This window comes from Pectobacterium punjabense (assembly GCF_012427845.1).
Taxonomy (GTDB): Bacteria; Pseudomonadota; Gammaproteobacteria; order Enterobacterales; family Enterobacteriaceae; genus Pectobacterium; species Pectobacterium punjabense.
On record NZ_CP038498.1, the window covers coordinates 3803916 to 3861586 of the forward strand.

Here is a 57671-nt window from a genome sequence, read left to right on the forward strand (position 1 = left end):
TCCACAATATCGCCAGTGTCATACCAACCCTGCTGCAATTCGCCTTCCGCATTTTCTGCCGCAGGCGCTTCGAGTACGCCGGGGTTTTCCACCCGCAGATACCCTTTCATGATATTCGGCCCACGCAGTTGCAGACGACCACCGCGCGTGATGCCCGGCACCGTAATCAAACGCGATTCAATTTCCGGTAACAGCAGGCCGACAGAATGGATCTTGGTCGCCATCGGCACGTTGATTGCCACCACTGGCGCACATTCGGTCACGCCATACCCTTCCAGGATGCGGATACCAAATTTGTCCTGCCAGACCTGACGCGTCGTTTCCGACAGCTTCTCCGCGCCAGCCACGACATAGCGCAAACGAGCAAAATCATACGGATGGGCGAAGCGTGCATAGTTGCCTAAAAACGTAGACGTACCAAACAGCACGGTACAGTTCTGGTCGTAAACCAGCTCCGGCACGATGCGATAGTGCAGCGGACTGGGGTAAAGAAACACGCGTGCGCCCGTCATCAACGGTGTTAACAGACCCACCGTCAGGCCAAACGCATGGAACAGCGGCAGCGCGGACATAAAGCGGTCGCGCGGCGTGAAATCCGCTACGGTGCGAATCTGTTCGACGTTTGCCAACAGGCTGTCGTGGGAATGCACCACACCTTTCGGATTCCCCTCGGAGCCCGAAGTAAACAGCACGATGGCTGCATCATCAGGTTTCTGCGGCAGCATCGCGCGGGCAGGAAACAGCAGATGAAACAAGATCCACAGCTTATCGACCAGCGTCACGGTATCTTTCAAATCTTCCAGATAAACCCAGTTGGCCTCGCTGACCTGCTTCGGCAGATCCGTCAACTTGCCTTTTTCAAGAAACTGGCGAGACGTGACGATCGTTTTGATCCCTGCCGCTTTCATCGCACTTTGTAGCCCTTTCGCGCCCGCCGTGTAGTTCAGCATGGCGGGAATGCGGTTACGCAGCGATGCACCCAGAATGGATGCCGCAGTGATGGTCGCATTCGGCAACAGCATACCGACATGCTCATCGGCGCGGGTGAAGCGCTGTAAAATGCGCGAGACACCCAGCGATTTTTTCAATAAACCTTGATAGCTGTCTTCATTGAATGAGATATCCGCAATACTGGCGGAATGCCGCCCGTAGCGGGTTCTCGCCGCCAGAAAGGCCTGATACAGCGTATGTTGCGGACGCGTTTCCATTCGCGCCTTCATCATAATCTGGTGCAAGCGTTCACCGGCCAGCGCACGGCGTTCTCTGGCACTGCTGGCTTCCGGCATCGGCAACGTGGTCGGCGGCAAATAGGTGATCGTAATCTGCGGGAGGCAGCGGCGTTTAAATACGCCCGCCAGTCGACCAAACGGCGTGAACTCGGCACCATCGATACGCACGGGGATGATCGTTGCCCCTGATTTCGCGGCGACAAACGCCGCACCGCTGTAAATCTTCATCAACGAACCGGTGACGCTAATACGCCCTTCCGGGAAAACGACAACAGGCTGGCCGCGTTCAATCACTTTGATCAACCCCTTGATCGCCAGAGGTTTAGTCGGATCTAACGGCACAAAATCGATATAAGGCTTCAACCAGCGCATAAACCAGCGATCGGAAATGGAGGAATACACGGCAAAGACGGGTTTTATCGGTAAGAATAACGCCAGCAGAACACCATCAAGAAAAGAGACGTGATTGGGGGTGATGAGCAATTTGGATTGCTGGAATTGGCTGCTGTCGCCCTCGATCCGGATGCGGTACAGACGCTGGAACACCCAACGTAACAGGGTATAAATCATGCCTTCTCCCAATAGACAGATAAACGGGTAGCTTGCTGAGGCACAAACCACCGAGCGATACGTCAAAATACTACATACTCATCAGACTTCAAGCGACGGATATACGGCTTAACGCGAAGATTGCCGTCGGCACATCATTCACATAGCATTAATCACGTAGGGGATAGCGAAAGCGGGAATTCAGGCAAAAAAAAACCTACGCATCCGCGTAGGTTGGTGTAATCAAATGATTTCAATGTACAGAGTACATCGATATATCACCAATCAATACCTCTGGGACTTGTTACTCTAAGGATCGCCACTTATCTTCACCAGCGATGAATCGAAAGAGTTATTCTATAAGTGCAACCAACTGTAAAATTCTAGCGAATCATGTAAGGCAACCGCCTTCTCAGCGCCTTTTCGCCAGATAAATGCCGCTATTTACCCCTAAAGGTTCCTTTTCTCTCCGATTCCGCTTTTTCACCTTTTTCCCGCCCGATCACATTTCCTGATTTTTTATCGGTAAATGACCACTCAAATACAGGGGTGTTAGTCCACTTTTTCAACAGAATCAATCAGAAAGTGAGGAGTAGGATCGCGGAGTCTGCATGGGGCAGACGTTGAATTTAACCAGGTGTGTGTAACGAATAATGAAGAACTACAAAATAGGTACCCGACTGGCCGGTGGCTTTGGCCTTCTTATTGCGCTTTCGTTGGCGATGCTGACCAGCGGTATTTACCAACTTAACCAGGTATCCAGCAGTACACAACAGATGATGCAAGAACCGCTGCGCAAGGAAAGGCTGGCATCTGACTGGCATGCCACGCTTGTCGCGGGGGTTCAGCGCAGTATGGCGGTAGCACGCAGTAATGACGACTCGCTGGTTGAGCTATTTGCAGCCGAAAACACCCGCGCTAGTAAAGAAAGCGGTAAACGACAGGAAGATTTTGCCAGCCTGATCTCTACGCCAGAAGAAAAAGCCTTATTCGACAAAGTTGGCGAATATCGTCAGTCCTACATCAAAAAGCGCGATGCGATTATCACGGAGAAAGGCGCGGGTAACTTCGATCGCGCCAGAGCACTGTTCGATGATGAATTCGTTCCCGCTTCCAATGGCTATCTGGCAAGTGTGGAAGCACTGCGCGACCACCAGCGCGCCAGCATCGATAAAATGGGACAAGACATTAACACTGGCGCAAGCCGTGGCGATCTCATCCTTGCTATCACAGGCGCACTGAGCGCCATCATCGGCGTTCTGATCGCCTGGGTGCTCACCCGCAGTATCGTGCAGCCACTGTCGCGCGCCGTACAGGCTACGCAAGCCGTCGCGGCGGGCGATCTCACGCACAACGTGCAGCCTGAAGGGCGTGATGAAGCCGCGCAATTGCTGCACGCCCTGCAAGATATGACCGTGCGTCTGCGCTCTATTGTTGGCGAAGTTCGTCAAGGATCTGAATCCATCGCCGGTGCTTCTTCACAGCTTGCCGCGGGCAATATCGATCTTTCCAGCCGCACGGAAGAACAGGCCAGTGCACTACAGGAAACCGCCGCCTCCATTGAACAATTAAGCGCGACGGTAAAGCAAAATGCCGATAACGCGCGTCAGGCCAATCAGTTGGCACAATCGACCACGCAGCAAGCGCAGTCAGGTGGGCAACTGGTGACGGAAGTGGTGGAAACGATGGGCGCGATCGACTCTTCATCGAAGAAAATCGTCGATATCATCGGCGTCATCGATAGCATCGCGTTCCAGACCAACATCCTGGCGCTGAATGCCGCCGTAGAAGCCGCACGGGCAGGTGAGCAAGGCCGCGGTTTCGCCGTGGTCGCCAGTGAAGTACGCAGTCTGGCACAACGCAGTGCCTCTGCGGCTAAAGAGATTAAGGAGTTGATCGATCGCTCTGTTCAAACCGTGGAAGCGGGCAACCGATTGGTGGTACAAGCGGGCACATCGATACAGGACATCGTCAATGGCGTGCGCAAGGTCAGCGATCTGGTCGGAGAGATCAGCTCTGCCAGCAACGAACAAACGATGGGCATTGAGCAGGTAAACGTCGCGGTGAACCAGATGGAAGTGACCACCCAGCAGAATGCGTCACTGGTGAACGAAGCGTCGGCCGCTACGCAGTCTCTACAACAGCAGGCCGCACAGTTGGCGGAGACGGTCAGCCAGTTCCGTTTAGGCAACAGCCATCAGATCGCCCGTACGCCAGCGGCAGCGCCTTCGTTAGCCCTGCAACCTGCGCTAGCCGCACCGGGTAAGAGCGGTGTCTCTGCCAGTGAGGGAGACTGGACATCGTTCTGATGTCATATTCCCTTCAGCCCTCCTCTGCACAGTGCTGGAAGCACTACGACTTATAATGGGTTTTGCCGTTATCTGGCGTAAAAATTATGCATCGGTGGGCTTGGCCGCCGAGTGAGCGGCATGGACGCCGCGAAAGCCAGTGCCGTGTCGGGCGCGTGCTACGAGCTAGCATGAAAATAACGGTATTATCGCGCACGAAACTGCCTCTGAATTTGCATAGAAACATGACTAAGACGAAGGGACCGCCTACAGCGGCTGGTGATACAGCCGCACCGTTTTGTCCGGGTAGTCCAATCCCTCGCCGATGTAATGCCAGCCGTGGTTTTCGTAATAGCCGCTAAACGTGGCGTACAGGTAAAGGTCATCAAATCCCGCGCGACGGCAGAAATCTATTACGTGCCGTTGCAGCGCCACGCCCAGCCCTTTATCGCGATAACTTTCTTCCACATACAACGACGCCAGCCAGGGCGTCAGGTCCTGTCGGCTGATTAAATCACAGCGCCAGAGCCCCACCGTCCCGACTAAACGATCGCCATCCAACGCGATAAACGTCAGCGGCAGCGCCGCAGGATTCAGGCTATTGCGCACCACACTGGCAAAGAATTCACGGCTGTTCTGGCTACCGAAAGCCTGCCATATCCAATCGATCACCTGCTCCTGATGCTGGGGATGATCTGCCAGATAAACGATGTCCGCCATGACTAGACCAGTTTCCCTTGAAAAATCGGTACAGAATCAAACAAATAGCCGTCGAACTCCGGCGCGTCAGCGTCAGAGATTTCCATCAGCGTATTTTTGACATTTTCAAGGTGTTGCCACATCGCCTGATAAGAGCCGGACACATCGCGACGCCGCAGCGCGGCCAGAATAGCTTGATGATCCGCCAGCCATTTCAGGCGATAGCCCTGCGTGCCAACATGGGTGTAAAGCTGCTGCCAGAGCGCGTTATCGTCACGACACGCCCAGATATTGCTGACCGTTTCCAGCAGCATCTGGTTTTGCGTCGCCCCCGCAATTTGCAGGTGGAACAAGCGATCGAAATCGCCGCGGTAATCTTTTCCGGCAATTGCAGCCTGCTCTTGCTCTAGCGTTTTACGCAGGTTTTCGATATCCGCTCGCGTTGCCATGCGTGCCGCAAACGCCGCGATGTTGCTTTCCAGCAGTTGACGCGCCTGTAGCATTTCAAACGCGCCAATATGATTCTTGGCGCTGTCTGCCGCGTCATCTTCATCGGGAATACGCAGGACATAAACCCCAGACCCCTGACGAATATCAACCGTGCCTTCCAGCTCAAGCATCAGCAGCGCTTCGCGCACTATCGTGCGGCTAACGCCATAGGTTTCCGCAATATTTCGTTCAGGAGGCAGGCGCGATCCGACGGGGTAGTCCCCTGATTGAATCTTTTGGCGCAAATCACAGCCAATTTCCTGATATTGCTTCTTTTCTTGCAGAACCACATCCTTCGCCACGCTTTCACCCTACATACACTGGCCACCCTAAGTGCGGCCCTGATGTCCGCACTAATTTATCCTCACGCGTACTGACGTCGCGGCGGGACATTAGTCTACCAAACTCAGCGCCTGATCCAGTACTTTTGCACCATTTAATGTGCCGTAGGCGACAGGGTCGATCACCGCGATAGGGATCTGATAGCTATCCGTTAGCTTTTTATTTTCGTTAAGTTTGAAGCGCACCTGCGGCCCTAATAGAACCGCGATAATATCGCTGCCGAACTCCTGCAATTCATCCCGCAAATTTTGTTCCGGGATCGCGTAGATCTTAAATGCCATTCCCCGCGCTTCCGCTTCCTTCTCCATTTTGGTGACCACCAGTGAGGTCGACATGCCTGCCGAACAGGCCAGTACGATTCTTTTCATATTCCATTCCTCATTTTGGTTATCTGCGTCTATTTCTCTTATTTCTCTTCATCATCCAGCGTCAATTCAAGCCGACGCGTGTCGTGTAGCTGACGAAACCAACCGGCAGATTTTTTCGGTCTTCGTTGCCGATCCTGTTCCAGATCGATTTCGATCAATCCGTAGCGGTTTTTAAACGCGTTCATTGGCGAAACATTATCGGTAAACGCCCACAGCATGTAGCCTCGGCAGTTTGCCCCTTCTTCTTTCGCCTTCAACGTCCAGTAAAGGTGTTCAGCAATAAATGCGATGCGGTAATCGTCCTGAATCACGCCCGTATCGTCTTTAAAGCGCGCCTCATTCTCGATACCGATACCGTTTTCTGCCACAAACCACGGCGCATTGCCGTAGTCGCGCGCTATGCGTTTCGCCATGTCGTAAATGATTTTGGGATTGATCTCCCAGCCACGGGAGGTGTTCATGCGACGTCCCGGCAGCTCAAAATGCTCGTAGTAATAAGCCGGATGGAACGGCGTCTCCTTGTTCCATTCACGGCTAGGTGCTTTTACCCGATGCGGGTAATACAGGTTGATTCCTACCTCATCGACCGTGTTATCGCGAATGATCGCCAGCTCTTCTTCCGTGCAATCCCAGTTCACCTGGTGCTGAGCCAGTAGCGCGATCAGTTCCGCCGGGTATTCCCCTTTCAGCGCCGGATCGAGAAAGACGCGGTTATAAAACAGATCGTAAAGGTGTGCCGCTTTCACATCATGTGCCGCGCGGGATCGTGGATAGGTGACTTCAGGATTGAGGATCACACCAATCGATCCGCCGTCCCGGCCATACCCTTGCTGCCGAAACCGCTGCACCACTTTTGCCGTCGCCAGATTCTTGTGGTGATTCCACTGCATCCACGTGTGCGTGTTCTGCTCATAAGGGTAGCGTAGCGCGTCCAGATAAACGCGCGTCTGCACCACAATTGGCTCATTGAAGGTAAACCAACGCTTCACTTTTCCGGCATAACGGGCGAAAACGGCATCGGCGTACAGCACAAACCATTCCACCACCTGCTTTGATGACCAGCCCTGATACTTCTCCAGCAAGCAGGCGGGCAGTTCATAATGTTCAAGGCAGATCATCGGTTCGATCCCCTGCCGGTGCATTTCATCCAGCAGATTGTCGATGTAGGCGGCGTACTCCTCATCAACGATGCCTTTCTCATAATCCAGCATGAAGCGTGACCAGTTGATCGACGTACGATAGTGCGTCAGTCCCGCCAACTTCATCAGCGCGACATCTTCCCGATAGCGGTTAAAGAAGTCCGTCGCTTTCGCCGGGCCATACCCGTTATGCCAGACCTGACGATCTTGCTTGTACCAGAGATCCAGATAGGAATCCTGCCCGGCTTTCTTGCCGCTCCACCCTTCCGTTTGCCATGCCGATGCCGCCGCGCCCAGAATAAAATCCGGTGGAATAGTCAGTGAAACCTTACTCATGCGTTACCTCTCTTCTCGTCCGTTTCAGGCTTTTTCCGCTGCGGCCTGCTTTTCCGCTTCCAACTGCGCTAACTCGGCGCGGCGAGAGGCGACTTTGACAAACGGCAGATAAATCAGCATCGCAACGATGATGCACACAATCTGCGTCGCAACCGCCCCCATTGAGCCCGCCGTCGACAACCAGGCGTTGATGATTGGCGGCGTCGTCCACGGCACCATCACCACCGCTTTACCGGCAAACCCCATACTGGTGGCGAAATAACCAATCGTACCGGTCACTAACGGTGTGATAATGAAGGGAATAGCCAGAATCGGGTTGAGCATAATCGGCATACCAAAAATCACCGGTTCATTGATATTGAACACGCTGGGGCCAAAAGAGATTTTGGCAATCTCTTTCATCTCTTTGCGTTTAGACGCAATCATCACCGCCATCAGCAGGCCAATGGTCAGACCGGAACCACCGATGCTCATGTACACATCCCAGAACGGCATAGTGATAATGTTCGGGATCTCATGCCCCTGCTCGAACGCGGTCATGTTGACGGCAATCGCCCCCAGCAGAAGCGGTTCACGAATCGGCTTAATCATTTGGTTGCCGTGAATGCCGATCACCCAGAACAACTGAGCGACAAACATTAGCACCAGTAAACCGGGCAAGCTCTGCACCACGGATTCCAGCGGCTGCTGTACAACTTTATAAACGGCGTCATACAGATACATACCCGTCAGGCGGTGAAACACAAACCCAAAGGTGGCGATAGCGACCACCGTGATAATGGAAGGAAACAGCGCGGAGAAAGAGGCCGCGACGTTGGACGGCACACTGTCCGGCATTTTAATCTGTAGCCGATCGACATTTTGCAGCTTGGTATACATCTCGACAGACAGAATGGCGATAAACATCCCCAGAAATAGGCTTTTGGTATCGGAAAACTGCTTCGCCAGCACGTCTTTCACCACCATCATCTGCCCGTTGACGGCCATTTCAATCGTAGTTGGCGTAACGGCAATAAAACAGATCACCGCCAGCAGGCCGGGGAACAGCCCGCGTGAACCATTAATCTTGCCAAGCTCAATACCAATCAGAAAGACAGCACCGATAGTCAGAAAGCTGAGCGTGGCATAGTTAATGCCGCTCATGATCGGCTTAAGCTCCGCCAGGAACGAAAATAGGGGAAAACTGGCCAGACCATTTTTAGGGTCCATCACCATGTTGGAGATCAGAACGGAAAACGCGCCGACGATAATGACCGGCATCAGCGTAATAAAGGATGCCTTAATCGCCATAATGTAACGCAGGCTATTAAATTTATTGGCAAAGGAGCCCAATGAATCAATCAGTTGGTCCTTAAATGACATAACACCACCTCTTTGATCATCATATCGTTATATCGCGTGTAACACGCGGGATGGCCGTTACGCGCAGGGTAAATGCAGGTACCGCGCTTTCGCGTTTGGCATACCAAAAATCAACCATAATGAATTATTTTTCTGTGACATGATTCTCACAAGACGATATTGGAATTCCAATATGATAAAAATGTGATTTTTGGCATACCATAAATTATCAGCCAACATGGGCTGCTTTCCTGACCACAAGAAGGAAACCGACGATGAAAGACATAGAAAACGTTCCTGCATTCGATATGGAGCAAACCGTGATGGAACTGCTGATTAATGCGGGTGAAGCGCGCTCAAACGCCATGATGGCCATTCAAGCCTCACGCCAGCGAGAATGGCAACAGGCGGACAATCTGCTCGCGACGTCACAAGAAGCGGCTCGTGCCGCTCACCGCGTGCAAACACGGCTGATCGGTTTGGATGAAGGAGAAGGAAAGGTGCCAGTCAATCTGATCATGGTGCATGCGCAGGACCATCTGATGACCGCCATGCTATGCCGGGATTTGGCGGAAGAGATTGTCTTATTACGACGAGAAATGGCTACATCACAAAACTGACAAAATCTGGTTGAGAAACGAGCATCGGGCGTTAAATCCGACAATATGCCTGTGGTAATATGCTCGTAACAGGGATGGATAGGCGCTTTCAGCCCGTCATCATACTCAATTAAGGTGTAGCAATGAAAACCATGCTTGAGGTGGCAAGACGTGCGGGCGTGTCTAAAGCAACCGTATCCAGAGTGCTCAACGGCACGGGTCAGGTCAAACAGGCAACACGCGATGCCGTATTTCAGGCAATGGATGAACTCGGCTACCGTCCTAATTTTCTAGCACGCTCGCTGGCTCGCCGTACCTCAAACAGCATTGGTCTCGTTATCTCCAATTTTGACGGTCCCTATTTTGGCCGTCTGCTGCGCCGTGCTACGGATATCGCGGAAAGCAACGGTAAACACCTCATCGTAACCGACGGACACGATACGCCGGAAGATGAGCATAATGCGGTGCAACTTCTGTCTGACAGGCAATGCGACGCGATTATTCTCTATACCCGCTATATGTCCGAAACGGATCTCATGGCGCTGCTGAATACGCTGACCATTCCGATGATCGTGATGAATCGCGATCTGCCGCAGGCGCGGGAGCGCTGTATTTTCTTCCGCCAGCAGCAGGCCGCATTTGACGTGGTAAATTACCTGATCGAACAAGGTCACCGTCAGATCGCCTGCATCACCGCACCGATGCAAACGCCGACAGCACGGGCACGACTCGCAGGCTATCAGCAAGCCTTAATCGCCCACCAGATCGAAGTTGACCCGCGTAGGGTGGCACACGGAACCAGCCTGGTTGCCAGCGGCTATCAGGCTGCACAGCAGTTGCTGAATAACGGCATCGGCTTTAGTGCGCTGTTTGTCAGCAACGATCACATGGCGATTGGCGCAATGAAAGCGCTGTACGAAGCGGGGAAAAGATTGCCGCAGGATGTCTCCGTTTTCGGCTTTGACGATGAACCCTGCGCAACCTACCTGCACCCTTCACTTTCTACCGTTTACATGCCGATCGAAGAAATGGCGGCCACCGCGATTACGCAAGTACTGGATCTGATTGCAGGCAAAGACGTTAAACCACTGCAACCTTTTACTGGCGAACTGAAGCTACGTGAGTCGGTACAGAAAGGGCCATACTTTACCGTCTAATAGTATCGGCTCAGACACTTCAGCACGTCATTACCATAATGAACGTTCCCGTTTCACGCTTTAGTCATCGTCCAGTTGTACCGCGACGTAAAGCAAAAAACGATCGTCAAAATTTGCCAGATTGAGCCCTGTCAGTTCAGAAATACGCCGCAGTCGGTATTCCAGCGTATTTTTATGAATATAGAGTGCATTCGCGGTGACGGCAGCCTGTAAATTATGCCTGAACCAAGTATGCAGCGTTTTTCTAAATACCCCATTGTTATCCATCGCTTTTAGACGACGCAGTGGACGCACCAGTTCGTTGGCCTGCCATCCTCCACGTAAGCTATCGAGCAGGACAGGTAACTCCATATCCTGATAGCAGTAGCATGGTGTTTCTGGCATGCGCTGCTTACCCACTTTCATCGTCGTTTTTGCCGTATGGTATGAACGTTCAACGCCGCCATCACCGGGAAAAAAGTTGCCTAATGCCAGGCGCACACGTAGAGAACTCCCTTCTTGCAGCCGATGATATAATTTTTCCATCCGCCGTTTATGTTCTTCGGGTTCCCACCGTTCCGCATGGATAAACGCAGGCTTAAGTACCACCATCTCAGTCAGAGAGACTATCGCCATCAGGTCGTCTTTATCGGTTTCCATCAACAGTGACTGTAATTGCTGGAGTTCTGTCATCGCGGTGCTGACCCCCAGTTGCCCGCTGTCTAATTCAACAACCATCGCAATCCGAGGCTTTTGCAGATCGACCCCTAATCGCTGCGCCCATTCGCACTGTGTGGCTGAATAGGCAGAACTGCGCACCAGACTGAGTACCAACTCTTCCCGCAAACGGCTATTTTGTGCCAGTAGTTGGAGTAATCGGGCCTGTTCCAGCATCATTTCCGCCGTCATACAGACCAATTCGCCATATTGACGCAGCCCCGCTGGTGTACCGGTTAACCCGATCACACCGACAATATTCCCGTTTAAGCGCAGAGGCAGATTAACACCCGGCCTGACGCCCTGTAGCATATGCACGGACGCGTCATCAATATTAACAATACGTTCCTGCGTAAGTGCTAACAGTGCACCTTCATGTATTTCGCCAACACGCTCCTTATCACCACTACCGATAATTCGCCCTCGTGCATCCATGACATTCACATTGCAATCAATAATCTGCATTGTCCTCGTCACAATAGAGCACGCCAATTTATCATCAAAATCATAGTCAGCCATAAATTATCCCCGGCGTAGGTGGCATAAAATATAACGTGAAAATTAAGCTCTCATTTAATATCTATTTATCGTCATCATGTTTCACGCTAATAAAACCACGCCAATCATTATTATAAAAAAGAAAAAATCCACTCATTGTTTCCCGACGGGAATAAAAATCAACTTTAATTAGTTAAATTATCTGTTAGCAATCATTTATTATCGTCAACATAAAAAACCAAATAAAACCATCAATAAAAATGAATTAAAAGGTATTTTATACCTGAAACAATTCACATTTCAGGTACATAGCCAATGCATCTGCAATTTAATATATGACGATATATTAGGAGACTCGCATGATACGGCAGGTATTAGAGCTGCCAACCTGACTCATTTGATCGCCCTGCGTGAGTAAGACTAAATCTCCAGAAGCCAGATAGCCCTTTTCGCGCAGTAGCGTAATGGCATCGTGCGCAGCCGAAACCCCTTCAGCTTTGCTAGCAAAAAATAGCGGCGTTACACCACGATAGAGTGCCGCAAGATTCAGCGTCTTCTCATGACGGGACAGCGCAAAAATCGGTAAGCCTGACGTAATACGCGAGGTCATCCGTGCAGTGCGCCCTGATTCGGTCATGATGACAATCGCTTTGACACCTTTGAGGTGGTTTGCTGCATACATGGCCGACATGGCGATCGTTTCTTCAACATTATCGAACTCAACGTCAAGCCGGTGCTTAGACACGGTGACCTGAGGCTCTTTTTCTGCTCCCAAACACACTTTCGCCATAGCGATGACCGTTTCTTCCGGGTAGCTCCCCGCGGCGGTTTCCGCCGATAGCATGACGGCATCAGTGCCATCCAGCACGGCATTCGCGACATCCATCACCTCAGCACGCGTTGGCATCGGGCTGGCAATCATCGACTCCATCATTTGCGTCGCCGTAATCACAACGCGATTAAGACGACGAGCGCGTTGGATCAACGCTTTCTGCACACCAACCAGCGCAGCATCACCAATCTCTACCCCCAGATCGCCACGCGCTACCATCACCACATCAGATGCCAAAATGATGTCATCCATACATTCTGGTGTAGCGACCGCCTCAGCCCGTTCAACCTTGGCAACAATGGCCGCCTGACAACCCGCCTCACGCGCCAGTTGGCGAGCATAACGGAGATCGTCACCATTACGTGGGAATGACACGGCCAGAAAATCGACATTAATCTTGGCGGCGACCAAAATATCGGCTTTGTCTTTCTCGGTCAGTGCATCAGCAGATAACCCACCGCCCAGCTTGTTAACCCCTTTATTATTGGATAAGACACCGCCGACGGTAACGAGAGTGGTAATCTTTTCATCTGCCACACCCATCACTTTTAACTGAACGCGACCATCATCCAACAGCAAAATATCGCCGGGTACAACATCGTTCGGCAGGTTTTTATAATCGATACCGACCTGATGATTATCACCTAGCCCTCTTTCCAGACGGGCATCAAGAATAAACGTATCGCCAACATTCAAAAAAACCTTACCCTCTTTGAACGTTGACACTCTGATTTTAGGTCCCTGTAAATCCCCTAAAATCGCCACATGCTTATCAAGTTTACGTGCAATATTACGAATTTTTTCGGCACGAATAATATGATCGTCCAATGTGCCATGAGAAAAATTAAATCGAACAACATTCACGCCCGCGCTAATGATTTTCTCCAGATTATCATCACGATCGGTGGCTGGCCCCAGTGTTGCAACAATTTTAGTTCTTCTTAAAAATGCAGTCATTTCTCTTCCTGTTTTTATCCTAAAAAACGATGTTATGTATCCATTCCGTATAAGAAATGGAAAGCAATCCGCTGCAAAAAATAGGGACTAATGATGGATAGACGTCGCCTTAATTAAACGTCCAATATTTTCACAAGCGCGTTCCATATTTAACGCCCCTTCTTTTAATAAACCATCGATACTTTTCGCATGGGGAATAATACCGAAGATGGCGTCAATACCTTCCTGATAGAGATCTTCAACACCGCTTCCTACACAGCCAGATACCGCAATCACCGGGACGCTATTTTCCTTCGCCGTTCTTGCCACACCGTAGGGGGTTTTACCAAATTTGGTCTGACTATCAATACGTCCTTCCCCCGTAAAACAGAAATCGGCTTCAGACAATTTTTCCCTCAGCCCGCTGTACTCAATCACAATCTCAATGCCTTTTTGCAGCGTGCAATCGGTAAACGCCATCAGGCCTGCCCCCAACCCCCCCGCAGCTCCCGCGCCGGGCTGGCTAGCGATATCTTTACCCAACTGTGCCTTAATAAGCGTGGCATAGTGAGACAGATTGCCGTCGAGCATGCTCACCATTTCAGGCGTTGCTCCCTTTTGCGGTCCAAAAATATGTGAAGCACCATTTTCACCACACAATGGGTTAGTCACATCACACGCCACCAGAATATCTATGCCAGCCAGACGCTGATCAATGCCAGAAATATCAATATGATGTAGTCTTCCTAATGCACCACCGCCACGGTTTAGCCGTTCACCGGCTTCATCATAGAATTTCACCCCAAGCGCTTCTGCCATCCCTGCGCCACCATCATTGGTTGCGCTACCACCGATACCCAGGATGATCTTTTTGATCCCCTTATCCAGGCAGGCACGAATCAACTGGCCGGTGCCGTAAGTCGTCGTGATCAAAGGATTTTTGGTGTCCTGATTAACATGGTGAATACCGCTGGCAGAGGCCATTTCAATCACGGCAATGTCACCGTCGCCCATCACACCATAGGTTGCTTCAACCGGCTCGCCCAATGGACCAACCACCGTTTGCTGGAAAATTTGTCCCTGTGTCGCATCAATCAATGATTGCACGGTGCCTTCACCGCCATCTGCCATGGGTACGTGAATATACGTCGCTTCAGGGAATATCTTTTTCAGACCTTTTTCCATGGCAATACACACTTCTTTTGCCGTCATGCTTTCCTTGAAGGAGTCTGGTGCCAAAACAAACGTTTCATTTTTCATGTTCATTATCTCGCTACCTTATAAAACAAAACCGTACAAAACCGTTGAGACAATGGCCATTGTCCCCCCTACCAGCGCCTCATAAGGAATTAAGGCCATACGCTGCCGAATACTCATATTCATGCTTTGTGCTGTGACGTGGAAATAATTACCCTGCGGTAGAGAGTCAATAACGGTAGCGCCAGTATGAACCATGACGGCGGAGGCAATGGGAGGAGCGCCAATATGCGAAATAGCATCGCCAAATGTTCCTGTCGCTAAAATAACGCCAGTAGATGTTGATGCTGTGGCAGCAGCCATCAAAATACCCGATATCGGTGCCAGGAAGGTGCCGGAAATACCTAGAACATTAATTAATGCGACAACCTGTATCGATAAATTTGAAGCGGCAATTAATCCGGCAATCGCACCTGCACCAATTAAAATCAGCACGGTGGCCGTCATTTTCTCCAACCCGGATGCCGTGTAAGCCAACATTTTGTGTTGTTGTCCCATCGCTATCAAACCAATAAACCCCGCCAGCGGCAGTACATACATCGCATCAAGTTTAAAAGAAGAGAGCAGGCCAATATGCAAAATAGAACCAATGGGATTCAGCATCAGCAGAACAACGGCAACCAACGGTGCTACAATCGCTTTGCCAAGCGTCGGATAGGCCTTTTCACTGGCCGTGGCAGACAGGGCATTCGCTTCCTGTTCGCTGACCTTGACACCTTTGTTCTTCAGTAATGTGGCAACGACCACTGCCATTATCATGCCGCAAACCGCAGGAATAAAACCGGCAATCATCACATCACTCAAGCTCAGGTGAAACCCATTCGCTGCTGCAATGGTATTCGGATTCGGTGAAATAATATTGCCCGCTTTTCCGCCACCAGACAGTGCCAATAGCAATGCCAACTTTGACACGCCCATTTTATTCCCAACAGACAGCGCGATCGGGGCAACAATTAACACGGCAACAGGAATAAATACGCCAACGGAGGTAATAATCATCGTTGCTAACGTCAGCGCTAAAATAGCTTTTCCTTCCCCCATTTTTCTTACGATTGCCTGGGCAATCGTTTCTGCGGCTCCTGACTCCATCATCACTCCTGCTAAAACACCAGCCGCCAATACGCGGATAACGGTGCCCATCACACTTTGTGTGCCGGAGGTTAATAGTGAAATAGTTTGATCTAAATTGGCTCCGCCAATCACAGCGCCAATGATGGCACCAAAAAACAAAGAATAGACGGGATTAACTTTTCTGAGAATAAGAAGTATAGCAATAAACAAACCTATTAAAGCCCCATACCAACCAAGGGGTTCCATTGCATGCATAATTAAACCTCTTCTTGTTTTTTATAAAAAATAGACAGCAGGGTACGAATACAAATCTTTTTCCTGGCCGATTTGTATTAAATGATGTTTTAAATTCTATTAACGATTAATAAAGAACAACGTTAAAACCTCGCCCTATTAATATTTCACGATGGTTATTCTATGCTTTCCTAATAAATCGACCTATGTGTCCAGACACGAAAAAAATGGGCATTTGAATAAAAAAAACTGTGTCAGAGAACAAGATAGCGAGAGGTTTATCACATTGTGATTTGGCGACAGCAGAAACGAAGGTTGGTCAGGCAGGGGTAAAAAGGCACAGAAAACCAGCGCAAACAAAAAGGAGGCTGCGTGCTAATCCAAACAGCCTCCTGCTACGTCATCAGCCATGTTCAATCAACATTACCGCTGTCGTATCCGCCTCCAGTGCGTCAAACAGGTGCGGAACATCAGCGGAATAGCTGATGTAATCCCCTGCGCTCAATTCAACGGGTTGCGTCACTGGCCCGATTCTGGCGCGGCCACGGCTCAGGATCACATGTTCAATCGTCCCCGGCCTATGCGGTTGAGAGACTCTGGCTTCCCCCGGCTGTACGTTGAGCCGATAAATATCACGCTGCGCGCCTGCCGGACACGCAGCCAGCAGCGTCGCAGCATAGCTTGCCTGCTCCGAATAGGTTACCGCACCTTCGTTAGCACGAATCACCTGCACATGCTGACGAGACTGACCAATCAGTTGGCTTACCTGCACATCAAGCGCCATCGCCAATGCCCAGAGCGTTTCCAGGCTAGGGTTGCCGATCCCGGTTTCCAACTGCGAAAGCGTTGATTTTGCCAGCCCTGCACGCTTTGCCAGTTCGGTGACTGACAGATTTAGCCGCTCACGTTCACGCCGAATAGCAACGGCCAGCCGCGCGATTGGCGTAACCGCCTGCGCGCCATTTTCCTGATTATCGATCGTCATAGCGTTCACCATAATGACCATTCGTTCGACTTGACGAACAAAGGCGTTGTGTTCATTATTTTGTCCTGTTGTTCATTATAAAAAATTTTGTTCGCTATAACAGCACACACTTTGCACAAATAGGTAGGAAAAAAGATGACATCCCAGACTCGCGGCACGATAGAAATGGCTATCGCGATGCTCATTTCCGGTACGGTTGGCTGGTTCGTTTTGACAACAGGACAACCCGCCATGACCGTGGTGTTCTGGCGCTGCGCATTCGGCGCATTGACGATGCTGATCGTGTGCGGGCTATTAGGCTTGCTGCGGCGGGACGTCATTAATAAGAAGCAGGCTGGCATTGCCCTACTCGGCGGGCTAGCGCTGGTACTCAATTGGACGCTGCTGTTTGGCGCGTATGCACACGCGTCTATCGCCGTCGCCACGGTGGTTTATCATACGCAGCCCTTTATGCTCGTGGGGCTAGGCGCGATCTTTTTCAGGGAAACACTGACCCTCAACAAAGTCTGCTGGCTACTGTGCGCTTTTAGCGGCATCGTCCTGATCGTCAGCGCCCAAACAGGTGCTGACAGCGCTGACAAAGGCTATCTGTCTGGCGTACTGATGGCATTGGGTGCTGCGTTCTTCTACGCCGTAGCGGCCGCGATAACGAAAAAGCTCTCGGCGCTCCCGCCGCATGTGCTCGTACTGATACAGCTGTTCGTTGGCGTCGTTATCCTTGCCCCCTTCGCGGCAATGCCTGCCTCTCCGACCATGTCACAGTGGGGAATACTTGTGGCGATTGGTGTGATCCATACCGGGCTGATGTCGACGCTGTTGTACAGCGCAATCCAGAAAATCCCGACCGCGCTGGTTGGTGCGCTATCGTTTATCTATCCGGTCATTGCCGCTCTGGTAGACTGGGCAGCCTTTGGGCATCGGTTAGACGCGATGCAACTTGCGGGTGCCGTCGCCATTCTGCTGTCCGCCGCTGGGATGACGTTCGGCTGGCATATCAGGTTCAACCGGCAAAGGGATAACCCGCATCATGATGCACCACGTTCGGGGGAAAAACAGGGCGCCTTTCCCCCGACACAGCCGAACCATGTCGATTAAAACGCTTCCAGCGCCAGCAGCTCTGCCAGGTTCTGACGACGGCGAATCAGGCGCGGTTCGCCATTTTCAAACAGCACTTCCGGCAGCAGCGGACGGCTGTTGTAGTTAGAGGACATGGATGCACCGTACGCGCCGGTGTCATGGAATACCAGATAGTCGCCAACCTGCGCATCTGGCAATGGGAAGGTTTCTACGCCGCCCCCCGCCTGTTGGGTAAACACATCACCAGATTCACACAGCGGTCCTGCAATCACGCTATCGTGCAACGTGGACTGGCTGATATCGCGGCCATCGCCCGACAACAGAGAAACATGGTGATAGCTGCCGTACATCGCCGGACGCATCAGATCGTTAAACCCGGCATCGACCAGCACAAAATGGCGGCTGCCCATGGATTTTATCGCCCGTACTTCCGCCACCAGCACACCGGATTCCGCCACCAGAAAACGTCCGGGTTCGATTTCCAGCGTCACCGGATGACCGAGATGCGCGGCAATTTTCTCACGCGTCGCGTTCCACAGCCCGTAATAGTGCTCAGTATCAATCGCTTCTTCGCCGTGGCGATAGGGAATCGACAGCCCGCCACCCGCTGAAATCGCCTCGATATCCTGACCCAGTTCAACGACCTGCTGCACCATCGCCTCGCACACCTGTTCCAGATGGCCGTAATCCACGCCGGAGCCAATGTGCATGTGAATCCCCACCAGCTTTAGCTGGTAGCGCTGAATGTGTTCCAGCGCCAGCGGCAAATCGCCGTACCAGATACCGTGCTTGCTGTTCTCGCCGCCGGTATTAGTTTTCTGACTATGACCATGACCAAAACCCGGATTCACGCGCAGCCATACTGGATGCCCCGGCGACTGTTGCCCAAGCTGTTCTAGCATATCCACCGAACCTGCATTCACCGGGATGTTCAACTCGGCAACCCGCTGTAGCGTCGGGCGATCCAGCAGATCGGCAGTAAATACGATCTCATGCGCGTCAGTACCCGGCACAAACCCCGCCACCAGCGCACGCTCAATTTCCCCCAGCGATACCGAATCGACTTTCACCCCTTGTTCGCGCATCAGGCGCAAAATATGCGTGTTGGAACACGCCTTCTGCGCGAAGCGGATCGTATCGAACTGACGCAGTTGGGCGATGCGATTAACGATGGTCTGCGCGTCATAAGCCCACACCGGGCAACCAAAACGGGCAGGCAGTTCACGCAGGCTTTGCGCGTTCAGAGCATGAGTGAGGTCATTCAGATCGTGAGGCATAAATAATTACCGATTTGCGAAGTTATACGTGATTGAGCATCACTATAAAAATTACCCAATGGGTACACAAATATCGTTTAAGGCAGACTTTATTCATTTCTGATATGGTTTGTTTCAGTGAATAGAGGAGGCGACATGGCAGCAGTATCCTTACGGCACATCGAGATTTTCCATGCGGTGATGACGACCGGTAATCTGACGGAAGCGGCGGCGCTGCTGAATACGTCGCAGCCGACCGTCAGCCGCGAGCTGGCACGCTTTGAGAAACTGGTTCAGATGACGTTGTTCGAGCGACTGCGCGGCAGGCTTTACCCCACCGCACAGGGGCTAGAGCTCTTTGAAGAAGTGCAACGCTCTTACTATGGACTAGAACGGATCATCAACGCCGCCCGCGATATTCGCCGTTTTCAGCAGGCGCAGCTTTCCATTGCCTGCCTGCCCGTGTTCTCACAGTCGCTATTGCCTGACGTTTGCAAGCCGCTGCTGGCAAGCTATCCGCTGCTTAATCTGCATATCATTCCGCAGGAATCACCGCTGCTGGAAGAGTGGCTGTCCGCGCAGCGCCATGATTTAGGGTTAACGGAAAACAGCTTCACGCCAGCCGGTACGGAGCGGCAAACGCTGATGTTATTAAATGAAGTGTGCGTGCTGCCTGCCGGACATCCACTGGCACAAAAAGCGGTGCTCACACCGCAGGATTTTGCTCATCAACCCTTTATTAGCCTGTCGAGCGCCGACAGCTATCGCCAGTTGCTGGACAAACTGTTTCAGGAACAGGGCGTGTCACGCCGGATGGTGCTGGAAACCCACAGTGCTGCATCGGTGTGTGCGATGGTGCGGGCAGGCATTGGGCTGTCCATCGTCAACCCGCTAACCGCCTTGGATTATGCGGCCTCCGGCGTGGTCGTGCGGCCTTTCAGTATCGATGTCCCCTTTACTGTCAGCCTGATCCGCCCGTTGCACCGCCCAGCGTCGGCACTCGTCGATACCGTCATTGAACAACTCAAGCAGTCCGCCGCAAGCGTGCCTGCACGTCTGGAACAGGCCTTACAACAGTAACGCTCGGTTCGCTCTACAGCACTTTCTGGGTCAGCGTCCGCCAGCGCGGATCGTGGGCAAACCACTCCACCAGAAAATCTAACAGAGTACGCAGCGCAGCGGGCATCTGGCGGCGAGAGGTGTAAATACCGTAAATGCCCATCTCCTGCGGGCGATATTCTGGCAGCAGCGCGACCAACTGCCCGCTGGCGAGATAAGGTGTTACAGAATAGCGCGGTTGCAGCGCAATCCCCGCGCCTTCCAACGCACCTGACAGCAGCACAAGCGATTCATTGCCGCTCAGGTTCCCGCTGACGGGAATCGTAAACTTTTCATCATCGCGGGAAAAATGCCACAGGCTTTTGCCAAAATAGGTGTAGGTCAGGCAGTTATGAATTGAGAGATCGGTAAGTAGACGTGGAATACCATGCTCATTCAAATAAGAAGGTGACGCACACAATACCGACTCGCAGCTTGCCAGCGGGCGCGCGATCAAATTGGGATCGAGCTCGTTGGTGATACGCAACGCCAGATCGATACGCTCCTCGACCAGATTCACTGACCGGTTATTCATTTGCAGATCGATAGCGACCCGAGGATGGTGCCGTAGAAAAGTCGTTATCGCCATGCCGACTGCCCCCTGCGCCAGTGACTGCGAACAGCTGAGGCGTAGCAGGCCGCTTAACATGGCATTGCCTGTATCAGCCTCGACACGCATGTCCGCCGTCAGCGCCAGCATCTCCCGACAGCGCGCCAGCGTTTTTTCCCCCGCATCCGTCAGGCTTAGCTTGCGCGTGGTGCGATGCAATAACCGCGCGCCCGCCCACGTCTCCATCTCTGCCAGATAGCGCGTTACCATCGCTCGGGACATATCCAGCGTCTCTGCCGCTGCGATCATGCTGCCGCGGTCTATAATAGTCACAAACACTTCCGCAGCCGTAATGCGATCCATAGATTAGTCCGTTATATGCAACAAACAATTGCCGTTTTTGCGGTTTTTCGTACGATTAATGCAACATAACATGAACCCACTTTCTGTCATACCTGTGGAGTATCACCATGTCTAAATCTATCGCTTTTACCGTATCTTTACTCGCTGCATCACTGGGTCTGGCTTCTGCGGCCAACGCCGCCGAGTTAAAAATCGACGTATTTAATCCAGGCGAAGCCAGTGTATTCCCGGTTTCTTCTGAGATTATCAGCGGCGATACAGAAGTTGCTCTGATTGATGCACAGTTCCAGCGTAACGATGCTCAAACGCTGGTTGATCGCATCAAAGCCACTGGCAAGAAACTGACTACCGTCTATATCAGCCATTCCGACCCTGACTACTACTTCGGTCTGGATGTGATTAAAGCCGCGTTCCCAGACGCTAAAATCATTGCGACCCAAGCCACCATCGATGCCATTAACGCGAGCAAAGACGGCAAAGTGGCACACTGGGGCCCGGTTCTAAAAGAAAACGCACCGAAAGAGATCGTTGTTCCTCAACTATTGGCAGGCGATAGCTTTACCGTTGATGGTAAAAAACTGGAAGTGAAAGGACTGACAGGGCCAACACCCGATCGCACTTACGTTTGGATTCCTTCGCTGAAAGCCGTTGTTGGCGGTATTCCAGTGTCTGCCAACATCCACGTCTGGCTTGCCGATACCCAAACGCCGGAATCTCGTGTTCACTGGCGTGAAACATTGAAATCCATTGAAGCGCTGAAACCGACCACCGTTGTACCGGGCCATTTCATCGCGCCAACAGATTACACCCTGAAAAACGTGACGTTCACACTGCAATATTTGGAAACGGTAGAAAAAGAGCTGGCGAAAAGCAAAAACTCTGCCGAACTGATCGCCGCAATGAAGAAACACTACCCGACGCTGAAAGAAGAATCGGGTCTTGAACTGAGCGCGCAAGTTCTGAAAGGTGAGATGAAGTGGCCGCAGTAAGACTGCATTATATTTACGATCCCTTGTGCGGCTGGTGCTACGGCGCCGCCCCACTCGCGCTGGCGGCGCAGGAGATTGACGGACTGGATCTGATCCTCCATGGAGGCGGTATGATGACCGGCAGCAATAGCCGGACCATCACCCCAGAGTGGCACGATTATGTGATTCCTCACGATCGCCGTATTGCGCAGTTAACCGGGCAAACCTTCGGAGAAGATTATTACGAAGGACTGCTGCGCGATACCAGCGTCGTGCTGGATTCCGCGCCGCCGACGGCTGCTGTACTGGCTGCGGAAGCCATAGACGACAAAGGCATGGCGATGCTGTACCAGATTGAGCAAGCACACTACGTTTCCGGTCTCAAGATCGTCGACACCGCCGTGCTGCGTCAATGTGCAGAAGCAATCGGCCTGGATGGCGATGCCTTCTGCACGGAGTTGGCGTTTGTTCGAGCAGAAACACTGTCACAGCATATCAACGCCAGCCGGGAACTTCTGGCAAAAGTGCGCGGACAAGGTTTTCCTACTTTTGCGCTAGAAGATGCCAACGGGAATTTCCAACAAATACCCGCGGCAAACTACCTCGGTCAGGTAGAAGCGTGGCGCAGCATGCTCATACAGATGGTCAACCACGCAACGGCATAATCACAGCGCCCCACCTTTCTCAAGGGAGCAAGCCAATAGCCTGCTCCCTTTCCTTTTTTGTTCTCAATGCAGTTTGTATCTCATCCCTGCAAACCGCTAAAGTATCTCCTTCGTGATCAATCAGCGCACTACCGCGCGTATTCATCCATCGCATTGAAAGGAAAGCAACGTGAGAGCGATGCGCCCAGCGTGATGGCCGGAAAGTACGCTTACGCTGATGAATACAGCGGGCTGATGCCTATTGATGGGCTATAAATGCGCAAAGCAGTCAATTACGGGGGGGATTAACAATGAAATTAAGCCACAGCTTTAGCAGTGCATTAAGAACGTTTGCCTATTTTATGGCTAGCGGCACCCAAAATACGCTTGAAGGCATTGACTACCTTTCGCTATACGGTGAAGAGCCCAGCGCATTTGAGCAGGTCTTCGCTATCTACGCCAACGTGTTAGAACTGGATGAAGGCGGCAACGTACTGAACGCCAAATATGCCGAAAAACGGGCAACAGACTATTTACGACAATACTGCGACCCCAGTTTCACCGTTGAACCACCTTATGAAGACTGGGAAGTTGAGCTGCATTAATTTATCTACAGGACGTCTTGATCAAAAAAGCCTCGACGAATCCGCCGAGGCCTAGTAAACATCCGCATTAATGACGGATTATAATATTTTTATATCAGTCAGCTTGACGGGTAAAAACAACATCTTCAAATGAAAAACGCTGTTGGCCACCGCTAATCGTGGTATACGAACGGCTGCCGCTTAACGTAATTTGTTGAGGGGTATCCGTTGATGTTCCAACCCAATAGTCACGAATAACATAGTTGTAACCACCAATGTTATTACGATAGGTGCATGCAACACCTAAATTGATTGTGGCTCGCCCAGCGGTATAGAGCCATGACCCAGAGAAAGACTCGCCTTGATAAATAAATTCACCTACAGGTGTATCTTTTGCGGTGAATGTTCCGGTAAATGTTGCTCCTGCAAAATCAGGATCGGTAATAACCAGTGTATGTTTACCATCTTCGCTAGAATACGTTCCGGCTTCTAACATAATTAACCTCTATATATTAAATTATTTGAAAGATAAAGAAACAAAGCCCTGTCGCATCTATAATAAAAAACATTACATTTTAGCCAGCAAGGTACTAAATATAATGTGAGATACGCAGTGCACAGAGAGTGTATGAGAAAAAGAGGAAATAGCTTATTAAACTGTTTTATAACTTAAGCATGTTAACGATAATATCCAATCAACGCCGCGAGCCTGATGAAAGAGGTACCTTTCGGTTCGGCATATTCAGCAGGTTACTGCTAGTACTCTGATTGGTTCTCAAGCTATTTTTCGGAAAAAACCTTGCTAATTAGAAACTGATTATTTTCAATAAATGTGATAAATTATTTAAAATTTCAAAATCATATTTCCTTTTCAAGAGTATTTACATGAATATAATTTACCCCAGTGATTACTTTAATACCGCAAAAGTGGATGAGATGTTTGAGACAGAGTATAACTGTGCGAGAGAAAGTGGTTTGTCGTGTGTATTATTATCAACACAACATGCATCAAACGGAAAATATCGATTTTCAACGAGCATTGAACCGAATACCCCCGTAATTTGGCGAGGCTGGATGCTCAAAGCAGAAGAATATGAAAGGTTGAGCACTGCCGCGAACCACAATGGTGGTAACATGCTTATATCATTAGATAACTACCTCTCATGCCATTATATTACGGGATGGTATAAATCATGCGAAAAATATACGCCAAAGACCGTTTTCTTAAAAGAAAATGATGATATAGAGCAGATGACTAACCAGTTAAAATGGCCTTCTTATTTCGTTAAAGACTATGTTAAATCACTAACCACCTCCAGAGGCTCTATTGCCAACAATGCTGAAGAAATCAGGGAAGTCATAGAATCCATTAAAAAATTCCGTGGTGAAATAGAAGGCGGACTTAGCCTTAGACAGGTTGAGAACATTGTAAAAACCAGCGAACGCCGATATTTTTCGTTTAAAAATAAAGTCTATTCTTCTAATGGCATTGTTCCCGATATTGTTGTTGAAATAGCACAACGCATAAGCTCTCCCTTTTTCTCCATTGACATGGTTGAAAATAATTCTGGTGAACTTCGCCTTATAGAAATTGGCGATGGGCAAGTCTCTGATACTAAAGAATGGGACGTCGAAGCCTTTATTAAAATATTCCTTAATGTGTAGTGAATAGAGCCGTGATTCATTTTTATTGAGATAACGTTATCGCGAACTGGCGATGTGTTTTCCCCAATACAGGGGAAGATAACACTCAGTCACGGCTTTCCCTCTGTGCTACAATCCCGCGCCAGCAAAGGTAACCTCAGACAACACCGCCAAAAACACACGAAACGATGACTGACAAACCATGACCGACGTAAAATCAGGTACACACCACACGGTATCCACCGACTCTCGCGCTTCTCGCCTTAACCGCTTCTCCATTGCGCCGATGTTGGACTGGACCGATCGTCATTGCCGTTACTTCCTTCGCCAACTCACTAGCCAAACGCTGCTGTATACGGAAATGGTAACAACTGGTGCGATTCTTCATGGCAAAGGCGATTATCTGGCCTATAGCGAAGAAGAGCATCCATTGGCGCTGCAACTCGGTGGTAGCGATCCTACAGCGTTGGCTCAATGCGCCAAACTGGCAGAGCAGCGCGGCTATGATGAAGTCAATCTGAACGTCGGTTGCCCGTCTGACCGTGTACAAAATGGCCGTTTCGGTGCCTGCCTGATGGGCGAAGCCGCGCTAGTAGCAGACTGCATCAAGGCAATGAAAGACAGCACATCAATCCCGATTACGGTGAAAACCCGCATCGGCATTGACGATCAAGACAGCTATGAATTCTTGTGCGAGTTTATCCAAACCGTTGCTGGGCGCGGCGAGTGCGATACCTTCATCATCCACGCGCGCAAAGCCTGGCTATCGGGCCTTAGCCCGAAAGAGAATCGGGAAATTCCGCCGCTGGATTATCCGCGCGTTTACCAGCTCAAGCGCGATTTTCCGGCGCTCACCCTCGCCATCAACGGCGGCGTCAAAACGCTGGAAGAAGCCAAAACGCATTTACAGCATCTGGACGGCGTGATGATGGGGCGTGAAGCTTACCAAAATCCCGGTATTCTGGCGCAGGTTGACCGTGAACTGTTTGGTATTGATGCAGCGGTGCCGGATCTGGCCGGCGCAGTGCGGGCCATGTACCCCTACATCGAACGCGAACTTTCTGGCGGGGCGTCATTAGGCCACATTACACGTCATATGCTCGGCATGTTTCAGGGCATCACTGGTGCTCGTCAGTGGCGACGCTACCTCAGCGAAAACGCTCACAAACCCGGTGCCGACGCTGCGGTAGTAGAACGTGCGCTGACGCTGGTTAATCTGGTTTAAAAAATACCAATAGTTAGTATTTTCCACCAACACACTCTCAATTCTCTTTCTGGCATCGCTGATAAATCAATCACTTATCAGCGGCCTATCTTGGCACGATTCTTGTAATTGCTTATGTAGCACGCAGACTCATTTTTCTGCGGTTTAATCGCTACAGGAGCACACCATGTTAGAAATTTTCTTCGTTATTGGCTTTTTTATCATGCTGATGTTGACGGGCGTGTCACTGCTTGGCGTGATTGCAGCACTGTTTGTGGCGTCCCTTTTTATGCTGATTGGCGGGCTGTTTAGCATGGCAATAAAGGTGCTACCGTGGCTGATTTTGGCCGTTGCAGCGGTATGGCTATGGCGCAAGTTTAGTGGGCGACCGGTCTACAACTCGCACCGTTATACCTATCAAAAATACACCTATCGTCAGCGCAATGGGAACCAGTGGTAATGCCATAAAAGGGAAAAATCTGAATTACGCGCAAAAATAATGGCCAATGCCATGTTTAACACTAATTTGTTTAATACCGCCTTGTTTTAATACAGGAGGTTTTAGTACAAAAGTGTGCGCCAGCAGATATTTTTTCCCTGATGTGGCTGCTAGGATGACGCCACTGTTTGACACTCGATTGTCGTTTACAGAGTGAACAAACGTCGTGGCAAACATGCCACACGATTTCATCGTCGTCAGGAAATAATAGCCGCATAGCGGCACCTTCATGACGATCACCACGCTGTACCCTACATACAGTCTGATGAAATTTGCGTAACGGCCACGGCCTTTCAGGCAATAATACCGGCTCTTAATGAGTCGGTATTATTGTCAGGCTTTCTCGTTCAGCCCCTGCCTCCCGCGGTTTGCCCACACACCATAGCAATCCTCACTCTTGCAGCCTCTCGCGCTTGTGTAGTTTCACGCGAAAGCCCGATGGCGTTACCGTAAAAGCAAAACTCTCGGTGACCGCCGATGCGGGCTGCTGTGCTTCTACGCAAAACCCGCTACAAAGCGCATGAAACCCCAGTTTGATCTCCATTAATGCCAGCGATCGTCCGGGGCACATACGCGGCCCGCCGCCAAAAGGCTGGAGATCGGAAAAAGCGGCTTTTCCACGCTCAAGCCACCGTTCAGGCACGAAATCATCGGGCTGCTGAAATAATGCGTCATCGAAACCGCTCGCATTGAGCATGAGCAGCAGAGGTGTGCCCTTTTTGATAAAGAAATCATTAATGACGGTGTCCTTGGTTGGCTCAAGGTACAGCAGAGGCGCAACGGGCTTGATCCGCATCGATTCATACATCGCCGCCGTGAGCCAGGGCATGCGCGGAAGCGGCCACGGAAGGATCGCGCCGCTCCCGTCAGTCGCCTCTTTACACTCCTGAAACACGCGTTCTTCTACCGAAGGTGCCGAGCAAAGCAGGAAACTCATCCAGGTCAGCGTATTCGCCGTCGTGTCTTCCCCAGCGATAAGAAGCGTAATCGCATTCGCCACAATGTCGTCGTCTTTCAGCGTTTCGTCTTTTTTCTGCTCGGCGAGCATTACCTGTAGCATATTCTCAGGCGCGTCGACTAACTGTGGGTTTAAGCGGATGCGTTTGCGCTGGTGATAAATAAATTCATCAACATACTCGCGAATCTGGCTCAGACTTGCATCGAACTGCTTATCTCGCGCTCTCCTGATGTATCGCCATAGGGGAAACAAAGCACTGCTGCGCCCATTAATAACGGGAAACAGCCGGCGTAAACTTTGCGATAGCGGGTTATCGCCCTGCTCAAGCGTATTCACATCTTCCCCAAAAGCCAGTAATGACGTGATATCAACCGTATAGCGCTTAAACTCCTCCACCAGCGCGATGGTCTCTCCGCTTTCGGCCAGCGCCGTGAAGCGGTCAGATAGCCGGGCGGTCACTTTCCTAAGGCTGGGATAGAAATACTTCAAATGGGCAGGCTGAAACATCGGTTCCGTCAGTCTGCGCTGGTTCTCCCACCGTTTGCCTTCCGATGAGAAAACTCCGTTCAGCCCGGCTTCCTGAAAAACAGATTCAATACTGCTAATACGCCGAAACTCATCAGGGCGGGATTTCATGATAGTGCGAATCCATTCAACATCGGCAATCACAATCGCAGATGTAAGCCCCAACCTTAAGCGATAAAAGCGGCCATACTGCGCTTTCCACCGCAGCATCTGTAGATGGACATCATGTCGTTTTAAATACTCAACATGCCCAAGAATCCCTCGGGTTGGGGGCATTGGCAGGTGTTTGATGGATCTCATGTTCGCATCCTTCTTTATGTATGTTCAAAAGCAGATGAATACATCTCCTGTGAAAACAACAATCGAGATAGCGAAGAGGTAGAGAAATAATGTACGACGCAGAGAACGAGCAAGGCAGAAAATTTGAATCAGCGTCTGAGTCTATGTTTTCGTCAAATCCTACAGAGAGGTGTTTAAAAAACAAACATGTTGATTTGGTTTTTTTGTTAATAAGTAATACCACGGACAGCGGTATTTTCTTCTACGGAAGGACACAGCAAGTAAACTGCAACCCATCTGGCCAAGCGAAGAAAGACAAAGGTTACCGCGACACGCACGATAACCTCCTTAAACATTAGCCCGGAATCAGCAGGCATGACCCCTGCGTACTGCGGCTTTCCAGCGCCCGATGGGCCGCTTGCGCATCCGACAGCGCGAATTTCTGGTTCTGTGGCACATCTACCGTAATCGCTCCGCTGGCGATCAATGAGAACAGCTCATTGCTGGCCTGTTCCAGTTCGGCACGGTTCGTCACATAGCCAAACAGTGAAGGACGCGTGACGTACAACGACCCTTTCTGGTTCAATATCCCCAAATTGACACCCGTTACTGGCCCAGACGCATTGCCGAAACTGACCATCAACCCACGACGACGCAGGCTATCGAGCGAGGCTTCCCAGGTATCTTTCCCGACCGAGTCATACACGACCGCCACTTTCTGCCCATCGGTCAGTTCCGCAACGCGCTGTGCGATATTCTCGGTACGATAATTAATCGTCGCCCAGGCACCAGCCTGTTTTGCCCGTTCCGCCTTCTCATCAGAACCCACCGTCCCGATCAACTTCGCCCCCAGCGCCTTTGCCCACTGGCAGGCAATCAACCCTACGCCGCCCGCAGCGGCATGGAACAAGAAGACTTCAGTCGGCTTGATTTCATACGTCTGACGTAGCAGATAATAAACCGTTAGCCCTTTCAGGAAAGAAGCCGCAGCCTGCTCAAAGCTGATGGCCTCCGGCAGCAGCGCAACCTTCTCTGCCACAACATTATGCACCTCGCTATACGCCCCCAGCCCGGACTGCGCATACACGACGCGATCGCCCACTTTCAGCACACTAACCCCCGCACCGACTTTCGTCACAACGCCCGCCGCTTCGGTTCCCAGCCCGGAAGGCAGATCAGGCACCGGATACAGGCCGCTGCGAATATAGGTATCGATAAAATTAATACCGATGGCGCGGTTCTCCACCTGAACCTCTCCCGCTGCGGGTTCGGTAGGCGTAAAATCCCCATATTGCAGAACCTCTGGGCCACCATAAGCTCGGAACTGAACGCGTTTTGCCATGTTATCTCCTTAATCGTGACAGGTTCGTCATTGCTCTATTATGGATATGGATTGTGTTATTTCATACAATGCCCCCTAATCCAACGGCAAATCAACCGGTAAAGAATCCGTTTCATGGCAGAGAAAAGACCCAGCAATAAATCGAATGAACCCCGCGACCGCCAGATGGAAGGTCTGAAACTTCCGCCACATTCGCTGGAAGCGGAGCAATCGGTGTTGGGTGGCCTGATGCTCGACAATGAACGCTGGGATAACGTTGCTGAGCGCGTTGTCGCAAACGACTTCTATAACCGTGCCCACCGCCTGATTTTCACCGAGATGCAGCGTCTGCTCGAAATGAGCAAGCCGATCGACCTGATTACGTTATCCGAATCGCTCGAACTGCAAGGTTCATTGGAATCCGCGGGTGGCTTCGCCTATCTGGCCGAGTTGGCAAAAAATACCCCAAGCGCTGCTAACATTGGTGCCTACGCCGACATCGTACGTGAACGCGCCGTGGTGCGTGAGATGATTTCTGTCGCCAATGAGATCGCCGATGCGGGTTACGATCCCCAGGGCCGCAGCAGTGAAGATCTGCTCGATCTGGCGGAGTCCCGCGTCTTTCAGATCGCCGAAAACCGTGCCAGCAAAGATGAAGGCCCGAAAAGCATCGACCGCATTCTGGAAGACACGGTTTCCCGTATCGAACAGTTATATCAGCGCCCGCACGACGGCGTAACCGGTGTGTCTACCGGCTATCAGGATCTGGATAAAAAGACCGCTGGCTTGCAGAAATCCGATCTAATCATCGTCGCGGCGCGTCCGTCCATGGGGAAAACCACCTTCGCCATGAACCTGTGTGAAAACGCGGCGATGATGCAGGATAAACCCGTGCTGATCTTCAGTCTGGAGATGCCCGGTGAACAGATTATGATGCGTATGTTGGCATCACTGTCTCGCGTGGATCAAACCCGAATCCGTACTGGTCAGCTAGACGATGAAGACTGGGCACGTATCTCCAGCACCATGGGAATCCTGCTGGAAAAGCGCAATATGTACATCGATGACTCCTCTGGCCTGACCCCGACGGAAGTGCGTTCCCGCGCGCGCCGCGTGTTCCGTGAACATGACGGCCTCAGCCTAATCATGATCGACTACCTGCAATTGATGCGCGTGCCGTCATTGTCGGACAACCGCACGCTGGAAATTGCAGAAATTTCCCGATCGCTCAAAGCGTTGGCAAAAGAATTGCAAGTTCCAGTCGTCGCGCTGTCGCAGCTTAACCGTAGTCTGGAACAGCGCGCCGATAAGCGTCCGGTCAACTCGGATCTGCGTGAATCTGGCTCTATCGAGCAGGATGCCGACCTGATTATGTTTATCTACCGTGATGAGGTTTATCACGAAAACAGCGATCTCAAAGGCATCGCTGAAATCATTCTGGGGAAACAGCGTAACGGCCCGATTGGTTCCGTTCGCTTGACCTTTAACGGGCAGTGGTCGCGCTTTGATAACTATGCCGGCCCACAATATGACGATGAATAACGCAGCGCTCAGCAATGACAACACTGCACTAAGGACCAAGAATGAAAACGGCAACCGCCGTCATTAGTCGGCGTGCGTTACGCCACAACCTGCAACGTATCCGCCAGCTTGCGCCAGGCAGCCAGGTCGTTGCCGTCGTGAAAGCCAACGCCTACGGCCACGGCATGATCGAATCCGCTCGCACCTTCTGCGACGCCGACTGCTACGGCGTCGCGCGACTCTCCGAAGCATTGGCGCTTCGCGCGGCAGGTATCACCAAATCCATTGTCTTGCTGGAAGGCTTTTTCTCCGCTGACGATCTCCCGCTTCTGGTGGAACACCAGCTAGAAACCGCCGTTCACAGCCCCGAGCAACTTGCCGCGCTGGAACAGGCTACGCTGCCGCAACCGATACGCGTGTGGATGAAGCTCGATACGGGCATGCACCGTCTTGGCGTTCTGCCGGAACACGCCGACGCATTTTGGCAACGCCTGACGGAATGCCGCAATGTGGTACAGCCCGTCAATATTATGAGCCACTTTTGCCGCGCGGATGAACCCGAAGCCGGAACCACCGAACGCCAGTTAGCCTGTTTCGATGCCTTTACACAGGGTAAGCCCGGCGCACAGTCCATCGCGGCTTCCGGCGGCATTCTGCTATGGCCACAAGCACACCGCGATCGCGTCCGTCCCGGCATCATTCTCTACGGTGTATCGCCGCTGGATAATGAAGATGCCGCACATTTTGGCTTTCAACCTGCGATGACCTTTACGTCTCACCTGATCGCCGTTCGCGAGCACAAAGCAGGGGAATCCGTCGGTTATGGAGGCACCTGGACTAGCCCGCGCGATACACGGCTGGGCGTTGTGGCCGTTGGCTATGGTGATGGCTACCCACGCTGCGCCCCAGCGGGTACACCCGTGCTCATCAACGGGCGCGAAGTACCACTTTCTGGCCGCGTATCGATGGATATGATCACGGTTGATTTAGGGCCGGATGCGCAGGATAAAGTGGGCGATGAGGTGATTCTCTGGGGGCAAACGCTATCGGTTGAACGCATTGCCGCACACACGGGCGCCAGCGCCTACGAGCTGATTACCCGCTTAACACAGCGCACTACGTTGGAATACGTCGACGGTGAGTAAAAACGGACTGATTGGTTTTTATCGGCAAGCCACTGGCTTGCCAACTTTCAGGCTGGCTATCTACTATGCGGCAAGCTGGCTTGCCGCATCCGCTATCCTGACGCTGTTTGCCCTCATTAATTTTTATACGCTGAAACCAACAGATGTTGGCGGCACACTGTTTGGCGGTATGTTCGGCGCGATATTCGATCTGATTTACTGGTCTTGCGCTGCGTTAGGGTTCTGCTTTCTGGCGCTTTTTCGACTCTCGGGATGGCGTATTGCCTTGGTATTAGCGGGTCTGGTGCAAATCGGTATCAGCGCGCTGTGGCGTATTCAATACTGGCAGGATTATGACAACGAGGAGCTGATACTTTCTCCGACACCGGGCGAACTGCATGTTTCCATATTGGTGGGTGTGGCGATGACGACTATCGGCATCGTGAAGTATCGGCACGCCCAGCGCAATTCCATAGTGCCACGCCCAACGTATACTAAAGCCATCGCCGCATTACTGCTGGTCGCGCTTTATCTGGTGCTTCCGCTACATCTCTACCTGCGTGAACCCCTCCCCTACTGCGCTTTTAGCCCTGACGGGCAGCAGCTAAGTATCTGTCTGGGAGACAATGACGAACGGATTATTGTGGAGTGATGGTTCTCGGAATGGCTATCCCGAGAACCATCGATTTAGCGAAGAATCGCATTTGTTGCGTTCACTGCCGTATAGGCAGCTTAGAAATATCTCACGCAATACGGCGTCGGTGGATGAGGTTCACTGCCGCACAGGCAGCTTAGAAACCATCATTTAAAAGATAAACACCATTAACTGAATAAATATCGGCACTCCACCACAGGAAGTGCCTTTTGGCTTAATAGTCCGCTTTCACCGCCAGCGCAGCCACCGTGCTTTTCTTCTTTTTCACCCTGTAACTCACCGCCAGCGCGAATAGCCAGACCGGGATCAACAATACTGAGATCTGAATACCCGGCGTCATCGCCATAATGACTAAAATACCCGCCAGAAACAGCAGACAAATCACATTCGTCACCGGGTAACCGAGGCTTTTAAAGCGTGTGTCCTGACCTTCCTGCTGTTTCGCCGCACGGAATTTCAGGTGAGTAATGCAAATCATCGCCCAGTTAATCACCAGTGCAGACACCACCAGCGCCATCAGCAATTCAAAGGCTTTACCCGGCATGAGGTAGTTGATCACAACACACAGTGCCGTCGCAAGCGCCGATACGCCGAGTGCCATCAATGGAATACCGCGCTTATTGACGTTCAGCAACGCACGCGGTGCGTTCCCCTGCTTCGCCAGACCAAACAACATCCGGCTGTTACAGTACACACAGCTGTTGTAAACCGATAACGCCGCCGACAGCACCACCAGATTCAATACGGTCGCCACCGCGTTACTATCCAGCGCATGAAAAATCATGACAAATGGACTCCCGCCTTCTACCACTTTCCCCCATGGGTACAGCGATAACAACACCGCCAGCGCCCCAACGTAAAACAGCAGAATGCGGTAGATAACCTGATTCGTCGCGCGTGGAATGCTGTTTTGCGGATCGTCCGCTTCAGCCGCGGTAATCCCTACCAGCTCCAACCCACCAAAGGAGAACATGATCACCGCCATCGCCATGACCATGCCACTCACACCGTTCGGGAAGAAGCCGCCATGCTGCCACAAATTTGCGACACTCGCTTCTGGGCCACCCGCGCCGCTGAACAACAAATAGCAGCCAAACACGATCATCCCCATAATCGCCGCAACCTTGATGATCGAAAACCAGAATTCCATTTCGCCATACACTTTAACGCTAGTCAGATTGATGGCGTTGATCAGTACAAAGAAGATCCCCGCAGACACCCAGGTTGGCACATCCGGCCACCAGTACTGAATATAGATTCCGACAGCGGTTAATTCAGCCATACTCACCAAAACATACAGCACCCAGTAATTCCAACCAGACATAAACCCGGCGAACTCGCCCCAATATTTATACGCAAAATGGCTGAACGACCCCGCGACGGGCTCTTCCACCACCATTTCACCCAACTGGCGCATAATAAAGAATGCGATCACGCCCGCAATCGTATAGCCGAGCAGTACTGACGGCCCAGCCATTTTGATCGTCTGTGCGATGCCCAGAAATAGCCCGGTTCCCACAGCACCACCCAGTGCAATTAATTGAATATGGCGATTTTTTAATCCCCTCTTCAATTGCCCTTCTGTTTGTTGTGTCTCCATTTTTTTCCCCGTCAGCAATAAAATTCAAACCGAGAGGATTTAGCAACTATCAGGCCAGATAACTGGCGGCGAAGATCCAACATCGCCACGATGCTGATAACACGATGAAAATTTTAAGAATTTATTTTCTTCGCAATTTCACACATCATGCATAAAACAGAAAAATATCTACATTTAGTGCACGAAAAAACCAAATTACGCACACAATAACGGCACTTTATGCTCAACCATGCATGAATGTGACCCATCATGGTGCAAACCGTGACTGAGTGCGCCTGTAGCGATAAAAAACTCATACGCAACACGGCTTAAAAAGCTGGTAGTCTGTTTGACTGACTATCTGACATGGTTTAGGGAACGCGATGTACAACATTGATGATTTCGATCTGAAAATCCTGACGCTGCTACAGACTAACGGCCGCCTGACCAATCAGGAATTGAGCGAGCTGGTCGGGCTTTCCGCCTCGCAATGCTCCCGCCGCCGTATCGCGTTAGAACAGGCGCAGCTGATTCTCGGTTATCATGCCCGACTGTCGCCAAACGCGGTTGGGTTGGAATGCCTGGGGTTAATTGAAGTACGGTTGATCAACCACACCAGTGAATACGTCGAGCGCTTTCACCAGATGCTAGGAGAAGTGGATGCGATTATTGACGCCTACAAAACCACGGGCGATGCCGATTATCTGTTAAAGGTTGCCGTTGCGGATCTGCCAGGGCTCAGCACGCTGATTAGCCAGATTCTGTCGCAGAACAAGAGCGTCGCGCATCTGAAAACCTCAGTGGTATTGAACCGCCTTAAAGAGAACGGTTTGATCACGCCAGAACCCCCAGCGTTGCCCTGAATTGGGGCAATTGCGTCTATTTGGTGCAGAAAAACGAACAACACACGCAATAAACCACAACAAAACGCACGATATAACCAAGTAACAGACCAATAACGCACAAATCATGCATTATTTTCATTCATATAATTCAATACGTTGCTCTTACTACCGCGGACATTTCGCGCAAATCAGCCGTTAAGCGGTATCATCTGGCGTGATTATTGCTTTGGTAAGCACATGTTTTTACGACAGTCTATTGAGTGCTCACCATGGATAACGTTATTCCCACACAAAAAATATCACACACGCGGCTGGAAGATGTTCTGGCAATACTGATCGGCACGCTGATGGTGTCATTTGGCGTCATTCTGCTACGTCAGGCTGGAGCCCTCACCGGTGGCACTGCTGGCATCGCTTTTCTTGTGCATTATCTGACCAACATTTCCTTTGGCGTCGCATTTTTCCTGCTGAATTTACCTTTCTATTATCTGGCCGTGCGCCGCATGGGGTGGGAATTCACGATAAAAACATTCAGCGCTGTTGGTCTGGTTTCCTTATTTTCCGATCTGCATCCACTGTTCGTTCATTTTGATCAGCTCAACCCGTTCTACGCCACGCTGTTCGGCAATATCATCACCGGAATAGGCTTCGTTGTCCTGTTCCGCCATAAGGCCAGCCTCGGCGGCGTTAACATTCTGGCGCTGTACCTTCAGGATAAATATGGCTTGCGGGCGGGAAAACTCCAGATGGGCGTTGACGTTGTGATTGTGCTGACTTCCCTGTTCGTGGTAAGCATACCGATGTTGATTGCGTCGATTCTGGGGGCAACTATTTTGAATCTGATTATTGCGATGAACCATCGCCCCGGCCGTTACGCGGCCTGATTATCCCCTTCGTCGGGGTTACGGCACCTATAAAATGACACTCTTAGGAGAGCTATACTGTGTTTCAAAACGTTGATACCTATGCCGGAGATCCTATCCTGTCTCTGATGGAAAAATTCAAACAGGACCCAAGAGCGGATAAGATCAATTTGAGTATCGGGCTCTACTACAACGAGCAGAATATTATCCCGCAACTGCGCGCCGTCAGCGCGGCGGAAAGCGCCCTGCGCCAGCCGGCTCAAAGTGCGAGCTCCTACCTGCCAATGGAAGGGTTACAGCCTTACCGTACCGCAATCCAGCATCTGCTGTTTGGTGAAAACCACGCCGCGCTGGCAGCGAACCGCATCGCTACCATCCAGACGCTGGGCGGTTCCGGCGCGCTGAAAGTCGGCGCTGATTTCCTGAAACGCTACTTTCCAGATTCAGAAGTGTGGGTCAGTGACCCTACATGGGAAAACCATATTGCGATCTTTGAGGGCGCGGGCTTTAACGTTCACACCTACCCGTATTTCGATGGTGAAAATCTGGGTGTGAAATTTGATGCCATGCTTGCTACCTTACAAGCGTTGCCGGCACGCAGCATTGTGCTGCTGCATCCATGCTGCCACAACCCAACCGGCTCTGACCTCACCACCGAACAGTGGGATCGCGTTATTGAAGTCATCATCGCGCGTGAATTAATTCCATTTATGGACATCGCCTATCAGGGCTTTGGCCTCGGGATCGAGCAGGATGCCTATGCGATTCGCGCCATTGCCAGCACAGGCGTACCGGCACTCATCGCCAATTCGTTCTCCAAGATTTTCTCACTGTATAGCGAACGCGTCGGTGGCCTTTCCGTGGTGTGTGACGATGCCGACAGCGCACAGCGCGTGCTAGGTCAGCTAAAAGCAACCGTCCGCCGCAACTACTCTTCTCCACCAAATTTCGGCGCTCAGGTGGTTTCTAAAGTCCTGAACGACATTCAGTTGAACGCAGACTGGAAAGCGGAAGTCGAAGAGATGCGCACTCGCATTCTGAGCATGCGTCAGGAGTTGGTTTCTGCCTTGAAAAACGCGCTGCCAAACCGCAACTTCGACTATCTGCTCACCCAGCGCGGCATGTTCAGCTACACGGGCTTCAGCCCGGAACAGGTTGATCGCCTGCGTGAAGAATTCGGCGTCTATCTTATCGCCAGCGGCCGTATGTGCATGGCGGGACTGAATCACAGCAACGTCCAGCGCGTCGCTGCGGCTTTCGCCGCCATTCAGTAAACCGTACAATGACAACGCCACAGGTTTAATCGACTCACCTTTGTGAACTCGCTTAACGTGTGGCTTTTGTTTTTGCTTAGCCGCTGTTACGGTTAGGAACTCGTTTCTTTGTATTGTGTTAATCAGAACGTTCATGACTACGTTACGCTACTTAAATGGTTATCCCCCTGCGATTGTCGCGCAAGCGCAAACCCTCGTTGATCAAGGCAAGCTCGGCCTGTGGCTGGAAAAAAGATACCCTGACCGCCATCACATCCAGAGTGATAAATCGCTCTATCAATTTGTCGCAGAATTGAAGCAGCGATATTTGAAGAATGCTCCGGCAATATCCAAGGTGCTTTACGACAATAAACAGAATCCAATAAAAGGGACGCTCGGGACCAATACGTTTGTGGCACGCGTGCAGGGCGGGAAATTAAAGTCCAACAACGAAATTAGAATAGCGACGTTATTTCGTGATGGCCCGGAAGATTTTCTACGCATGATCGTGATACACGAACTCGCTCACCTCAAAGAAAAAGACCATAACAAAGCGTTTTACCAGCTCTGTTGCCATATGGACCCAGACTACCATCAGTTGGAATTTGATATGCGAATCTGGCTCAACTGGCGAGAAATGGATACCACTTCGGTCTAAAAGCCTCTTTTACTACCCAGCACAGCTACGTTCTTCTATTTCTATACTACCTGTACGGCAGTGAACACGGTTCAACGGCATTAACGCTTTATTGCTCTTTTCTAAGCTGCCTGTACGGCAGCTTAGAAAAAGCACAGACACCGTTACGCCGGGTGGCAACCCGTTCACTGCCGCATAGGCAGCTTAGAAAATGCTAACCATCTACATCACAGAGCTAATAAGGTTCACTGCCGCATAGGCAGCTTAGAAATGACCACGCCGGGCACCCGACCGTATACCGGGGTTCACTGCCGCATAGGCAGCTTAGAAAATCATCTGTTTAATTGCACCAACTATCATCTTATTCACTGCCGTGCAGGCAGGTATTCTCGGGATAAATCGCTGGCGTCACTTATTGGGCGCTATTCCCCATTAAGCGTGACGACCAGCGAGCGGCTCCCGCCGTGGTTGCGGTGTTCGCACAGGTAAATACCCTGCCAGGTGCCGATGTTCAGGCGCCCATTGGTAATGGGGATCGTCAGACTGTTACCCAACAGGCTACCTTTCAGGTGCGCGGGCATGTCGTCACTGCCTTCGTAAACATGGCGGTAGTACGGCTCATCCTCCGGCACTAAACGATTAAAAAAGCTCTCGAAATCCTGCCGCACCGTGGGGTCGGCATTTTCATTCATCGTTAGTGCCGCCGAGGTATGTTTGATGAATACATGCATCAGTCCAACGTTTATCTGGCGCAGCGCAACAACCTGCGCCAGTATTTCGTCCGTCACCAGATGGAAGCCTCTGGCTTTCGGCTTCAGGCGGATTTCATATTGCATCCACATCGCCGCCCCCTGCTATCAGGCTTCACGTGCCAGAATCGGCCGCAGGAAGCGTGCAGTGTGGGACTGTTCGCACTCTGCCACCGTTTCCGGCGTGCCGGAGACCAGAATTTCTCCGCCGCCGCTGCCGCCTTCCGGTCCTAAGTCGACAATCCAGTCAGCCGTCTTAATCACGTCCAGATTGTGCTCAATCACCACGATGGTATTGCCCTGATCGCGCAGCTGATGCAGAACGGTAAGAAGCTGCTGAATATCGGCAAAGTGCAGGCCGGTTGTGGGTTCGTCGAGAATATACAGCGTCTGCCCGGTTCCGCGTTTTGACAACTCGCGAGACAGTTTTACACGCTGCGCTTCCCCGCCGGACAGCGTGGTGGCCGACTGCCCAAGGCGAATGTACGACAGGCCGACGTCGATCAGCGTTTGCAGCTTCCGCGCCAGCGCCGGAATGGCATCAAAGAACCCTCGCGCTTCTTCGATAGTCATATCCAGCACTTCATGAATGCCTTTGCCTTTGTATTGAATTTCCAGCGTTTCACGGTTATAGCGCTTGCCTTTGCACTGGTCACACGGCACATAGACATCCGGCAGAAAGTGCATTTCGACCTTAATCACGCCGTCGCCCTGGCAGGCTTCGCAGCGTCCGCCGCGCACGTTAAAGCTGAAACGACCTGGATTATAGCCACGGGTACGCGCTTCCGGCACGCCAGCAAACAGCTCGCGAATCGGCGTGAAAATGCCGGTGTAGGTTGCCGGATTGGAACGTGGTGTTCGACCGATCGGGCTTTGATCGATATCGATCACCTTATCGAAATGCTCCAGCCCCTGAATCTCACGGTGAGCGGCAGGTTCTGCCAACGTCGCACCATTCAACTGGCGCTGTGCCAGTGGAAACAAAGTATCGTTGATAAGCGTAGATTTACCCGACCCTGACACGCCAGTAATACAGGTAAAAAGGCCAACCGGCAGCGTCAGCGTGACGTCTTTCAGGTTGTTGCCTTTCGCGCCAATCAGTTTCAGCACTTTGGTCGGGTCCGCAGGTACGCGCTGTTTCGGAATTTCGATCTTGCGCTTACCACTAAGGAATTGCCCCGTCAGCGAACCCGGCACCGCCATAATCTCTTCCATTGTGCCTTCGGCGACAATCTGCCCACCGTGCACGCCCGCGCCGGGGCCGATATCAATCACATGGTCAGCAGCGCGAATCGCGTCTTCATCGTGTTCCACCACAATGACGGTATTACCCAGATTGCGCAGGTGAATCAGCGTTTCCAGCAGGCGCTCGTTATCGCGCTGGTGCAGACCAATGGACGGTTCATCCAGCACATACATTACGCCAACCAGTCCGGCACCGATCTGGCTTGCCAGACGAATACGCTGTGCCTCGCCGCCGGACAGCGTTTCCGCCGAGCGGGAGAGCGACAGGTAGTTCAGCCCAACATTCACCAGAAACTTCAGCCGATCGCCAATTTCTTTCAGCACTTTCTCGGCGATTTGAGCGCGTTGCCCGCTGAGCTTCATATTCTGGAAAAACGTCATCGCATGGCCGATGCTCATATCGGAAATCTGCGGCAGCGTCGTCTGTTCGACAAACACGTTACGCGCTTCTTCCCGCAGACGCGTCCCGCCGCAGCTGGCGCAGGAACGATTGCTGATGAATTTCGCTAACTCTTCGCGCACCGCCGTGGATTCCGTCTCTTTATAGCGGCGTTCCATGTTGTGCAGCACGCCCTCGAACGGATGACGACGTACCGAGGTGTCACCGCGATCGTTGATATATTTGAACTCGACGTTCTCTTTACCGGAGCCGTACAGAATCACTTTCTGCACCGCGGCAGTCAGCCCTTCAAACGGGGCATCGACGTCAAATTTATAGTGCTCCGCCAGAGAACGCAGCATCTGGAAATAGTAGAAGTTACGGCGATCCCAGCCGCGAATCGCGCCACCCGCCAGCGACAGCTCCGCGTTTTGCACCACGCGAGCCGGATCGAAGAACTGCTGCACGCCCAAACCATCGCAGCTTGGGCACGCGCCCGCCGGGTTGTTGAACGAGAACATACGCGGTTCCAGCTCATGCATGCTATAGCCACATACCGGGCAGGCAAAGTTCGCCGAAAACAGCAGTTCAGGCTGCGTTGGATCGTCCATATCGGCCACGACTACGCTTCCCCCGGACAGATCCAGCGCGGTTTCAAACGACTCTGCCAACCGCTGCGCCAGGTCTTCTCGCACTTTAAAGCGATCGACGACAACTTCGATGGTGTGTTTTTTCTGTAGTTCCAGCTTCGGCGGATCGGATAGATCGCACACCTCGCCGTCGATGCGGGCGCGGATATAGCCCTGTGACGCCAGGTTTTCCAGCGTTTTGCTGTGCTCGCCTTTACGATCTTTCACTATTGGTGCCAGCAGCATCAGGCGCTTGCCTTCCGGCTGTGCCAGCACGTTATCGACCATCTGGCTGACCGTCTGCGCATCCAGCGGCACATCATGCTCTGGGCAGCGCGGCTCACCTACGCGTGCAAATAGCAGGCGCAGGTAGTCATGAATTTCGGTAATCGTCCCAACCGTAGAACGCGGGTTGTGAGAGGTGGATTTCTGTTCGATAGAGATGGCGGGCGACAACCCTTCGATATGATCGACATCCGGTTTTTCCATCAGCGACAAAAACTGACGGGCGTAGGCGGAGAGGGATTCCACATAGCGCCGTTGCCCTTCGGCATACAGCGTGTCAAACGCCAGCGATGACTTACCCGAACCCGACAAACCGGTGATCACGATCAGCTTGTCACGAGGGATTATCAGATTGATATTCTTTAGATTATGGGTACGAGCACCACGAACTTCGATCTTATCCATTCACACACTTCCCGGAATAAAAACGGTTTGTCATCGCCTCTCGAACGGAGAGAACCGGTACGAAACCAGCAATTATGGCATAAAAAAAACGCCGGACGCGTTTTTTAACGTCGCCTGCGACGGCCCGATAGGGTGGCAAGCAGGGATAGCTTGCCATAAAAAAAACTGAATGGATATCCAGTATTAAACCTGTTTACCTTGCAAAGGCTGTAAATCTTACTTTCATTTCTGAAGCCATTTCGCAGGTATGACAGAGAGTTTTCCCATGGTAAGATTGATCGTTTAGACTTAGAAAATAAATCTACCGATTCATCAGGAGACGAGCATGGCCAGCAGAGGCGTTAATAAAGTGATTCTTGTCGGGAATCTGGGTCAAGACCCGGAAGTCCGCTATATGCCGAATGGTGGTGCAGTTGCCAACATCACGCTGGCTACGTCGGAAAGCTGGCGTGACAAGCAAACCGGTGAGCAGAAAGAGAAGACCGAATGGCACCGTGTGGTGCTGTTCGGCAAACTGGCGGAAGTGGCGGGCGAATACCTGCGCAAAGGCTCTCAGGTTTACATCGAAGGCGCACTGCAAACCCGTAAATGGGCGGATCAGGCTGGCGTAGAGCGTTACACCACCGAGGTGGTCGTCAATGTCGGCGGCACCATGCAGATGCTAGGTGGACGCCAAGGTGGCGGCGCACCAGCAGGTGGTAACGCCGGTGGCGGCCAGCAGCAAGGCGGTTGGGGTCAACCTCAGCAGCCGCAGGGCGGCAACCAATTCAGCGGCGGCGCACAAGCTCAGCAGCGCCCAGCACAGAATAGCGCGCCCGCACAAAGCAACGAACCACCAATGGATTTCGACGACGACATTCCGTTCTAGCTTAGAATAAAAACAAAGTGTAAAGAATTTCACCACAAACCTCTGTTTATACAGAGGTTTTTTAATTTTAATCCATATAGAAAGTGTAAAATATTTCTTGCAAAAATCAGGTAAAACTATACTATAAATAAACTGTAAAATTGTAAAAAATGAGTAAGCGATGAGTTACGGCACTAAGAATTTTATGCTAAAAAGTTCTGAACGGTATTGTCTGATCATAGACTACTCAACGAAACTTCCCGTCTATCATCCGAATCTTTTCATTACTACCCAAGTAAGAAATAAAAGTGAATCAGTTTCAACAATGAAAGCTACCTCTGCCTCGTTAGTTGTCTTCTTAAATTTTCTTGATAGTAGGAATATAAATCTTGAAGAAAGGGTTTATACAAATAAATTTTTTAGCCCCTACGAAATTGATGCATTAAGAGATTTCACTCAAAAAAAGAAAACTGAGAAAGGTAATGTAAAATTTATCAAAAAAAAGTCTAATGAATATGTAGCGTCGTTAACTCACTATCACAGGCTAACTGTTATTTATAAATACATAGAGTGGTTATCTATTCATTTAGTTAACAACCAAAATGATTTTTTCATTAGTCAATTACAGAATTGCATCAAACAAATAAAAGAAAGAAGACCGCATAAGAAGGGACGAAATGAATTAATCAATGATAAGTCATTAAGCTCAGAAGAAATAGAGCTATTGTTTGAAGTGATAAGGGTTGGTTCTGAATTAAACCCATTTAGTGAGAGTGCTCAAAGAAGAAACAGATTAATTATATTAATGCTGTATTATTTGGGTGTTCGTGGCGGTGAATTATTAAATATTAAGGTCAGCGACATAAATTTCTCTTCAAACCAATTAAGTATATTAATAAGAGCCGATGATAAAACTGACACAAGGATCATGCAACCATTAGTAAAAACAAATGAAAGAATAATCCCGATCAGTGATAGCTTGGCGAAAGAAATACACTACTATATTTTAAATGAAAGAAGACATTATGTAAAAAATAAAAAACATGATTATCTTTTCGTTAATCATAAAAAAGGGATGGGACTTCCTTTAAGTTATATGGCTTATAATAAAGTAATAAGCGTTATAAAAAAATCCACTCCTAATTTAGAAAGTTTAACAGGACACATGTTAAGGCATACATGGAATGTAGAGTTTTCAAAAAGAATGGACTCAATGGACAACCCGCCATCTGAAGCAAGGCAAGAGCAGTTAAGGTCTTATATCATGGGATGGAAGTCAGGGTCAGGAAGTGCTTCTCATTATAACAAAAGGTTTGTTAACGAAAAATCTCATGAAGTGGCATTATTACTCCAAAACAATCTAAAGGAAAAATAATGTATAATGCAATAAAAGATCCAGAATGGTTGAAAATAAAAGCAAAAGCGAATGGATATACATTTTCTTTGCATGAAAATATTTGGGTTTTGAATAAAGACTCAAGTATATACTTCACAGGTTTAGATGATCTATTAAAAGGAGAGTTGAAAATTAACTTTCTAAAGACCTTAGCGTATTTTGCCGAGCATTATAGTGGTAAATACACTATGAATTTATACTATAGAACGAAAGAGTACCTTCTCTTTTGCAAAGGAGAAAACACTTTTAGCCCCGAACAAATAATTAACTATAAATATTTCCTGTCAGATAAAATTTGGTATTTAAGTTTCGTTAAAATTTTCCTTAAGAAATGGTATGGATTAGGCTATTCAGGCATTACCAAAGAGATAGTTGATTTATTTGACAACTGGAGAATAAAAGGAAACATTAAAGGTGATTTAGTTAAGAGAAAAGACCCAAATGAAGGCCCACTAACTAACTGTGAGTTATCGGCTATCAATGAAAAATTAGTTCAGGCATATGAAAAAAATAAAATTAACAAAAGAGACCTAACTATCTCTTTGCTGCTCAGTCATACAGGAAGAAGAACCCTTCAGATCAGTCAATTAAAAATTAAAGACTTAATTTCCACTTCAAATAAAAAAGGAGAGAAAATATACTTCATTAACATCCCAAGAATAAAACAGAGAAATGTTGACTTTAGAAGTTCGTTTAAGTCGTTCGCACTTCATAAAGAATTATGGGAGTTGATCTATTCATTGATAGAAGAAAACCTTAAAAAGATGGAGAGTTATTCTGTTTTCAAATTAAATGATGAAGACTTAGAAGAGCTTCCTCTGTTTCCTTGTTGGAACGCCTTATCGGAAATAAAAAATGAAGGTGAATTTAAAAACAATTTATTAACAGATAAATATCACATCAAAACTAACAACATAAGAAGAATAATAAATAATATGGCAGAAAGATGCCAGATTTACTCAGAAAGAACAGGTGAGTTAATAAACCTTAATCCGCGTAGGTTTAGATATACCATAGGTACAAGAGCCGCAAGAGAAGGTTTTGGTGAGTTAATTATTGCGGAATTGCTCGATCATTCTGATACGCAAAATGCAGGTATTTATGTAAAGAACGTTCCTGAGCATGTAGCTAAACTGGATGAGGCGGTAGGCTACCAGCTTGCGCCATTCGCACAGGCTTTTGCTGGCAAGCTGGTAGATAAGGAAAGCGACTCAGTTAGGGGAAATGACGCTACAAGCCGCATAAGGAGTGAAGAAGGGAAATCTATAGGTAACTGTGGCGATCATGGCTTCTGTGGTGCAAATGTGCCTATTCCTTGTTATACCTGCATACACTTCCAACCTTGGGTAGATGGACCACATAAAGAAGTCTATGACAGTCTTTTAGAAGAGCGTAAGAGAGTAGAGCAGATCACAGGAGATATCGCCATAGTTGAAATTTTAGACCGAAGTATTTTAGCTGTTGCCGAAGTCGTTTTGAAATGCGAGAAACGAGTCAAGGAATTATCAGAGCTAGAAAATAATGTAAAAGGAATATAACATGGATAATATATTTCAATTTAAATCTAAATCACATAGAACTGCTGAAGAAAACATGTCTGAGTTCATCAGGAAATGTCGTGACGAATTAACTGTTTTTGGTGTAGATTTAAATTGGAATAGCCATATTTGGCCTAATGTTGCCGTCTTCTCACAGTTTGGTGTAACAACAAGAAAACCAAACCCAGACCAAATCATGGACGAAAAATTTATTGATTTTGCAAAAGCATATTTGAGATATCAGCAAGGCCATAATCCAACTGGTACTAAAAATGAACTTAAAGCATTACGAGCAATTGAACTTTCATTAAAGGAATATACTGGTAGCTGTAATGCACAAGAAATTAATATATCAGTCTTGAATAAAGCGATTGAAGTAGCAAAACCTCATTACTCAGTAGGCGCGGTCTATCAGTGTGGTAGAGAGTTGGAAAAATTAGCAAAGTTTTTAACAAAAAATAAATTAGTTCCAACCAAGCTTGACTCTTGGAAAAATCCCATTAAGCGACCAAACGATACGGTTAGAACAGGATTGAAAGGAAAACAAGAGCGAGAAAAGAAACTTCCAAGTGAAGAAGCTTTAAATGCTATGGCTGAGATTTTTTCCCGTTCCCCAGATAAGCCACGAGATATTTTCACCTCATCAATATTTGCAATATTAATGTCAGCACCTTCAAGAATATCAGAAGTTTTATCATTACCAGTAGATTGTGAATATACTGAAAAAGATAAAAATGGTATTGAAAGATATGGATTACGATTTTTTTCTGGAAAAGGATATGATGGCGATATCAAGTGGATACCAACCACTATGGTTGAAATTGCAAAGGAAGCGATTAAGAGAGTTCGAGAATTAACCGAGCCTGCCAGAAAATTTGCAAAATGGGCAGAGATGCATCCACTCGAATTCTATAATTTAGATGATAGCATTAACATTAATAACAAAAAACCTTTAAGCATTAAAGAAATATGCTATTTTTTAGGAGTTACTTACCACAAGAGCAATTCACTTTCATTTTTAAGAAGTAAAGGGTTTATTACTGAGAATGGACATTATTGTTTAGACACATTATGGCCTGTGATCATGAAGAATTTGCCGCAAGATTTTCCTTGGTACGATGAAAAGCTAAAAATAAAGTATAGCAACGCTTTGTTTTGCATGAATGAAAATCAATTACATGAAACAAGGATGTCGATCCCCCACTCACTTTTTAAACCAGATAATACATTTTTCTCTAATGATATATCTTCAAAAACTCATGTTGGAGACACTAGGAAAAACATTTTTGTCAGAAACGGCTATATAGGTGAAAATGGAGAGCCGATTGTTCTTAGGAGCCATCAGGCAAGGCACTTATTAAATACAATAGCCCAGAGAGGTGGACTCTCAAACCTTGAAATTGCGAAATGGTCTGGTAGAGCAGATGTAAAGCAAAATCGTGTATATAACCATATGACCGAATTTGAAATGGTGAAAATAGCAGAGTTGGTAGATATAACAGCTAATAAACACTCGATTATTAGTGATGTAATCAATGAGAATTTACCGATCACCACTCAACAATTCAACCTATTAGAAACTGGTGCAGCACATGTAACAGAATACGGATATTGCGTCCATGACTACACAATGAGTCCTTGCAATAAATTCCGCGACTGCATTAATTGCTCAGAACAAGTGTGTATAAAAGGGGATAAATTGAAATTAGAGCGAATAAAAGAACGAGAAAATAAGCTTAATAAGCTATACAACAATGCCATATCGAATAAGGATGATTACTATGGCGAAGACCGTTGGATTGAATATCACAAGAAAACATTAGAAAGACTTAGAGAACTAATATCTATAATGGAGAACCCAGATATTGCAGACAATGCTCAAATAAAATTACGTGGTAAAGATTTTAGTCAGTTAAGTAAAGTAATGAATAAAGAAAAAGAGCCTCAATTAGATGACAAAAAGAAACAAGATGAAAATGATATTCTTTCAGACATCAGAGCAATAATGGGAAATTAAGATGGCTAAACACTTATCAGATAGAGACGTTGAAGCGATTGTAAACATGATCAATGGATGGAGTGAAGAAAAAATATCGTGGAATAGCATCTGTTTTGCTGCTGAAAACCTTATAGGCAAGGTTCCCACAAGACAATCGTTAAATGGATATAAAGATATTGTTTTTGCATATACAGCAAAGAAAAAAGGTTTGACTGATGCACCGCCAGTAGAGAAAAAAGCAATTAATTTAGATTTTGCATCTCAACGAATTAACAATTTAGAAAGTAAGATCGCCCAACTCAAAGAGGAAAATAACTACTACCATGAGATGTTTGTTGTGTGGCAGTACAATGCCTATAGGTTGGGGATCAAAGAAAATGAACTAAACGCTCCGCTTCCTAAGATCGACAGGGAACGGTCGGATGGGGAAAAGCGATGACATCCCAACAGGGACCGACCAGCCTGTTAAAGGACTAACAACATGGCTATAGCAAGTATAGTGATACTTTCATAAAAGTGATACAATACGTGAAGATCATGGGTGATCCTTTTTCAAAAGCTTCGCATTACTTTACTAAAAATATGAAAAAATATTATTTTCAGCACCTTACAAGAAATTAAACAATTAATGCCTTTTTACGCCTTTGGTAGGCTGGTTTCATGCAGAATTACCCTATTAATACAGTTGACTTCTTATCATTTTTATGGTAGAAAATGTACTGAAAGGTGGTAATAGGAGAACAATATGAGATTATTTAATACTTACGAGAAACAGGCTGAAGACGTAGATTTTTTCTAAAATAAGATTTCTAAATGCAGGACATCAGTCCTGCATTTTTTTGGAATATTGAAATGGATTTAATTTTTTTAACGACACAATCACTCCCGCAAAATGTTTCATTTATTGATTGGCTTCTAAAAAACCTCCCTGCAGCAACACCAATAATTGCTTTATCAGCTACAGTTATTGCATATTTTGGATATAGAAGACAAAGAAGATTACATCAAGAAAAATTATCTTATGACTTTGAGAGTTTTTATCAAAATGATAAAGAGCTAAAAGAGCATAGAGAAAATCTTAATACTCTTTTCAAGAAGCATAGAAGAGAGAAATTAGATCTGAAGGTGTTCGCAAATTTAGATTCAGAAAATGATTATGGAAAATCTATTATGTTTGTACTTAACAATTGGGAGAAATGTGCTCATGCAATAAAAGAGGAACTTTTAGATGAAGATTATTTATATAATGTATTTCATATTGTAGCGTTGCGAGCATATACTCTCTTGGAGGGCTATATTGATGCACGAAGAAAACTTCCTGGGAACAGTGATGCTTATCTTAATTATAGATGGTTAGCAGAAAGATGGAAGCTAAAACGGCTAATTGAAGAAGAAAAAAATGATACAAAAGACCTAGAAGATTTAGTGATGAAAGCTTCAACCTTGTGCTTTAAAACTAAAAAAAATAAAGAAAATGGAGTAAAGTATAAAACAAAAGATTTAAAAAAAGCATACAATGAATTAACATTAATTAATAAGAAAAAAGGTTTTATTCAATGGATAAGATATCTATTACTTCAAAAATTTTAAAAATTTACAATAAAGAACAACATCCTACTGAAAAAGAAATAATTGCTTTCATATCTGCTTTAGGGAATATTGGAAATGATAACGTAGTAGATATTATATTAAAAACTTATGACGAATCCAATAAAACTAGTGGGATTAGAATTGCAACTATCACTGCTTTATCTCGTTGCTGCGACTAATAACAAATCTAATTTTCATGGGCTAACTCTATGAAGCAGTCGTGCTGTTTTTTGAGTTACCCCAACCATCTTTTATCTCGTATAAATAAAATGAGCATAAAAAACACTTACTATACAGAAGTATTTTCACAATCCAAGAAATAACACTTTTAATAATCTAATATTGATAGGCATGGTAGTTCACATCATAAAATATTATATATCAATAGATATATTTTCATTATATATACATCCATGTTCAATAAAAAACCTAACGTTTCTAAATGTTTTTCATACCTAAAATAATTTTAAAAAACACTTAAACTTCTAAATATTATCAACCCGCAGTAATTTTAAACTGTTAGGTAAACGGTTGACCTTGATTAAGCAGGCAAAAAATAACGCTTAAATGACATATCTCACAATAAATATACAGTTCGAGATGAGCAGTATTGTTCAGTTGATTATCAGGCATTTCTGAAACGACGTACACTGCGTGGTCGTGTGAGCGCCAGAGGTTTTCTGTTACGATAACGCCTGCGCGGAAAGTTTATTTCACACACTGAAAGTAGAATGTATCCACGGGGAACGCTTTACCTGCAGAAAAATGATGCGCTCAACGGTATTTAATTATATTGAGCGCGATTACAATCCCACAGTGCCTGTGGCGGTCCCAGCCCAGAACAGTTTAAAAACCAAAACCCCGCTTAGGGTTTTGTCTACATTGGCTAGGTAGGATCAAAAGCTGGCATACGCACTGGGAAAATTGGTGGGCAGGGGAAGAAAAGTAGACTTACCGGATTAACATTTTTGGACTTGTAGTTGTAATGATTGAGCAACGCTGGACGATAACTAATAGATCCCATGTGTAAACATGGTGCTTTTCAGCAAAAAAATATACTAACCATAATGAGAAAAACTATGCCAAGAAAACGAATTTCTCCAGTTACACAGGCTGATGTCGTCATCAAAAGTAAGAGAAGATGTCCACTATGTGTTTTTATCGATGGTAATGAAACAGAACGCCCAGGACAAATTGCTCATCTAAATGGAGATAATACAGATGACAGGTTTGAAAACTTAGTCTGGCTTTGTCTAGAGCATCACGACAAGTTTGATTCAACAACTCGGCAAACCAAAAACTATACTGAAATTGAAGTAAGAACATACAGAAATAAGCTATATGAGAAATATGAAGATCGAGAGTTTAATGAAGAAGATATCAAACTGGTACGTACATACTTGCGGGAATATTCAGATATATTCACCTACATCCTTTATGAATATAAAGAGTTGGCGTTCAAAATTGACTCTAATGTTATGCAGTCTATGTCCGAAATTCGCGACTTCTGGCACACTAATGCTCTTCGTTCATTCACGCCGTCGATAAGAGAGATTCAGGATCATATCGCAAACAATATTACGGGAATTTTAGGAATATATGAGATAAGTATGTACGATATTGTTGGCACATGGGTTAGATTTGATACTAAGAATTTTTCTCACGATATACTCAATGATAAGAAAATTGAAGTTGCTAGATTTGTTGATGCAATCGCCGATCATTATAAAAAACTTGAACGTATTGCGCTCCAATAAAAATAAATAGTTGTTATTGATAGTTATAGTTCCTTTTGATAATTCGCATATAGATGCTATATGCGAATTATTAATGAGACTTAATTAAGATGTATCCACAGAGAACGCTTTACCAGCAGGGAAATGATATGCTCAACGCCATTTTAATTATATGAGTGAAATTATAATCGATGCATGGAATATTTTTGGATGCATTAATTAGAAGCTGAACTGTATTGCGATCCATATCAACAATAAAGACCCTGATAGCTAACTCATGAATACAGAGTTTTTTTTCAAGTCAGACGGATCAGTGAGCTTCGCCAAAATCTTATCTCAGCAGATACTGCAAGTGCCATGTTCAATAAAAATAGCTAACTCTTCTCAACGATTTTTCACGCCTAAAAATTATCTAAACAACAAAACACTTAACCCTATGAATATTATCAATTCACAGTAACGGGAAACCATTAAGCGAACAGTTAATCTTGGTTAAACAGGCAAGAAATAACGCTTAAATAATATATCTCACAATCAATGTGAATATTGTCACTTACAGCATAGCTACCGTTTAAATCGCTCTGAGTGAAGTCCTGCGAGCTTCTGGTGGTGCTTGCTCTGTTTTAACACATCAAAACTTGGCCTATCCAACTGTCAAAACAGAAAAAAATTTAATACTATAAAACAATAAGTTAAATACATTTATCAGCATGGCTAGATTATGTCGTTAGTTTAGTCAAGAAAATATCGATCGTTATTACAGATCGATAAGTAACATATGATAGATTTTACCTATTAAGAGTGATCTATTGATCGTTACAAACGATTTTACTAAAGACAGTAATTAATCGAAAATCTAGAAAAACATAGCAACAGCTTAGTTGCAGCCTATATGGATGATAAGAATATAAATTCAATTTTTATTTTAAATAGATCGCTAATTGGATTTATCGCGATAAAAAATATCGATCATAAATATTTTCCGATAAGGTTGTTTTTATACATAAAAATTAAATATATAAGGAAAAGCCAATGAAAAAACACTCACTTCTTGCAATTATTATTTCCTCTTCTTTTTTTCTTGCTGGTTGTAGTGATGAACCATCTGAAAAAGATATTTATAATGCCTTCAATGATGCCATTGAAGACTCTCGTAATGCTTCAGGATTAACTGGCTACAATCCCGAATTTTTAAATAACATGCTCAAGTCAATAAAGAAAATAAATTGCTCAGAGCAGCAAGGAAAAAACTATAAATGTAATATAGAAATTGTCATAGAAAATAAAAAAGTAGAGCGTGAAGTTAATTTAACAAAAACAGATAAAGGGTGGAGAATACCAGACAGAATTTTTTAATTACATTTAAAGAACTAATAAAAATAACAATTAAAAAATTTTAATTACCCCCCATAAAATATAGAAAGGCTTCTGCTGGGAAGCTTTTTTATAACCGCTTACTACTCATCTCTATTTTTATTAAAACAAAAAATAATCTAAAGTGTTTTCATGGTGAGATTTATCTCTCACCATATAACAGGCTTGTTTAATATTGGTGTTATACGTCAAAAAGAATGGGCATTCAGCCCATCCTTTTCAGGAATATCATCTATACCATAGGGTTTTATTCCTATTTAATATACAAAAAAACAATAGAGGTAAGAAAAGACCGATTACAAAAATACTGATACCAATAGCAAAACTCTTTATTGACAACCCCACCAGCAGCCCAATAAAACCACCCAAAAAACCGCAAAATTTCGTAGCAACTCCAACCTTACGCTCTTGCAGCTTTAGGTGTCGCTGGACAGTTCTAACCTTTTCAGCACCACAACTACGACACACAGAAGCATCGTCATGCACAGGAGACTTACAGAATGGACATTCAGACATGTTAACCACCTTCTAATTACAATATAAGTAATTGATATAATTGATCTACATTGGATAACATGTCATATCGTTTGTAACGATAAAAGGCAAATTAACGATAGATTTAGACTATTAAAAAACAAGTATAGATCGCCATAACGAATCAAAAACCCAATCAAACCATGAATTTTCAATATGCATTGACTATCAAATGACCATTTTCAATAGGATTTTATTAACTTTTTTTCTATAAGAAATACCAACTTTATGAAGCTTTATACTGCTTAGAGTTGATATAAAAAGATGGCATGTTTTGGTGATGGAAAACGCTCACATACTGCGTGTAATTCCCCGCAATAAAACTATATAGAGTTATATGTCCCCATATATTTACCACTTAAATAAAAAAAACCATAAGCGGGTATTCCCTGTTTATTATTAGATGTTTTTTTCTGAGCGGTAAATTTTATCTACGCTCTCCTTGTTTTTCTGCTTTTTAAAATGACGTCAAAGGATTTATCGAATGAATAGAATACCTGCCGAGTGACGCGAGCAGACCAAAGGACGGATAGCCATGCAGCAAAGCAGAAGTGTAAAATCCCCAACGGGAGCACTGACAACAAATGCCTCATCAAGCGCAGCGCTGTCAAATCGTCTTGCCTATGCTATTATGCCTTAAGAGACACAAGCTCTTCTCTTCCAGAGACTATGTTTGTAAAATTTACACACTGTTAGTTATTTTATTAATCATGAATAAAATCATCAAGATAAAGCAAAAACAGACGTCAAGGTGAAAATAACCGTTCTAAGCGCGCCGTTTATCAAAACATCCTATTGAAACCCCGATTTATCGGGGTTTTTCATTTTGTGATGAATGAAAAAACCGAAAATAAACAATCAACCAAAGAAATCATCACGTCATGTGCGTTTCGTGCTCAGCGGATAATCAGAGCACAATCGGTACAGTTATTTCTCCATCGCTACTGAAAAATAGCAAAGCCTTATCAATAAGGTATAAACGTTATATATGGAGATATACGTATGGAAAAAAATAGTGCACGTCGCACCGCTAACACGAGTCAATCCCAAAACACTGTCAAAAACACATCCTCGATACTGGCTAACTACACGGCAACAGGACGCTATTCTTTTAGGCTCGCGGCACTGGCTGTCACCGTCTCAGGTTTGCTTTTTTCCTCACCCACGCTCATGGCGGCAGAAACGGCAGCGACTGCCGATTTAGTGTTACGCAATGGCAATATTTATACCGTTAATCAAGGTCAGCCGTGGGCAGAAGCCGTCGCGGTACGTGATGGCCGCTATGTTTTCATCGGTTCAAATGCGCAGGCAGCAGAGTTTATCGGCCCGAAAACACAGGTGGTTGACCTCAACGGCAGCATGGCAATGCCGGGGATTAATGATGTCCATGCTCATCCGTTAGACGGAGGCTATGAAGATATTTATTCCTGTAACTTCGCACAAACAAGTTCACTGGATGACATTCTGAGTCAGGTCAGTGAATGTGCGAAAAAAGCAGGTCCCGGAGAATGGGTGATCGGTTCTGCCTGGGGCAGCCCACGTATGGCGGAGCTTTCTACCGCTGAAGCGCTGGCAAAATTGGATAAAGTCAGTAACGGGCGACCGGTGATTCTACGTGATGATTCTTACCATAACCGCTGGATTAACAGCGAAGCGATGCGTCTGGCCAATATCACTGCCCAGTCCGTTAGCCCAGCCGGTGGCGTCATTGTTAAAGATGCAAAAACAGGCGAACCCACTGGCCTGTTACAAGAATTCCCCGCGTTCCAGCATGTACAAAGCCTGGTCCCTGTACGCACAGAAGAACAACGTCTGACTTCAGGACGTGGGGCTGCAAAAACGATGGTGTCGTTAGGTATTACGGGCGTGCAGGAGGCGGTCAGTTCTGAAGTCAATCTACGTATCTGGAGCAAGATTGACCGGGCAGAGGGCCTGCCTCTGCGTATTATCGGTTCTATCGTCTCCACCCCGCTGTTGGATGAAGGCGCTGCGGGTATGGAGCTGGTTGCCCGACGCGATGTCTACCGCACCACGAACTTCCTTCCCGATCGTTTTAAATTTGTGTTGGATGGCGTCCCCCCAGCCCACACTGCGAAGTTGATTGAGCCCTATCTGCCAACCAAAGCCCATGGCGATCACTATCACGGCGATACCCACTACACCACCGAGCAAGTCGTCGAAATTCTCTCCAAGCTGGATAAGCAAGGGATATCAACCAAACTTCATGCTGCGGGAGATGGTTCACTCCGTCTGGCGCTGGATGCCGTTGAGCAAGTGCGTAAAATTAATGGACCAAATGGTCCGATGCACCAAATCGCGCATACGCATTTGATCTCCCCGCAAGATATGCCACGTTTTGCGCAGTTGCGGGTTGCCGCCGACCTCTCGCCGATGCTGTGGTTCCCATCCGATATGACTAACGCCAGCGTCGTGACCATTGGCGAAGAGCGAATGAAGGATTTTGTCCCAACGGTTAAATTGTTGCGTTCTGGCGCAGTGGTCGCTGGCGGTTCTGACTGGCCAGCCGGTGGCCCTACGCCATCTCCCTGGATCGGCATTGAAGGACTGGTAACACGCCAGAATCCGCTAGGTGATGCACCCGGTACATTGGCTCCTGAAGAGGCTGTCGATCTGTCTGAAGCGATCCGTATCTATACCATCAACAGCGCGAAAGCGATGGGCATAGAGAAAGAGACGGGATCGGTCGAGCTGGGTAAATCTGCCGATCTGATCGTATTGGATCGCCACTTGTTCAACGTACCGATCAAACAGGTTCATCGCGCCAACGTGGTCAAAACGTATTTCAAAGGCCAGCTCGTCCATTCAGCGCCAGAGAAATCCTGACGTCCAGTCTATTGCACCACATAAATATCAGGGGCGTCGATGCGGCGCCTCTGCAAACACCGCCCTTCCCTCCCCTCTCCGAATTGGTCCGCCTATCTCTCAATAAATGGCGGGGAACATCCGGCTATTCCGTTGCTATCTTATTGCTATGAAAAGCAGCCTGATTTTCAGCACCAATTCGTAACTACAAAATATTCGCGACAACATGAGAGTAAAAATGATGAATTTAGATCGGGAAATTATAATTAATTCAGTCGAGCCAGATGATTACGATCAATGGCTGCCCTATTGGGAAAGTTATCAAACGTTCTATAACGTCCAGCTTCACGATGAAGTGACGGAAACAACCTGGGATCGTTTTTTTAAAGCGGAGATTCCCGTGCACTGCGCCGTAGCGAGAGAAGGCTTACGCATTATCGGCTTCGTACACTTTGTTTTTCACGATTCCACATGGGGAGTAAACTCTTATTGTTATTTAGAGGATCTGTTTGTTGCTCCGACCGCTCGCGGTAAAAACGTTGGCAAAAAACTCATTGAGTACGTGAGAGAAAAGGCGCAGGAAAAGCACTGCGATCGTCTGTATTGGCATACTCAGGAAACCAATAAAACAGCGCAGCGTCTTTATGATTGGGTGGCAGAAAAACCGGGCGTTATCGAATATAGAATGCCGCTTTAATTATCAAACATTCGGCAGTAAAGTGACGCGTCGAAAACACCGTATATATAACCTAAATAATTCGAGTTTCAAGAAAAAAACGGCAAGGCGTTTTTGAACAGCGTTTGCGCTGACCCCGAAGGGGTGAAGCCATAAGGCCGAATAACGCGGCAAGAGAAGGACAAATTCGTCGGGAACGAATTTGACCAGCCAACGGCTGGCCTTCGGTGAGAGACAGGATGTCTCTCATTTCATCCCGATGAGCTTACTCAGGTAAGTGATTCGGGTGACTGACAAATCTGCTAAAAGCAGATTTGAACGCTGCTTGCAGCGGCCCCTACGGGGCGAGGCTCACGCCAGTGTGCCGAGTATCGCAGCCAACGCACATGCAACTTGAAGTATGACGGGTATAAATGGATTTATAAAATGAACTACCAATCAACATCTCTTTTTATCTACACCGTCAGGATCTTTTTTGCGATTTGCCTCTGTGGCGCGCTGGCGCTTGTCGGCATCAGTTCACCAATCTTCTACCTGCTGGCGATGGGGCTGGTTTATCCCGTCATCCTCTCTCTGCGATTACACAGCCTGAGTGAAAAAGGCATCGTCTTTTTGCCAAAGGAAAAGAGTGAATGGATGGTCTATGTTCATGGCATCCCGGTGCGTGAAACCAGAACGTCATTAACCAATCCGTATTTCTTTAGCGCCGAAAGCATACGGACGTTTTCCCTACGTGCCTACATAGGAAAGCTGCTGGTTCAGATCTGCGCCGTCATTTTATTGGTGCAGCAGACCATGACGGTCAACTGGCCGTGGCTTTATCTTGGCGTGGTTGTCGCCGCGCTCTGGTTTGCTTATGCCATTGCTATGACCATTATTGAACTTGTTTCAATTATGAGAGGACGCTGGTTTATCGAGAAACTCGTCTCTCCCAGTCAAAGCGAATGGTACGGTGGATATATCGATTTCCGCGA

The 57671-nt window shown here is 48.0% G+C and carries 50 protein-coding genes and 1 pseudogene (2 of these 51 cut by a window edge); 31 read left to right on the forward strand and 20 right to left on the reverse strand.

Annotated features, from left to right (window positions below; genetic code table 11):
* Positions 1 to 1799 carry the 5' portion of a bifunctional acyl-ACP--phospholipid O-acyltransferase/long-chain-fatty-acid--ACP ligase gene (aas, locus tag E2566_RS17285; RefSeq protein ID WP_107168105.1) on the reverse strand. Its footprint begins 373 nt before the window's first position, so the window shows 1799 of its 2172 coding nt (coding positions 1-1799); it begins with the start codon at positions 1797 to 1799; its stop codon lies off the left edge, out of view.
* Between the two features lie 632 nt (positions 1800 to 2431).
* Here aas and E2566_RS17290 point away from each other — a divergent pair.
* Positions 2432 to 4087, forward strand: a complete 1656-nt coding sequence (locus E2566_RS17290) for a methyl-accepting chemotaxis protein (RefSeq protein WP_075278326.1) — start codon at positions 2432 to 2434, stop codon at positions 4085 to 4087.
* Between the two features lie 246 nt (positions 4088 to 4333).
* Here the strand turns inward: E2566_RS17290 and E2566_RS17295 are convergent, their stop codons facing one another.
* From E2566_RS17295 to E2566_RS17315, 5 genes are all read right to left on the reverse strand, one after another.
* On the reverse strand, positions 4334 to 4786 hold the full coding sequence (locus E2566_RS17295; protein ID WP_107168104.1) for a GNAT family N-acetyltransferase: 453 nt from the start codon (positions 4784 to 4786) through the stop codon (positions 4334 to 4336).
* A 2-nt stretch (positions 4787 to 4788) separates the two neighbouring features.
* On the reverse strand, positions 4789 to 5556 hold the full coding sequence (locus E2566_RS17300) for an FCD domain-containing protein (RefSeq protein WP_103160671.1): 768 nt from the start codon (positions 5554 to 5556) through the stop codon (positions 4789 to 4791).
* Between the two features lie 90 nt (positions 5557 to 5646).
* Positions 5647 to 5964, reverse strand: coding sequence for a PTS sugar transporter subunit IIB (locus E2566_RS17305; protein ID WP_048262149.1), 318 nt, complete (start codon positions 5962 to 5964; stop codon positions 5647 to 5649).
* 38 nt (positions 5965 to 6002) lie between these two features.
* Positions 6003 to 7439 carry a glycoside hydrolase family 1 protein gene (locus tag E2566_RS17310; RefSeq protein WP_107168103.1) on the reverse strand — a complete coding sequence of 479 codons (1437 nt, stop codon included), beginning with the start codon at positions 7437 to 7439 and terminating at the stop codon, positions 6003 to 6005.
* A gap of 24 nt (positions 7440 to 7463) precedes the next feature.
* Positions 7464 to 8801 (reverse strand): PTS sugar transporter subunit IIC, encoded by a 1338-nt coding sequence (locus E2566_RS17315; RefSeq protein ID WP_107168102.1) that lies wholly within the window; start codon positions 8799 to 8801, stop codon positions 7464 to 7466.
* Between the two features lie 254 nt (positions 8802 to 9055).
* On the opposite strand from E2566_RS17315, the gene E2566_RS17320 reads away from it, so the two are divergent.
* The gene (locus E2566_RS17320; RefSeq protein ID WP_107168101.1) at positions 9056 to 9400 is read left to right on the forward strand and encodes a PTS lactose/cellobiose transporter subunit IIA; all 345 of its coding nucleotides are present in this window, start codon (positions 9056 to 9058) and stop codon (positions 9398 to 9400) included.
* Between the two features lie 122 nt (positions 9401 to 9522).
* Complete coding sequence (locus tag E2566_RS17325) at positions 9523 to 10536, forward strand: LacI family DNA-binding transcriptional regulator (protein WP_107168100.1); 1014 nt, start codon at positions 9523 to 9525, stop codon at positions 10534 to 10536.
* 60 nt (positions 10537 to 10596) lie between these two features.
* On the opposite strand, the gene E2566_RS17330 is transcribed toward E2566_RS17325, so the two are convergent.
* From E2566_RS17330 to E2566_RS17350, 5 genes are all read right to left on the reverse strand, one after another.
* Positions 10597 to 11751, reverse strand: coding sequence for a CdaR family transcriptional regulator (locus tag E2566_RS17330; RefSeq protein WP_107168099.1), 1155 nt, complete (start codon positions 11749 to 11751; stop codon positions 10597 to 10599).
* A gap of 325 nt (positions 11752 to 12076) precedes the next feature.
* Positions 12077 to 13519 carry a pyruvate kinase gene (gene pyk, locus E2566_RS17335; protein ID WP_107168098.1) on the reverse strand — a complete coding sequence of 481 codons (1443 nt, stop codon included), beginning with the start codon at positions 13517 to 13519 and terminating at the stop codon, positions 12077 to 12079.
* Positions 13520 to 13606: 87 nt separating this feature from the next.
* Complete coding sequence (locus E2566_RS17340) at positions 13607 to 14764, reverse strand: glycerate kinase (protein WP_205942451.1); 1158 nt, start codon at positions 14762 to 14764, stop codon at positions 13607 to 13609.
* A 12-nt stretch (positions 14765 to 14776) separates the two neighbouring features.
* On the reverse strand, positions 14777 to 16081 hold the full coding sequence (locus E2566_RS17345) for a GntP family permease (RefSeq protein WP_107168097.1): 1305 nt from the start codon (positions 16079 to 16081) through the stop codon (positions 14777 to 14779).
* 382 nt (positions 16082 to 16463) lie between these two features.
* A complete protein-coding gene (locus tag E2566_RS17350; RefSeq protein WP_107168114.1) occupies positions 16464 to 17057 on the reverse strand; it encodes a helix-turn-helix domain-containing protein in 594 nt (197 codons plus the stop codon).
* Between the two features lie 123 nt (positions 17058 to 17180).
* Between E2566_RS17350 and E2566_RS17355 the strand changes: the two genes are divergently transcribed.
* Positions 17181 to 18140: a DMT family transporter gene (locus tag E2566_RS17355; RefSeq protein WP_107168096.1), complete on the forward strand. Its 960-nt coding sequence runs from the start codon at positions 17181 to 17183 to the stop codon at positions 18138 to 18140.
* Here E2566_RS17355 and lysA read toward each other — a convergent pair.
* Positions 18137 to 19399 (reverse strand): diaminopimelate decarboxylase, encoded by a 1263-nt coding sequence (gene lysA / locus E2566_RS17360; RefSeq protein WP_107168095.1) that lies wholly within the window; start codon positions 19397 to 19399, stop codon positions 18137 to 18139. The two genes, E2566_RS17355 and lysA, sit on opposite strands and share 4 nt — an antisense overlap.
* A gap of 135 nt (positions 19400 to 19534) precedes the next feature.
* On the opposite strand from lysA, the gene E2566_RS17365 reads away from it, so the two are divergent.
* Positions 19535 to 20458 (forward strand): LysR family transcriptional regulator, encoded by a 924-nt coding sequence (locus E2566_RS17365; protein WP_107168094.1) that lies wholly within the window; start codon positions 19535 to 19537, stop codon positions 20456 to 20458.
* 13 nt (positions 20459 to 20471) lie between these two features.
* On the opposite strand, the gene E2566_RS17370 is transcribed toward E2566_RS17365, so the two are convergent.
* A complete protein-coding gene (locus E2566_RS17370; protein ID WP_107168093.1) occupies positions 20472 to 21389 on the reverse strand; it encodes a LysR family transcriptional regulator in 918 nt (305 codons plus the stop codon).
* A gap of 107 nt (positions 21390 to 21496) precedes the next feature.
* Between E2566_RS17370 and E2566_RS17375 the strand changes: the two genes are divergently transcribed.
* From E2566_RS17375 to E2566_RS17385, 3 genes are all read left to right on the forward strand, one after another.
* A complete protein-coding gene (locus E2566_RS17375; protein ID WP_107168092.1) occupies positions 21497 to 22378 on the forward strand; it encodes an MBL fold metallo-hydrolase in 882 nt (293 codons plus the stop codon).
* On the forward strand, positions 22366 to 23022 hold the full coding sequence (locus E2566_RS17380) for a DsbA family protein (protein ID WP_107168091.1): 657 nt from the start codon (positions 22366 to 22368) through the stop codon (positions 23020 to 23022). Before E2566_RS17375 ends, E2566_RS17380 begins: the two co-directional genes overlap by 13 nt.
* Before the next feature lie 290 nt (positions 23023 to 23312).
* Positions 23313 to 23606: a DUF7677 family protein gene (locus tag E2566_RS17385; RefSeq protein WP_107168090.1), complete on the forward strand. Its 294-nt coding sequence runs from the start codon at positions 23313 to 23315 to the stop codon at positions 23604 to 23606.
* Between the two features lie 94 nt (positions 23607 to 23700).
* On the opposite strand, the gene E2566_RS17390 is transcribed toward E2566_RS17385, so the two are convergent.
* Positions 23701 to 24081, reverse strand: coding sequence for a hypothetical protein (locus tag E2566_RS17390; RefSeq protein WP_107168089.1), 381 nt, complete (start codon positions 24079 to 24081; stop codon positions 23701 to 23703).
* A gap of 389 nt (positions 24082 to 24470) precedes the next feature.
* On the opposite strand from E2566_RS17390, the gene E2566_RS17395 reads away from it, so the two are divergent.
* From E2566_RS17395 to pspG, 3 genes are all read left to right on the forward strand, one after another.
* Complete coding sequence (locus E2566_RS17395) at positions 24471 to 25250, forward strand: ATP-grasp domain-containing protein (protein ID WP_107168088.1); 780 nt, start codon at positions 24471 to 24473, stop codon at positions 25248 to 25250.
* A 181-nt stretch (positions 25251 to 25431) separates the two neighbouring features.
* Positions 25432 to 26454: a tRNA dihydrouridine(20/20a) synthase DusA gene (gene dusA, locus E2566_RS17400; protein WP_107168087.1), complete on the forward strand. Its 1023-nt coding sequence runs from the start codon at positions 25432 to 25434 to the stop codon at positions 26452 to 26454.
* Between the two features lie 166 nt (positions 26455 to 26620).
* Positions 26621 to 26893 (forward strand): envelope stress response protein PspG, encoded by a 273-nt coding sequence (gene pspG / locus E2566_RS17405; RefSeq protein WP_014701285.1) that lies wholly within the window; start codon positions 26621 to 26623, stop codon positions 26891 to 26893.
* A gap of 24 nt (positions 26894 to 26917) precedes the next feature.
* On the opposite strand, the gene E2566_RS17410 is transcribed toward pspG, so the two are convergent.
* From E2566_RS17410 to E2566_RS17420, 3 genes are all read right to left on the reverse strand, one after another.
* Complete coding sequence (locus tag E2566_RS17410) at positions 26918 to 27163, reverse strand: hypothetical protein (RefSeq protein WP_107168086.1); 246 nt, start codon at positions 27161 to 27163, stop codon at positions 26918 to 26920.
* 160 nt (positions 27164 to 27323) lie between these two features.
* Positions 27324 to 28715 (reverse strand): cytochrome P450, encoded by a 1392-nt coding sequence (locus tag E2566_RS17415; RefSeq protein ID WP_107168085.1) that lies wholly within the window; start codon positions 28713 to 28715, stop codon positions 27324 to 27326.
* 334 nt (positions 28716 to 29049) lie between these two features.
* Positions 29050 to 30036 (reverse strand): quinone oxidoreductase, encoded by a 987-nt coding sequence (locus tag E2566_RS17420; RefSeq protein ID WP_107168083.1) that lies wholly within the window; start codon positions 30034 to 30036, stop codon positions 29050 to 29052.
* 114 nt (positions 30037 to 30150) lie between these two features.
* On the opposite strand from E2566_RS17420, the gene dnaB reads away from it, so the two are divergent.
* The 3 genes from dnaB to E2566_RS17435 are packed head-to-tail and all read left to right on the forward strand — an operon-like array spanning position 30151 to position 33312.
* On the forward strand, positions 30151 to 31557 hold the full coding sequence (dnaB, locus tag E2566_RS17425) for a replicative DNA helicase (RefSeq protein WP_107168082.1): 1407 nt from the start codon (positions 30151 to 30153) through the stop codon (positions 31555 to 31557).
* A gap of 41 nt (positions 31558 to 31598) precedes the next feature.
* The gene (gene alr / locus E2566_RS17430) at positions 31599 to 32681 is read left to right on the forward strand and encodes an alanine racemase (protein ID WP_107168081.1); all 1083 of its coding nucleotides are present in this window, start codon (positions 31599 to 31601) and stop codon (positions 32679 to 32681) included.
* Complete coding sequence (locus E2566_RS17435) at positions 32674 to 33312, forward strand: hypothetical protein (RefSeq protein WP_107168080.1); 639 nt, start codon at positions 32674 to 32676, stop codon at positions 33310 to 33312. Before alr ends, E2566_RS17435 begins: the two co-directional genes overlap by 8 nt.
* A 217-nt stretch (positions 33313 to 33529) precedes the next feature.
* Here E2566_RS17435 and E2566_RS17440 read toward each other — a convergent pair whose 3' ends face one another.
* Positions 33530 to 34915 carry an amino acid permease gene (locus tag E2566_RS17440; RefSeq protein WP_107168079.1) on the reverse strand — a complete coding sequence of 462 codons (1386 nt, stop codon included), beginning with the start codon at positions 34913 to 34915 and terminating at the stop codon, positions 33530 to 33532.
* Positions 34916 to 35277: 362 nt separating this feature from the next.
* On the opposite strand from E2566_RS17440, the gene E2566_RS17445 reads away from it, so the two are divergent.
* The 4 genes from E2566_RS17445 (at position 35278) to E2566_RS17460 (ending at position 38513) form a co-directional block, all read left to right on the forward strand.
* Positions 35278 to 35757 (forward strand): Lrp/AsnC family transcriptional regulator, encoded by a 480-nt coding sequence (locus tag E2566_RS17445; protein WP_039306464.1) that lies wholly within the window; start codon positions 35278 to 35280, stop codon positions 35755 to 35757.
* A 251-nt stretch (positions 35758 to 36008) separates the two neighbouring features.
* The gene (locus E2566_RS17450) at positions 36009 to 36623 is read left to right on the forward strand and encodes a YitT family protein (RefSeq protein WP_107168078.1); all 615 of its coding nucleotides are present in this window, start codon (positions 36009 to 36011) and stop codon (positions 36621 to 36623) included.
* A gap of 59 nt (positions 36624 to 36682) precedes the next feature.
* Positions 36683 to 37876, forward strand: coding sequence for an amino acid aminotransferase (locus E2566_RS17455; RefSeq protein WP_107168077.1), 1194 nt, complete (start codon positions 36683 to 36685; stop codon positions 37874 to 37876).
* Positions 37877 to 38009: 133 nt separating this feature from the next.
* A complete protein-coding gene (locus tag E2566_RS17460; RefSeq protein ID WP_107168076.1) occupies positions 38010 to 38513 on the forward strand; it encodes a M48 family metallopeptidase in 504 nt (167 codons plus the stop codon).
* A gap of 401 nt (positions 38514 to 38914) precedes the next feature.
* Here the strand turns inward: E2566_RS17460 and E2566_RS17465 are convergent, their stop codons facing one another.
* Both E2566_RS17465 and uvrA read right to left on the reverse strand, forming a co-directional pair.
* Positions 38915 to 39334, reverse strand: a complete 420-nt coding sequence (locus E2566_RS17465) for a secondary thiamine-phosphate synthase enzyme YjbQ (protein WP_107168075.1) — start codon at positions 39332 to 39334, stop codon at positions 38915 to 38917.
* Positions 39335 to 39349: 15 nt separating this feature from the next.
* Positions 39350 to 42184 carry an excinuclease ABC subunit UvrA gene (gene uvrA, locus E2566_RS17470; protein ID WP_107168074.1) on the reverse strand — a complete coding sequence of 945 codons (2835 nt, stop codon included), beginning with the start codon at positions 42182 to 42184 and terminating at the stop codon, positions 39350 to 39352.
* Between the two features lie 325 nt (positions 42185 to 42509).
* On the opposite strand from uvrA, the gene ssb1 reads away from it, so the two are divergent.
* The 13 genes and pseudogenes from ssb1 to E2566_RS17535 form a co-directional block, all read left to right on the forward strand.
* The gene (ssb1, locus tag E2566_RS17475) at positions 42510 to 43052 is read left to right on the forward strand and encodes a single-stranded DNA-binding protein SSB1 (protein WP_014701314.1); all 543 of its coding nucleotides are present in this window, start codon (positions 42510 to 42512) and stop codon (positions 43050 to 43052) included.
* A gap of 160 nt (positions 43053 to 43212) precedes the next feature.
* Positions 43213 to 44406, forward strand: coding sequence for a tyrosine-type recombinase/integrase (locus E2566_RS17480; RefSeq protein WP_107168073.1), 1194 nt, complete (start codon positions 43213 to 43215; stop codon positions 44404 to 44406).
* Positions 44406 to 45965 carry a site-specific integrase gene (locus E2566_RS17485; protein ID WP_107168072.1) on the forward strand — a complete coding sequence of 520 codons (1560 nt, stop codon included), beginning with the start codon at positions 44406 to 44408 and terminating at the stop codon, positions 45963 to 45965. The genes E2566_RS17480 and E2566_RS17485 overlap by 1 nt, the downstream gene beginning before the upstream one ends.
* Before the next feature lies 1 nt (position 45966).
* The gene (locus tag E2566_RS17490; RefSeq protein ID WP_107168071.1) at positions 45967 to 47982 is read left to right on the forward strand and encodes an integrase; all 2016 of its coding nucleotides are present in this window, start codon (positions 45967 to 45969) and stop codon (positions 47980 to 47982) included.
* 1 nt (position 47983) lies between these two features.
* Positions 47984 to 48403: a hypothetical protein gene (locus E2566_RS17495; protein WP_052902952.1), complete on the forward strand. Its 420-nt coding sequence runs from the start codon at positions 47984 to 47986 to the stop codon at positions 48401 to 48403.
* A gap of 374 nt (positions 48404 to 48777) precedes the next feature.
* Positions 48778 to 49554: a DUF4760 domain-containing protein gene (locus E2566_RS17500; RefSeq protein WP_240618603.1), complete on the forward strand. Its 777-nt coding sequence runs from the start codon at positions 48778 to 48780 to the stop codon at positions 49552 to 49554.
* On the forward strand, positions 49521 to 49733 hold the full coding sequence (locus E2566_RS17505; RefSeq protein WP_133169844.1) for a hypothetical protein: 213 nt from the start codon (positions 49521 to 49523) through the stop codon (positions 49731 to 49733). Before E2566_RS17500 ends, E2566_RS17505 begins: the two co-directional genes overlap by 34 nt.
* A 408-nt stretch (positions 49734 to 50141) precedes the next feature.
* Positions 50142 to 50423 (forward strand): annotated as a pseudogene (locus E2566_RS17510) (IS3 family transposase); the annotation flags it as partial.
* Positions 50424 to 50633: 210 nt separating this feature from the next.
* The gene (locus E2566_RS17515) at positions 50634 to 51311 is read left to right on the forward strand and encodes a hypothetical protein (RefSeq protein ID WP_107168070.1); all 678 of its coding nucleotides are present in this window, start codon (positions 50634 to 50636) and stop codon (positions 51309 to 51311) included.
* 1011 nt (positions 51312 to 52322) lie between these two features.
* Complete coding sequence (locus E2566_RS17520; protein WP_107168069.1) at positions 52323 to 52646, forward strand: cell wall-binding protein; 324 nt, start codon at positions 52323 to 52325, stop codon at positions 52644 to 52646.
* Positions 52647 to 54200: 1554 nt separating this feature from the next.
* Complete coding sequence (locus E2566_RS17525) at positions 54201 to 56042, forward strand: amidohydrolase (RefSeq protein ID WP_107168068.1); 1842 nt, start codon at positions 54201 to 54203, stop codon at positions 56040 to 56042.
* A gap of 217 nt (positions 56043 to 56259) precedes the next feature.
* Positions 56260 to 56718: a GNAT family N-acetyltransferase gene (locus tag E2566_RS17530; protein WP_107168067.1), complete on the forward strand. Its 459-nt coding sequence runs from the start codon at positions 56260 to 56262 to the stop codon at positions 56716 to 56718.
* A 405-nt stretch (positions 56719 to 57123) separates the two neighbouring features.
* Positions 57124 to 57671: the 5' portion of a hypothetical protein gene (locus E2566_RS17535; RefSeq protein ID WP_107168066.1), read on the forward strand. The gene runs 43 nt beyond the window's last position; only the first 548 of its 591 coding nucleotides appear in the window; it begins with the start codon at positions 57124 to 57126; the stop codon falls past the right edge of the window.

What these genes read in the sequence shown, in the direction of transcription:
- E2566_RS17480 (WP_107168073.1), top strand. Translation starts at nt 43,213, where the DNA reads ATGAGTTACGGCACTAAGAATTTTATGCTAAAAAGTTCTGAACGGTAT.
- E2566_RS17330 (WP_107168099.1), bottom strand. Translation starts at nt 11,751, where the DNA reads ATGGCTGACTATGATTTTGATGATAAATTGGCGTGCTCTATTGTGACG.
- dnaB (WP_107168082.1), top strand. Translation starts at nt 30,151, where the DNA reads ATGGCAGAGAAAAGACCCAGCAATAAATCGAATGAACCCCGCGACCGC.
- E2566_RS17415 (WP_107168085.1), bottom strand. Translation starts at nt 28,715, where the DNA reads ATGAGATCCATCAAACACCTGCCAATGCCCCCAACCCGAGGGATTCTT.
- alr (WP_107168081.1), top strand. Translation starts at nt 31,599, where the DNA reads ATGAAAACGGCAACCGCCGTCATTAGTCGGCGTGCGTTACGCCACAAC.
- pyk (WP_107168098.1), bottom strand. Translation starts at nt 13,519, where the DNA reads ATGACTGCATTTTTAAGAAGAACTAAAATTGTTGCAACACTGGGGCCA.
- E2566_RS17520 (WP_107168069.1), top strand. Translation starts at nt 52,323, where the DNA reads ATGAAAAAACACTCACTTCTTGCAATTATTATTTCCTCTTCTTTTTTT.
- E2566_RS17350 (WP_107168114.1), bottom strand. Translation starts at nt 17,057, where the DNA reads ATGGTGAACGCTATGACGATCGATAATCAGGAAAATGGCGCGCAGGCG.
- E2566_RS17420 (WP_107168083.1), bottom strand. Translation starts at nt 30,036, where the DNA reads ATGGCAAAACGCGTTCAGTTCCGAGCTTATGGTGGCCCAGAGGTTCTG.
- E2566_RS17490 (WP_107168071.1), top strand. Translation starts at nt 45,967, where the DNA reads ATGGATAATATATTTCAATTTAAATCTAAATCACATAGAACTGCTGAA.
- dusA (WP_107168087.1), top strand. Translation starts at nt 25,432, where the DNA reads ATGACCGACGTAAAATCAGGTACACACCACACGGTATCCACCGACTCT.
- E2566_RS17340 (WP_205942451.1), bottom strand. Translation starts at nt 14,764, where the DNA reads ATGAACATGAAAAATGAAACGTTTGTTTTGGCACCAGACTCCTTCAAG.
- E2566_RS17450 (WP_107168078.1), top strand. Translation starts at nt 36,009, where the DNA reads ATGGATAACGTTATTCCCACACAAAAAATATCACACACGCGGCTGGAA.
- E2566_RS17345 (WP_107168097.1), bottom strand. Translation starts at nt 16,081, where the DNA reads ATGCATGCAATGGAACCCCTTGGTTGGTATGGGGCTTTAATAGGTTTG.
- E2566_RS17310 (WP_107168103.1), bottom strand. Translation starts at nt 7,439, where the DNA reads ATGAGTAAGGTTTCACTGACTATTCCACCGGATTTTATTCTGGGCGCG.
- E2566_RS17355 (WP_107168096.1), top strand. Translation starts at nt 17,181, where the DNA reads ATGACATCCCAGACTCGCGGCACGATAGAAATGGCTATCGCGATGCTC.
- pspG (WP_014701285.1), top strand. Translation starts at nt 26,621, where the DNA reads ATGTTAGAAATTTTCTTCGTTATTGGCTTTTTTATCATGCTGATGTTG.
- E2566_RS17460 (WP_107168076.1), top strand. Translation starts at nt 38,010, where the DNA reads ATGACTACGTTACGCTACTTAAATGGTTATCCCCCTGCGATTGTCGCG.
- E2566_RS17320 (WP_107168101.1), top strand. Translation starts at nt 9,056, where the DNA reads ATGAAAGACATAGAAAACGTTCCTGCATTCGATATGGAGCAAACCGTG.
- E2566_RS17515 (WP_107168070.1), top strand. Translation starts at nt 50,634, where the DNA reads ATGCCAAGAAAACGAATTTCTCCAGTTACACAGGCTGATGTCGTCATC.
- E2566_RS17370 (WP_107168093.1), bottom strand. Translation starts at nt 21,389, where the DNA reads ATGGATCGCATTACGGCTGCGGAAGTGTTTGTGACTATTATAGACCGC.
- E2566_RS17390 (WP_107168089.1), bottom strand. Translation starts at nt 24,081, where the DNA reads ATGTTAGAAGCCGGAACGTATTCTAGCGAAGATGGTAAACATACACTG.
- E2566_RS17290 (WP_075278326.1), top strand. Translation starts at nt 2,432, where the DNA reads ATGAAGAACTACAAAATAGGTACCCGACTGGCCGGTGGCTTTGGCCTT.
- uvrA (WP_107168074.1), bottom strand. Translation starts at nt 42,184, where the DNA reads ATGGATAAGATCGAAGTTCGTGGTGCTCGTACCCATAATCTAAAGAAT.
- E2566_RS17525 (WP_107168068.1), top strand. Translation starts at nt 54,201, where the DNA reads ATGGAAAAAAATAGTGCACGTCGCACCGCTAACACGAGTCAATCCCAA.
- E2566_RS17505 (WP_133169844.1), top strand. Translation starts at nt 49,521, where the DNA reads ATGGATAAGATATCTATTACTTCAAAAATTTTAAAAATTTACAATAAA.
- E2566_RS17395 (WP_107168088.1), top strand. Translation starts at nt 24,471, where the DNA reads ATGAATATAATTTACCCCAGTGATTACTTTAATACCGCAAAAGTGGAT.
- E2566_RS17315 (WP_107168102.1), bottom strand. Translation starts at nt 8,801, where the DNA reads ATGTCATTTAAGGACCAACTGATTGATTCATTGGGCTCCTTTGCCAAT.
- E2566_RS17465 (WP_107168075.1), bottom strand. Translation starts at nt 39,334, where the DNA reads ATGTGGATGCAATATGAAATCCGCCTGAAGCCGAAAGCCAGAGGCTTC.
- ssb1 (WP_014701314.1), top strand. Translation starts at nt 42,510, where the DNA reads ATGGCCAGCAGAGGCGTTAATAAAGTGATTCTTGTCGGGAATCTGGGT.
- E2566_RS17485 (WP_107168072.1), top strand. Translation starts at nt 44,406, where the DNA reads ATGTATAATGCAATAAAAGATCCAGAATGGTTGAAAATAAAAGCAAAA.
- E2566_RS17385 (WP_107168090.1), top strand. Translation starts at nt 23,313, where the DNA reads ATGAAATTAAGCCACAGCTTTAGCAGTGCATTAAGAACGTTTGCCTAT.
- E2566_RS17295 (WP_107168104.1), bottom strand. Translation starts at nt 4,786, where the DNA reads ATGGCGGACATCGTTTATCTGGCAGATCATCCCCAGCATCAGGAGCAG.
- E2566_RS17375 (WP_107168092.1), top strand. Translation starts at nt 21,497, where the DNA reads ATGTCTAAATCTATCGCTTTTACCGTATCTTTACTCGCTGCATCACTG.
- E2566_RS17325 (WP_107168100.1), top strand. Translation starts at nt 9,523, where the DNA reads ATGAAAACCATGCTTGAGGTGGCAAGACGTGCGGGCGTGTCTAAAGCA.
- E2566_RS17445 (WP_039306464.1), top strand. Translation starts at nt 35,278, where the DNA reads ATGTACAACATTGATGATTTCGATCTGAAAATCCTGACGCTGCTACAG.
- E2566_RS17495 (WP_052902952.1), top strand. Translation starts at nt 47,984, where the DNA reads ATGGCTAAACACTTATCAGATAGAGACGTTGAAGCGATTGTAAACATG.
- E2566_RS17500 (WP_240618603.1), top strand. Translation starts at nt 48,778, where the DNA reads ATGCAGGACATCAGTCCTGCATTTTTTTGGAATATTGAAATGGATTTA.
- E2566_RS17365 (WP_107168094.1), top strand. Translation starts at nt 19,535, where the DNA reads ATGGCAGCAGTATCCTTACGGCACATCGAGATTTTCCATGCGGTGATG.
- E2566_RS17410 (WP_107168086.1), bottom strand. Translation starts at nt 27,163, where the DNA reads ATGAAGGTGCCGCTATGCGGCTATTATTTCCTGACGACGATGAAATCG.
- E2566_RS17530 (WP_107168067.1), top strand. Translation starts at nt 56,260, where the DNA reads ATGATGAATTTAGATCGGGAAATTATAATTAATTCAGTCGAGCCAGAT.
- E2566_RS17305 (WP_048262149.1), bottom strand. Translation starts at nt 5,964, where the DNA reads ATGAAAAGAATCGTACTGGCCTGTTCGGCAGGCATGTCGACCTCACTG.
- E2566_RS17440 (WP_107168079.1), bottom strand. Translation starts at nt 34,915, where the DNA reads ATGGAGACACAACAAACAGAAGGGCAATTGAAGAGGGGATTAAAAAAT.
- lysA (WP_107168095.1), bottom strand. Translation starts at nt 19,399, where the DNA reads ATGCCTCACGATCTGAATGACCTCACTCATGCTCTGAACGCGCAAAGC.